Source organism: Amycolatopsis sp. NPDC005961 (assembly GCF_040629235.1).
GTDB classification, from domain to species: domain Bacteria; phylum Actinomycetota; class Actinomycetes; order Mycobacteriales; family Pseudonocardiaceae; genus Amycolatopsis; species Amycolatopsis camponoti.
In genome coordinates, this window is sequence record NZ_JBEXVF010000053.1 from 1 (window position 1) to 57,233 (window position 57,233).

50 protein-coding genes and 1 tRNA gene are annotated in these 57,233 nt (G+C 70.9%); 16 read left to right on the plus strand and 35 right to left on the minus strand.

All coding sequences use genetic code 11. The features are described from left to right. Positions 1-714, plus strand: a 714-nt coding sequence (locus tag ABZ342_RS34975; protein ID WP_360482353.1) for a family 2B encapsulin nanocompartment shell protein, incomplete at its 5' end; no start/stop codon positions are given. Continuing rightward, entirely contained in the window at positions 711-1,727 is a 1,017-nt protein-coding gene (locus ABZ342_RS34980; RefSeq protein WP_360482356.1) for a family 2 encapsulin nanocompartment cargo protein polyprenyl transferase, read from the plus strand. The genes ABZ342_RS34975 and ABZ342_RS34980, both read left to right, overlap by 4 nt. Before the next feature lie 151 nt (positions 1,728-1,878). Here ABZ342_RS34980 and ABZ342_RS34985 read toward each other — a convergent pair whose 3' ends face one another. Continuing rightward, complete coding sequence (locus ABZ342_RS34985) at positions 1,879-3,006, minus strand: CapA family protein (protein WP_360482359.1); 1,128 nt, start codon at positions 3,004-3,006, stop codon at positions 1,879-1,881. Positions 3,007-3,375: 369 nt separating this feature from the next. Here ABZ342_RS34985 and ABZ342_RS34990 point away from each other — a divergent pair, with 369 nt between their 5' ends. From ABZ342_RS34990 to ABZ342_RS35010, 5 genes are all read left to right on the plus strand, one after another. Then, positions 3,376-4,350, plus strand: a complete 975-nt coding sequence (locus ABZ342_RS34990; RefSeq protein ID WP_155544902.1) for a substrate-binding domain-containing protein — start codon at positions 3,376-3,378, stop codon at positions 4,348-4,350. 62 nt (positions 4,351-4,412) lie between these two features. Further along, on the plus strand, positions 4,413-5,951 hold the full coding sequence (locus tag ABZ342_RS34995) for a sugar ABC transporter ATP-binding protein (RefSeq protein ID WP_360482362.1): 1,539 nt from the start codon (positions 4,413-4,415) through the stop codon (positions 5,949-5,951). Next, entirely contained in the window at positions 5,948-6,973 is a 1,026-nt protein-coding gene (locus ABZ342_RS35000; protein ID WP_360482365.1) for an ABC transporter permease, read from the plus strand. The genes ABZ342_RS34995 and ABZ342_RS35000 overlap by 4 nt, the downstream gene beginning before the upstream one ends. Before the next feature lie 3 nt (positions 6,974-6,976). Continuing rightward, positions 6,977-7,633, plus strand: coding sequence for an FCD domain-containing protein (locus ABZ342_RS35005; RefSeq protein WP_155544899.1), 657 nt, complete (start codon positions 6,977-6,979; stop codon positions 7,631-7,633). 72 nt (positions 7,634-7,705) lie between these two features. Continuing rightward, positions 7,706-8,791, plus strand: a complete 1,086-nt coding sequence (locus tag ABZ342_RS35010; protein ID WP_360482368.1) for a glycoside hydrolase family 88 protein — start codon at positions 7,706-7,708, stop codon at positions 8,789-8,791. Position 8,792: 1 nt separating this feature from the next. Here the strand turns inward: ABZ342_RS35010 and ABZ342_RS35015 are convergent, their stop codons facing one another. From ABZ342_RS35015 to ABZ342_RS35075, 13 genes are all read right to left on the minus strand, one after another. Then, positions 8,793-10,103 carry a DNA polymerase IV gene (locus tag ABZ342_RS35015; protein ID WP_360482371.1) on the minus strand — a complete coding sequence of 437 codons (1,311 nt, stop codon included), beginning with the start codon at positions 10,101-10,103 and terminating at the stop codon, positions 8,793-8,795. A gap of 1 nt (position 10,104) precedes the next feature. Beyond that, positions 10,105-10,416 carry a transcriptional regulator gene (locus ABZ342_RS35020; protein ID WP_155544896.1) on the minus strand — a complete coding sequence of 104 codons (312 nt, stop codon included), beginning with the start codon at positions 10,414-10,416 and terminating at the stop codon, positions 10,105-10,107. Further along, positions 10,413-11,033, minus strand: coding sequence for a hypothetical protein (locus ABZ342_RS35025; RefSeq protein ID WP_360482374.1), 621 nt, complete (start codon positions 11,031-11,033; stop codon positions 10,413-10,415). The genes ABZ342_RS35020 and ABZ342_RS35025 overlap by 4 nt, the downstream gene beginning before the upstream one ends. 57 nt (positions 11,034-11,090) lie before the next feature. Beyond that, complete coding sequence (locus ABZ342_RS35030) at positions 11,091-11,822, minus strand: ABC transporter permease (RefSeq protein ID WP_360482377.1); 732 nt, start codon at positions 11,820-11,822, stop codon at positions 11,091-11,093. Further along, positions 11,819-12,727 (minus strand): ABC transporter ATP-binding protein, encoded by a 909-nt coding sequence (locus tag ABZ342_RS35035; RefSeq protein WP_360482380.1) that lies wholly within the window; start codon positions 12,725-12,727, stop codon positions 11,819-11,821. Before ABZ342_RS35035 ends, ABZ342_RS35030 begins: the two co-directional genes overlap by 4 nt. A gap of 158 nt (positions 12,728-12,885) precedes the next feature. Continuing rightward, positions 12,886-13,182, minus strand: a complete 297-nt coding sequence (locus tag ABZ342_RS35040) for a hypothetical protein (protein WP_360482383.1) — start codon at positions 13,180-13,182, stop codon at positions 12,886-12,888. A gap of 209 nt (positions 13,183-13,391) precedes the next feature. After that, entirely contained in the window at positions 13,392-14,966 is a 1,575-nt protein-coding gene (locus ABZ342_RS35045; RefSeq protein ID WP_360482386.1) for an alpha/beta hydrolase, read from the minus strand. 135 nt (positions 14,967-15,101) lie between these two features. After that, entirely contained in the window at positions 15,102-16,670 is a 1,569-nt protein-coding gene (locus tag ABZ342_RS35050) for a caspase family protein (protein ID WP_360482389.1), read from the minus strand. Between the two features lie 2 nt (positions 16,671-16,672). Beyond that, the gene (locus ABZ342_RS35055; RefSeq protein ID WP_360482392.1) at positions 16,673-17,050 is read right to left on the minus strand and encodes a hypothetical protein; all 378 of its coding nucleotides are present in this window, start codon (positions 17,048-17,050) and stop codon (positions 16,673-16,675) included. 54 nt (positions 17,051-17,104) lie between these two features. Then, the gene (locus tag ABZ342_RS35060; RefSeq protein WP_360482395.1) at positions 17,105-18,823 is read right to left on the minus strand and encodes an aminotransferase class V-fold PLP-dependent enzyme; all 1,719 of its coding nucleotides are present in this window, start codon (positions 18,821-18,823) and stop codon (positions 17,105-17,107) included. Beyond that, a complete protein-coding gene (locus tag ABZ342_RS35065; RefSeq protein ID WP_360482398.1) occupies positions 18,820-19,587 on the minus strand; it encodes an amino acid ABC transporter ATP-binding protein in 768 nt (255 codons plus the stop codon). Before ABZ342_RS35065 ends, ABZ342_RS35060 begins: the two co-directional genes overlap by 4 nt. Next, a complete protein-coding gene (locus ABZ342_RS35070; RefSeq protein WP_155544888.1) occupies positions 19,580-20,458 on the minus strand; it encodes an amino acid ABC transporter permease in 879 nt (292 codons plus the stop codon). The genes ABZ342_RS35065 and ABZ342_RS35070 overlap by 8 nt, the downstream gene beginning before the upstream one ends. After that, the gene (locus ABZ342_RS35075) at positions 20,445-21,392 is read right to left on the minus strand and encodes an ABC transporter substrate-binding protein (protein WP_360482401.1); all 948 of its coding nucleotides are present in this window, start codon (positions 21,390-21,392) and stop codon (positions 20,445-20,447) included. The genes ABZ342_RS35070 and ABZ342_RS35075 overlap by 14 nt, the downstream gene beginning before the upstream one ends. Positions 21,393-21,488: 96 nt before the next feature. Between ABZ342_RS35075 and ABZ342_RS35080 the strand changes: the two genes are divergently transcribed. Next, a complete protein-coding gene (locus tag ABZ342_RS35080; protein ID WP_360482404.1) occupies positions 21,489-22,475 on the plus strand; it encodes a Gfo/Idh/MocA family oxidoreductase in 987 nt (328 codons plus the stop codon). Positions 22,476-22,526: 51 nt separating this feature from the next. On the opposite strand, the gene ABZ342_RS35085 is transcribed toward ABZ342_RS35080, so the two are convergent. Then, entirely contained in the window at positions 22,527-23,741 is a 1,215-nt protein-coding gene (locus ABZ342_RS35085) for a glycosyl hydrolase family 8 (RefSeq protein ID WP_360482407.1), read from the minus strand. Positions 23,742-23,900: 159 nt separating this feature from the next. On the opposite strand from ABZ342_RS35085, the gene ABZ342_RS35090 reads away from it, so the two are divergent. Next, on the plus strand, positions 23,901-24,293 hold the full coding sequence (locus ABZ342_RS35090) for a TIGR03618 family F420-dependent PPOX class oxidoreductase (protein ID WP_196425487.1): 393 nt from the start codon (positions 23,901-23,903) through the stop codon (positions 24,291-24,293). 1 nt (position 24,294) lies between these two features. Here ABZ342_RS35090 and ABZ342_RS35095 read toward each other — a convergent pair whose 3' ends face one another. From ABZ342_RS35095 to ABZ342_RS35105, 3 genes are all read right to left on the minus strand, one after another. Continuing rightward, a complete protein-coding gene (locus tag ABZ342_RS35095; protein ID WP_360482410.1) occupies positions 24,295-24,837 on the minus strand; it encodes a TetR/AcrR family transcriptional regulator in 543 nt (180 codons plus the stop codon). Next, the gene (locus ABZ342_RS35100; protein WP_360482413.1) at positions 24,837-26,369 is read right to left on the minus strand and encodes a long-chain fatty acid--CoA ligase; all 1,533 of its coding nucleotides are present in this window, start codon (positions 26,367-26,369) and stop codon (positions 24,837-24,839) included. The genes ABZ342_RS35095 and ABZ342_RS35100 overlap by 1 nt, the downstream gene beginning before the upstream one ends. Positions 26,370-26,435: 66 nt before the next feature. Then, complete coding sequence (locus ABZ342_RS35105; RefSeq protein WP_360482416.1) at positions 26,436-26,798, minus strand: helix-turn-helix domain-containing protein; 363 nt, start codon at positions 26,796-26,798, stop codon at positions 26,436-26,438. 92 nt (positions 26,799-26,890) lie between these two features. Here ABZ342_RS35105 and ABZ342_RS35110 point away from each other — a divergent pair, with 92 nt between their 5' ends. Next, a complete protein-coding gene (locus tag ABZ342_RS35110) occupies positions 26,891-27,277 on the plus strand; it encodes a RidA family protein (RefSeq protein WP_360482419.1) in 387 nt (128 codons plus the stop codon). On the opposite strand, the gene ABZ342_RS35115 is transcribed toward ABZ342_RS35110, so the two are convergent. The 3 genes from ABZ342_RS35115 to ABZ342_RS35125 form a co-directional block, all read right to left on the minus strand. Next, positions 27,274-28,476, minus strand: a complete 1,203-nt coding sequence (locus ABZ342_RS35115; RefSeq protein ID WP_360482422.1) for a GTPase — start codon at positions 28,474-28,476, stop codon at positions 27,274-27,276. The two genes, ABZ342_RS35110 and ABZ342_RS35115, sit on opposite strands and share 4 nt — an antisense overlap. After that, positions 28,473-30,257 carry an isoniazid inducible protein IniA gene (locus ABZ342_RS35120; protein WP_360482425.1) on the minus strand — a complete coding sequence of 595 codons (1,785 nt, stop codon included), beginning with the start codon at positions 30,255-30,257 and terminating at the stop codon, positions 28,473-28,475. The genes ABZ342_RS35115 and ABZ342_RS35120 overlap by 4 nt, the downstream gene beginning before the upstream one ends. 101 nt (positions 30,258-30,358) lie before the next feature. Beyond that, positions 30,359-31,348 carry an IniB N-terminal domain-containing protein gene (locus tag ABZ342_RS35125; protein WP_360482428.1) on the minus strand — a complete coding sequence of 330 codons (990 nt, stop codon included), beginning with the start codon at positions 31,346-31,348 and terminating at the stop codon, positions 30,359-30,361. A gap of 303 nt (positions 31,349-31,651) precedes the next feature. On the opposite strand from ABZ342_RS35125, the gene ABZ342_RS35130 reads away from it, so the two are divergent. Then, complete coding sequence (locus tag ABZ342_RS35130) at positions 31,652-32,782, plus strand: molecular chaperone DnaK (protein WP_155544876.1); 1,131 nt, start codon at positions 31,652-31,654, stop codon at positions 32,780-32,782. After that, complete coding sequence (locus ABZ342_RS35135) at positions 32,779-35,265, plus strand: helix-turn-helix transcriptional regulator (protein WP_360482432.1); 2,487 nt, start codon at positions 32,779-32,781, stop codon at positions 35,263-35,265. The genes ABZ342_RS35130 and ABZ342_RS35135 overlap by 4 nt, the downstream gene beginning before the upstream one ends. A 12-nt stretch (positions 35,266-35,277) precedes the next feature. Here the strand turns inward: ABZ342_RS35135 and ABZ342_RS35140 are convergent, their stop codons facing one another. The 4 genes from ABZ342_RS35140 to ABZ342_RS35155 form a co-directional block, all read right to left on the minus strand. Beyond that, positions 35,278-37,911 (minus strand): fibronectin type III domain-containing protein, encoded by a 2,634-nt coding sequence (locus ABZ342_RS35140; protein WP_360482435.1) that lies wholly within the window; start codon positions 37,909-37,911, stop codon positions 35,278-35,280. Positions 37,912-38,268: 357 nt separating this feature from the next. Continuing rightward, the gene (locus ABZ342_RS35145) at positions 38,269-39,012 is read right to left on the minus strand and encodes a ferredoxin reductase (RefSeq protein ID WP_360482438.1); all 744 of its coding nucleotides are present in this window, start codon (positions 39,010-39,012) and stop codon (positions 38,269-38,271) included. Next, a complete protein-coding gene (locus ABZ342_RS35150) occupies positions 38,982-39,581 on the minus strand; it encodes a sulfite oxidase-like oxidoreductase (protein WP_155544873.1) in 600 nt (199 codons plus the stop codon). The genes ABZ342_RS35145 and ABZ342_RS35150 overlap by 31 nt, the downstream gene beginning before the upstream one ends. Positions 39,582-39,609: 28 nt before the next feature. Continuing rightward, positions 39,610-40,221: a pentapeptide repeat-containing protein gene (locus ABZ342_RS35155; RefSeq protein ID WP_360482441.1), complete on the minus strand. Its 612-nt coding sequence runs from the start codon at positions 40,219-40,221 to the stop codon at positions 39,610-39,612. A gap of 44 nt (positions 40,222-40,265) precedes the next feature. Here ABZ342_RS35155 and ABZ342_RS35160 point away from each other — a divergent pair, with 44 nt between their 5' ends. The 3 genes from ABZ342_RS35160 (at position 40,266) to ABZ342_RS35170 (ending at position 42,766) form a co-directional block, all read left to right on the plus strand. Further along, complete coding sequence (locus tag ABZ342_RS35160) at positions 40,266-41,168, plus strand: ornithine cyclodeaminase family protein (RefSeq protein WP_360482444.1); 903 nt, start codon at positions 40,266-40,268, stop codon at positions 41,166-41,168. 333 nt (positions 41,169-41,501) lie between these two features. Next, positions 41,502-41,756, plus strand: a complete 255-nt coding sequence (locus ABZ342_RS35165) for a hypothetical protein (protein ID WP_155544870.1) — start codon at positions 41,502-41,504, stop codon at positions 41,754-41,756. Positions 41,757-41,953: 197 nt separating this feature from the next. Continuing rightward, the gene (locus ABZ342_RS35170; RefSeq protein WP_360482448.1) at positions 41,954-42,766 is read left to right on the plus strand and encodes an LmeA family phospholipid-binding protein; all 813 of its coding nucleotides are present in this window, start codon (positions 41,954-41,956) and stop codon (positions 42,764-42,766) included. Positions 42,767-42,849: 83 nt separating this feature from the next. Here ABZ342_RS35170 and ABZ342_RS35175 read toward each other — a convergent pair whose 3' ends face one another. The 10 genes from ABZ342_RS35175 to ABZ342_RS35220 form a co-directional block, all read right to left on the minus strand. Further along, positions 42,850-43,416 (minus strand): hypothetical protein, encoded by a 567-nt coding sequence (locus tag ABZ342_RS35175; protein WP_360482451.1) that lies wholly within the window; start codon positions 43,414-43,416, stop codon positions 42,850-42,852. Next, complete coding sequence (locus ABZ342_RS35180; RefSeq protein WP_360482495.1) at positions 43,413-45,023, minus strand: extracellular solute-binding protein; 1,611 nt, start codon at positions 45,021-45,023, stop codon at positions 43,413-43,415. The genes ABZ342_RS35175 and ABZ342_RS35180 overlap by 4 nt, the downstream gene beginning before the upstream one ends. Further along, the gene (locus ABZ342_RS35185) at positions 45,023-46,153 is read right to left on the minus strand and encodes a toxic anion resistance protein (protein ID WP_360482453.1); all 1,131 of its coding nucleotides are present in this window, start codon (positions 46,151-46,153) and stop codon (positions 45,023-45,025) included. The genes ABZ342_RS35180 and ABZ342_RS35185 overlap by 1 nt, the downstream gene beginning before the upstream one ends. Before the next feature lies 1 nt (position 46,154). Then, positions 46,155-47,234, minus strand: coding sequence for a hypothetical protein (locus ABZ342_RS35190; RefSeq protein ID WP_360482456.1), 1,080 nt, complete (start codon positions 47,232-47,234; stop codon positions 46,155-46,157). Positions 47,235-47,325: 91 nt separating this feature from the next. Further along, entirely contained in the window at positions 47,326-48,819 is a 1,494-nt protein-coding gene (locus tag ABZ342_RS35195) for a carboxylesterase family protein (RefSeq protein WP_360482459.1), read from the minus strand. Next, positions 48,819-50,240: an ATP-binding protein gene (locus tag ABZ342_RS35200; protein WP_360482462.1), complete on the minus strand. Its 1,422-nt coding sequence runs from the start codon at positions 50,238-50,240 to the stop codon at positions 48,819-48,821. Before ABZ342_RS35200 ends, ABZ342_RS35195 begins: the two co-directional genes overlap by 1 nt. After that, positions 50,237-51,889 (minus strand): FAD-dependent oxidoreductase, encoded by a 1,653-nt coding sequence (locus tag ABZ342_RS35205; RefSeq protein WP_360482465.1) that lies wholly within the window; start codon positions 51,887-51,889, stop codon positions 50,237-50,239. The genes ABZ342_RS35200 and ABZ342_RS35205 overlap by 4 nt, the downstream gene beginning before the upstream one ends. Positions 51,890-51,899: 10 nt before the next feature. Further along, the gene (locus ABZ342_RS35210) at positions 51,900-52,826 is read right to left on the minus strand and encodes a ribonuclease Z (protein ID WP_360482468.1); all 927 of its coding nucleotides are present in this window, start codon (positions 52,824-52,826) and stop codon (positions 51,900-51,902) included. 13 nt (positions 52,827-52,839) lie between these two features. Then, a complete protein-coding gene (locus tag ABZ342_RS35215; RefSeq protein WP_155544861.1) occupies positions 52,840-53,409 on the minus strand; it encodes an HdeD family acid-resistance protein in 570 nt (189 codons plus the stop codon). A 149-nt stretch (positions 53,410-53,558) separates the two neighbouring features. After that, positions 53,559-55,745, minus strand: coding sequence for an RICIN domain-containing protein (locus ABZ342_RS35220; protein ID WP_360482471.1), 2,187 nt, complete (start codon positions 55,743-55,745; stop codon positions 53,559-53,561). Positions 55,746-56,035: 290 nt separating this feature from the next. Between ABZ342_RS35220 and ABZ342_RS35225 the strand changes: the two genes are divergently transcribed. Then, positions 56,036-56,108, plus strand: a tRNA-Ala gene (locus ABZ342_RS35225). Positions 56,109-57,233: the final 1,125 nt, after the last annotated feature.

Genomic DNA, 57,233 nt, shown 5'->3' on the forward strand with positions numbered 1-57,233 from the left:
CTCTCCGCCGGACACGACGGCGAACCGACCCTCTCCGGCACCTACGTCGACTACGACCCCTCACCCCGCGAATACGACCTCGCCGTCGCCCAAACGATCCTGCGGGTCCACAACCGCGTCACCGACCTCTACAACCAGCCCATGAACCAGCTCGAACAACAGCTGCGGCTCACCGTCGAAGCGTTACGGGAACGCCAAGAACACGAACTGGTCAACAACACCGACTTCGGGCTCCTGCACAACACCGATCTCAAGCAGCGCCTCACCACCCGCACCGGCCCACCCACACCCCTCGACCTCGACGACCTGCTCTGCCGACGCCGCAAGACGAAATTCTTCCTCGCCCACCCCCGCGCCATCGCCGCGTTCGGCCGAGAATGCACCCGGGCACGCGTCTACCCCGACACCGGCGTCCTCGACGGCAAACGCGTCCACACCTGGCGCGGCGTCCCCATCCTGCCCTGCGACAAGATCCCGATCACCGACACCGGCACCACCTCGATCCTGGCCATGCGCACCGGCGAAGACGACGCCGGCGTCATCGGCCTCCGTCCCCAGTCACTGCCGGACGAGTACCAACCCGGGTTGAACGTCCGGTTCATGGGCATCAGCGACCGCGCCGTCACGTCCTACCTGGTCAGCGCCTACCACTCCGCCGCCGTCCTGGTCCCGGACGCACTCGGCGTGCTCGACGACGTGGAGGTCGGCCGATGACGACCATGGACTCCCGGACCGCCGCCCGCCCCCTCGCCGACGTCCTCGCGTGGAGCAAGAGCCTGGTCGACCCGGCTTTGCGCACCGCGGCCGAGCGGCTGCCCGAGACGATGCGGCGGATCGCCGGCTACCACTTCGGCTGGGAAGACGCCCACGGCGAGCCGTCGTCGGCGGACGGCGGCAAGGCGTTGCGGCCTGCGCTCGTGCTGCTGTGCGCGGAAGCCGCGGGCGGTACCCCGGCGGACGCCGTGCCCGCCGCCGTCGCGGTCGAGTTCGTGCACAACTTCTCGCTGCTGCACGACGACGTCATGGACGGCGACACCACCCGGCGGCACCGCCCGACGGCGTGGACGGTGTTCGGCACCGGGCCCGCGGTGCTCGCCGGAGACGCGTTGCTGAGCGTGGCGTTCGAACAACTGACGCCCGACGGCGCGAGGCTGCTGTCCCAGGGTGTGCTCGAACTGCTGGAAGGCCAGGCCGCCGACGTCGACTTCGAGCAGCGCGACGACGTCACGCAGGCGGAGTGCGTCCGGATGGCCGGCGGCAAGACGGCGGCGTTGATCGGCGCCTCCTGCGAGCTGGGCGCGCTGCTCGCCGGGCGGCCCGAGGCGGCGCCGCGGTTCGGCGCGTTCGGCCGGTCGATCGGGCTGGCGTTCCAGCACGTCGACGACCTGCTCGGGATCTGGGGCGACCCCGCGGAGACGGGCAAGCCGGTGTACTCGGACCTGCAGAACCGCAAGAAGTCACTCCCGGTGGTGACGGCGCTGGCGTCCGGCACCTCGGCGGGCGCGGAGCTGGCGACGCTGTACTCCGGCACCGACCCGCTGGACGACGTCGAGCTGGCCCTCGCGGCCACGCTCGTCGACGAAGCCGGCGGCCGCCAGTGGAGCCAGGCCCAGGCCGCGGCACTGGTGGCGAAGGGCCTGCGCGAGCTGGCAACGGTGAACCCGGTCTCCCGCCCGGCAGCCGAACTGGCCGCCCTGGCCCGCCTGATCACCACCCGCACCCACTGACCCCGTGATCGAAGCGCCAACTCCCGTGATCAGAACGCCAACTCACGTGATTGAAGGGTCGACACGCCGCGGTAGGCCGGTGGCTGCCGTGTCGACCCTTCAATCACGCGTGTCGACTCCTCAATCACGCGTGTCGACCGTCTGATCACGGTTACTTGCCGGGGCGGGTGAGGCCGGCTTTGTCCGCTTTGAGGCTCAGGATGTTCTTGTCCGTGTCGCCCAGGGCCTTCGTGACCTGTGCCGACGCCGGTGATGTCGACAAGTCGATCAAGCGGATCGGGTTGTCCAGCTTGATGTACGTCGGGATGTACTCCGCCTTGTCGACCTTCCAGCGGTCGCCGTCGCGGACGAAGCGGAAGCGGGCCGCCGCACCCTCCTCCGTGTCACCGCGCGGCTCGGAGTGGCGGGCGACGCTGTTGCCGAGCCCGTAGGCCACCCACTTGTCGCCGATCTTTTCGAACGGCTGGACGACGTGCGCGTGGTGGCCGACGATCAGGTCGATGTCGTCCGACGCCAGGAGCTTCTTGGCCTGCGACCGCTGCTCGGCCGTCGGGTCGTGCTGGTACTCGACACCCCAGTGCAGGCTCGCGATCACGACCTGCGCCCCGGCCTCGCGCGCTTTGCGAGCCGACGCCAGGACGTCGTCGACGTCGATCTGGTTGGCCAGCCACGGCTTCCCGGCCGGCACCTTGATGCCGTTGAACCCGAAGGCGTACGACACCTGCGCGACCTTCACGCCGTGGACGTCGAGGATCAGCGGTTTCGCCGCTTCGGCGGCCGACCGCGCCGAGCCCGTGTGCTTGATCCCGGTGGCGTCGAGCTTGTCCAGCGTCCGCTTCACGCCGTCGGCGCCCTGGTCGATCGTGTGGTTGGACGACGTCGAGCAGGTGTCGTAGCCGGTGTCCTTGAGCGCGTCCGCGATCTCCGGCGGTGCGCTGAACGACGGATAGCCGCTGTACGGGCCGCCTTCCGGCGCCAGCGGCGTCTCGAGGTGGCAGATCCCGAGGTCGGCGCCGGAAATCAGCGGCTTGATCCCGGCGAGCAGCGGCCGGTAGTCGATCTTCCCGCCGCCGTCGGCCTCGGCCTGCTCGGTGAGCGCCGGGTGGATCAGGACGTCGCCGGTCGCGACGACGCTGAACGAGCCGTCCGGCGCGGCCTCCGACGAGGTGGGAGCCGTCTCCGGGAACGGCGTCGGCGCCGGACCGGACTGCGGCGGGCTGCTGCACGCGGCCGCCAGGACGGCGACCCCGGCGAGCGCGGCGACGCGGAGCTTCGTCATCGGTCCCCCTGCTGCTGTGGTCCGGCCATCCTGCCATCCGGACGAACCCGGCACGTGCGCCCTCCCGTTCAACGGAAACTTCCACCACAGTCGACAACACCGATCAGAACATTCGCACAAGACAAAACCGGACAACGTGCAGGACAGCCCCGAAAAAATACGATAAATCACGCGGGCGTGTGCCACGATGCAACTACCCAGAGTAGGTATCGCTCCGCTAACTGCGACTTGACGCTGCACGAACGGGTGTTTTGTAATACCAGTCACTCACCGGCGCCCCCACGCGCCACTCGAACCCCGGCCTACTTGGGAGCAACGATGTCCCCACACTCGCACAGGCTGCGCACCTGGAGCGTTGTTGGTTGTTGTTTGATTTCCGGCGTCCTGATGGCTTCGTGCTCCTCCGGCAAGACCGAGGCGCCCGCATCGCAGCAGGCGCCCGCCAACGGCAAGATCACCCTCTACTACCTGCAGAAACAGGGTGACCAGCAGTACTTCGTCGAGCAGGCGCAGGGGGCGCAGGAGAAGGCGAAGGAGCTCGGCGTCGAGCTCAAGGTCGTCAACCTCGGCCAGGACGCCAACAAGGCGATCACCGAACTGGACGCCGCGGTCGCGCAGGGCGCGAACGGCGTCGCCATCGTCGTCCCGGACCAGGCCATCGGCCCGCAGGTGATCGATAAGGCGAAGAGCGCGGGCATCCCGATCATCGCCTCCGACGACGTCATCAAGGACGGCACCGGCGCGAAGGCCCCGTTCGTCGGCTTCAACGGCAGCCAGATGGGCGACTCGGTCGGCACCGAGGCCGGGAAGCTGTTCAAGGCGGCCGGCTGGACCGCCGCCGACACGAAGATCATCAGCGCGTACAAGCAGGACCTGAGCGTCTGCACCGACCGCGTCAACGCCGCCAAGTCCGCGTTCGCGAAGGCCGGCGACCCGGGCGTCCAGGTGATCGACGTCGGCACCGACAACTCCCCCGTCGACGCGCAGAACCGCTCCGGCGCGGTGATCGGCTCCAACCCCGGCGTCAAGCACTGGGTCGTCTGGGGCTGCAACGACGAGAACGAGACCGGGGTCGTGACCGCGCTCGCCAACTCGGGCGTGCAGGCGAACAACATCATCGGCGTCGGGCTCGGCGCCTACCTGGACTGCAAGGACTGGGCGGCCGGCAAGGACACCGGCAACAAGTCCGCGCTGTACATCTCCGGCGCCGAGGTCGGCCGCTCGGCGATCCAGGTGCTGGTGGACAAGGTGAAGAACGGCAAGGAGCTGCCCGCGGAGACGATCGCGAAGACCACGATCGTCAACAAGGACAACTACAAGCAGGCCGGCGTCAACTGCACCTGACCGAACTCCCGCGGGCGGTGCCGTGCGCACCGTCCGCGGGCTCCACCGCTCGAAGGGCGATCATGTCCAGCTCTCCTGCCGCGCTCGCCGTCGAGGGCATCGGCAAGCGCTTCTCCGGCGTCACCGCCCTCGACGACGTCTCGCTGGAGTTCCGCTCCGGCGAGGTGCTCGCGTTGATGGGCGAGAACGGCGCCGGGAAGTCGACGCTGCTGCGCGTCCTCTCCGGCGACCAGGGCCCCGACGACGGGCGCCTGCTGCTCGACGGCACCGAGGTCACGTTCGACACCCCGCGCGCGGCGATGGCCGCCGGGGTCCGCGTGATCTACCAGGAACCCGAGATCATCCCGCACGTTTCGGTGGCGGAGAACGTCTTCGTCGGCGAGCTCCCGGCCAAGGCGCGCGTGTTCAACCGCCGCACGCTGCTGAAGGCGACGCAGGACGCACTCGCCGAGTACGGCTTCGAAGGCGTCCTCAACCCGGCGACGCTCGGTGTCGCGCTGTCGGCCGCCCAGCGCCAGATCGTCGAGATCCTGCGCGTCCTCACCGCGGCCACCCCGCCGAAGGTGATCGCGTTCGACGAGCCGACGTCGTCGCTGTCCGAGCACGAGGTCGAGGCGCTCTTCCGGCTGATCGGACGGCTGCGCGACAGCGGCGTCGCGGTCGTCTACGTCTCGCACCGGATGAAGGAGATCTTCCAGCTCGCCGACCGGGTCGCCGTGCTGCGCGACGGCAAGCTCGTCGGCGTCCAGCAGGTCGCGGAGACCGACGAGCCCGGCCTGGTCCGGATGATGATCGGCCGCGACCTCTCGGCCCTCGAACGCCGCACCACGCAGGACACCGGCGACGTCGTGCTGAAGCTCGACGACATCACGACCGACGACGTCACCGGCATCTCGCTGGAGGTCCGCGCGGGCGAGGTCGTCTGCCTGGCCGGGCTGGTCGGCGCCGGACGCTCCGAGCTGGCCCGCGCGATCGTCGGCGACCTGCCGATCCGGTCGGGCACGGTCGAGCTGGACGGCAAGCGGCTGCGCGCGCACAACCCGGGTGACGCGGTCAAGGCCGGCATCGGCTTCGCGCCCGAAGAGCGCAAGACGGACGCGTTGCTCATGCAGCGGTCCGTCCGCGACAACATCTCCATCTCGGTGCTCGACCGCCTTCGCCGCTTCCGCGTCGTGAAGCGGGCGAAGGAACGCGCGCTCGTCGAGGAGTACATCAACGAGCTTCGCGTGCGGACGCCGTCGATGGAGCAGGAAGTCCGCAAGCTGTCCGGCGGCAACCAGCAGAAGGCGGTCCTCGCACGCTGGCTCGCGCGGCGTCCGAAGCTGCTGATCCTCGACGAGCCGACCCGCGGGGTCGACGTCGGCGCGAAGGCCGAGATCTACCGGATCATCGACGGTCTCGCCGCGGAAGGCATCGCGCTGCTGGTCATCTCCTCCGACCTGCCCGAGGTGCTGACGCTGGCCGACCGCATCCTCGTGATGCGCGCCGGGCGCCTGGCCGGCGAGATCAGCCGCGAAGACGCGACCGAGGAAGCCGTGCTGACCCTCGCCATCCCCGAAACCGAACCCGCAGTAGAAGAACAGCAGGAGATCGGCGCATGAGTACCCCCACCAAGGAAACGACGGCCCCCGCCGCACCCGCGCAGCCGAGCGCCGCGCGCCGCGTGCTCACCGGCATCGGCGTGCAGAACTCCAGCCTGATCATCACGCTGATCGCGTTGATCGTCCTGCTGAGCATCCTGAACGACAACTTCCTGCGCACCAACAACCTGCTGCTGATCGGCAGCGCGATCACCATCATGGGGCTGCTCGCCCTGGTGCAGACACTGGTGATCATCCTGGGCGCGCTGGACATCTCGGTCGGGTCGATGGCCGGGCTCGCCTCGGTCATCTCGGCGATGGTGTTCACCTCGACCGGCAGCGCCGGGGTCGGCATCCTCGCCGCGGTCGGCGTCGGCATCCTCTGCGGCCTGATCAACGGCATGATCATCATCTTCGGCCGGGTCAACCCGGTCGTCGCGACGCTGGCCATGCTCGCCACCTACAAGGGGGTCGCGCAGGTCATCTCGGACGGCAAGTCGCAGGGGTACACCGGCGGCGACGACCTGTTCATCTTCCTGGCCAAGGGCGCGATCGCGGGCCTGCCGTCGCTGGTGTGGGTGTTCCTGATCGTCGCGGCGCTGCTGCACTTCCTGCTCAAGTACACCGACATCGGCCGCAACGTCTACGCCATCGGCGGCAACGACACCGCCGCGCGGCTGGCCGGCATCAACATCAACCGGTACATCATCGGCGTGTACGCGCTGGCCGGCGTGGTCGCGGCGGTCGCGGGCGTGCTGATCACCGCGCGGACGGGCTCCGGGCAGCCGGTGTCCGGGTCCGAGGGCCTGGAGCTGCAGGCCGTCACCGGCGCGGCGCTCGGCGGCACGATGCTCAAGGGCGGCCGCGGGTCGATCATCTCCACGGTGCTCGCGGTGATCATCCTGGGCGTGCTCGACAACGGCATGTCCGGGCTGGGCATCAACCCGTTCTGGCAGAACGTCGCCCACGGCGCCCTGCTCGTGATCGCGGTCGTGCTGCAGCAGCTGCGCAGCGGAGAGCGCCGCGTCGGCCTGCCCGAGTAGCGGGTGAACCTCCACGCCCGGATAGTGGACGAACTGGGCAGGCTCATCGTGGAAGGCGTCCTCGGGGACGGGCAGCCGCTCGTCCCCGAGGAGCTCGGCCGCCGCTTCTCCGCTTCCCGGACAGTGGTCCGCGAAGCGTTGCGCGTGCTGGAATCCAAGGGCATGGTGACCGCGCGGCCGCGGGTCGGTACGTGGACGCTGCCACCGGAGGCGTGGGACGCGATCGACCCGGACGTCATCGCGTGGCGCGTCAACGGGCCCGACGGCCGCAAGCACCTGCACGAGCTGCAGGAGCTGCGGCTGACCATCGAGCCGCAGGCGGCCCGGCTGGCCGCGCACCACCGGCGTCCGGGCGAGCTGTCGGCGATGGCCGCGGCCTACGAGCTGATGGCGGACGCGGTGGAACGCGGGGACACCGCGGCCTTCCACGACGCCGACTCGGAGTTCCACGCGGCCTTGATCCGCGCTTCCGGCAACGCGCTCATCGCGCAGCTGCAGGTGCCCGTCGTCGCGGCACTGCGGGCGCACGGCGAGCCGCTGGAGCTCGTCGCGCACTCCCGCGTGCTGACGCTGGTGCTGGCGAAGAACGCCGACGGGGCCGAATCCGCGTCGCGCCGGTTGCTGGAAACCGTTGCGCCGTACCGCTCACCGGCACCTTGACACGTCCACCGGGAAGCCTGAACACTCGCTGCGACCCACCCGCCGCCATGACGTGCTGAGGAGGACGCATTCATGCGTTTCCCGGGTATTCGTGGCTTCGGCGTGCTCGCGGCCGCTGCGGTGGCGGGCAGCCTGTTCACTGCACCGGCGGCCACCGCGGCAGCCCCGCCGGCCTGCCCGATCACCGACCAGATGGTCGCGGCGGGCAACTACTGGGTGACCAACGGGACGAACCTGGCCGCCCCGGACTGGCAGAACGCGACGTTCCACGTCGGCAACCTCGCGCTGGTCCGGACCACCGGCCAGTCCAACCACAAGACGCTGCCGTGGGCGCAGGCCAACAACTACCAGCTACCGCTCGACCCGAAGCGGCCGTTCTTCCCGGACAACCAGGCCGCCGGCGAGGCGTACCTGGACCTGTACACGTACTTCCACCCGGAGATCTCGCTCGACTCGATCCGCACCCGGATCAAGGACGAGGTCGCGTCCGTGCAGGCCGGGCACCGCGACTACTGGAACTACGTCGACGCGCTGAACATGGCGATGCCGTCGTTCGCGCGGATGAGCGTCATCGACCACGATCCGTCCTATTCGGACGCCATGGACAAGCTGTTCAAGTCGTCGGAACACAAGCTGTACAACGAGTTCACGGGCCTCTGGTACCGCGACGCGCGGTTCGCCGGCTCGGGCGTGTTCTGGTCGCGCGGCAACGGCTGGGCCCTGGCGGCCTTGACGAAGGTGCTGCAGGTGCTGCCGACGGACGACCCGCGCCGGCCGGAGTACCTGCGCGTCTACAAGAAGATGGCCTCGACGCTGGCGCTGGTGCAGCGCCGTGACGGCTTCTGGAACTCGGACCTGCTGAACCCGTGGGACCACGGCGGCCCGGAGACGAGCGGCACGGCGTTCTTCACGTACGGCATCGGCTGGGGCATCAGCGCGGGCGTCTTGGACGCGAAGCGGTTCCGCCCGGTGGTGGACAAGGCGTGGACGGCGCTGTCGACGAAGGCGTTGCAGGCCGACGGCAAGGTCGGTTACGTGCAGCCGGTCGGCGACCGCCCGGCGACGGCGCAAGCGTCCGACACGGCGGCTTACGGCGTCGGCGCGTTCCTCCTGGCGGGCCAGGAAGTGGCCAAGCTGCAGGGCTGCTCGGCCGAGTAGGTCAGCGCAGGCAGTCGCCGGGGTCGCCGCGGGTCAGGGCCGGGTCGGTCTGGGGGAACGTCTTCGCCGCGCCGGGGCCACTCGTCCGGTGCTCGAACCGGACCGTCACGCGGCCGTGGCCCGCGCCCTGGACCCAGCCCGTGCCGAACTCTTCGTGCACCACGTCGTCGCCCTGCCGCCACTCCGACGGCGGCGGGGCGGCGACCGGGGCCGCGGCGGTGACCACCGTCGAAGCCGGGGCTTCCGGAACGGAGAGGCTGAACAGCGCGTCCTGGTGCGGCACCGACAACCCGCTGTACGCGACGCCCGCCAGCCGGATGCCGCCGAACTCCGCCGGGTCCAGCAGCAGGCGTTCCGCCACCGCCGAAAGCTCCGCCAAGTCGTCCGTGGGCGCGGAGATCGTCTCGGAGCGGGTCACCGTGTGCATGTCCGTGTGCCGCAGCTTGATCACCACCGTGCGGGCCACGCGCTCGGCCTTGACCAGCCGCTTGTGCGCCCCCACCGCGATCCGCCGGACCTCCGCCCGCAACGAGGCCAGGTCCTTGATGTCCGTGTCGAACGTCGTCTCCGCGCTGACCTGCTTGGTCTCGCCGCGGTCGGCCACCGGGCGGTCGTCGAAGCCCGTCGCCAGGCGACGCAGATCGCGGCCGACCACGCCGCCCAGCGTCGCGACCGCGTCCTGTTCGGACAGTGCCGCCAGCTGCCCGAGCGTCTGGACGCCGACGAACCGCAGCTTGCCCTCGGCCACCGGCCCGATGCCCCACAGCGCGCGCACCGGCAGCGGCGCGAGGAACTCCCGTTCGGTGCCCTGCGGCACCACGAGCAGGCCGTCCGGCTTGGCTTCGTCCGACGCGATCTTGGCGATCTGCTTCCCGTTGCCCGCGCCGATCGACGCCACCAGCCCGGTCTCCTCGCGGATGCGGGACCGCAGCGAGGCGCAGAAGGAAGTCACCTCGTCGAGCGACGCGCCCGCCAGCGCCGGCGGCTCGGCGAACGCCTCGTCCAGGGAGATCTTCTCCAGCACCGGCGCCACCGACGTGACGACGGCGAAGACCTCCTGGCTGAGCCGTTCGTAGACGCGGAACCGCGGCGGCACGATCACGCCGTTCGCCGGGAGCAGCCGCCGCGCCTGCGCCATCGGCATCGCCGACTTGATGCCGAACGCGCGGGACTCGTAGCTCGCGCCCGCGACGACACCGCGTGGCCCGGTGCCGCCGACGAGCACCGGACGCCCCGCCAGCGTCGGGCGGGTGAGCTGCTCGGCCGACGCGTAGAAGGCGTCCAGGTCGAGGTGGATCACCCAGCGGGCCACGTCAGTCCCCGCCGGTGGCGTCCAGCAGCTGGTGCAGCGCCTTGGTGTAGCTCTCGAACGCCGCGCGCCCGGCCGCGGTCAGCCGGACCAGCGTGACCGGCGTGCGGTGCTCGTAGGCCTTGGTGATCTCGACGTACTCGGCGTCCTCGAGCTTGCGCAGGTGCGTCGAGAGGTTGCCGGCCGTCATGTCCAGGAGCTGCTGCAGGCGCGGGAAGGTGATCTGGTCGTCGGTGTGGAGCCCGGCGAGCGCGACGGTGACCCGCAGCCGCGCCTGGGCGTGGATGACCGGGTCGAGCTGCGGCAGGTCGCTCATCGGCGGCCGGACTTCTCACGGACGAAGTAGACGATCGCCGCGAGCAGGAAGCCGCCGCCACCGCACAGCGCCAGCACCAGGAAGTTGGCCGGGAACCCGACCACCACGCTGAGCCCGGCCGAGACGATCATCCACGTGCCGAGGCCGTACATCAGCTTGTCCTGCCAGAGCATGCCGCCGGCGAGGTACAGGCCACCGGTGAGCAGCAGCCAGGTGCCCGACCACAGCAGCGACACCTGGTCGGAGGTCAGCGACCCGAACTGCGTGATCCGGATGTCGATCACGCTCAGGCCGATCGAGGAGAGCGCCCAGCTGTAGCCGTACATCGCGCCGACCGTCCGGGACGGGCCGCGGATTCCCCGGCCGGCCCGGGCGCTCACGTATCCGGTGTAGGTGATCGCGAAGACGAACAGCACCGCGACGAGCACCCCGCAAAGCCAGCCGGGCACGCTCGCGGTCTGCGTCGCGAAGTAGGTGAACCCCCAGCCGAGCAGCCAGGCGAAGGCCCACGCGGCGAGCATGCGCGCGGGGCCCCCGCCCAGTTCCCGGCGGTTGCGCCGGGACTGCTGGGCGATCAGGTTCAGCGACTCCTCCGCCGACATCGGCTCGTCGTCCACCCGTCCCGCCCTTCGTCCGCGCAGACCCCTCAGTACTGCACGGAGGTTAACAAGCACTTACAGCCGCGCCGTGTCCAGCCGGAACCGGCGCACCACGACCAGCGCGGGCACGACCAGCCAGCCCGCCAGCACGAGCACCGCGACCCACGTCCCGGACGCGTGCGTCAGCGGGTCGACACCGACGCGACGCAGCCAGTAGGTCGGCACGAAGTGCGCCAGCGTCGTCATCCAGCCGGGCAGGAACTCCAGCGGGATCCACAGCCCGCCGAGCATGCCGAGCGGCATCATCAGCGCACCGGTCACCGCGCCGACCGTGTCGCCCTTGCCGAACAGGCCGATCGCCAGCCCGAGCACGGCGAACGGCAGCGTGGCCGCCCACAGGAAGACCAGCAGCCGGCCCCAGTCGGCCAGCCCGAGCTGCTCGCCGCGCAGGAAGCCGACGAGGAAGATGACCAGGAGCACCGGCAGGGCGACGGCCATCGCCGAGGCGACCTTCACCGCCAGGTAACCGGGGCCGCGCATCGGCGTCAGGCGGATCTGGCGCTGCCAGCCGTCGGTGCGCTCCTGCGCCACCCGGGTGCCGGTGAACAGGGCGCCGCCGCTGGCGCCGTACGCCGCCATGGTGATCATCGTCTGGGTGCTGGAGTGCAGGCCGTTGTCCAGGAGCGTGTCGCCGAAGATGGACCCGAACAGCAGGTACATCGCCGTCGGCATGCCGATGGTGAAGATCGTGAACTGGGGACTGCGGACGATCCGCTTGATCTCCAGGCTCAGGTAGGTGGTGTTCACGCGGCCGCCCCTTCGGTCTCGTCTGCGGTGAGCGCCAGGAAGGCCTCTTCGAGGCCCAGCGCGGTGATTTCGATGCCGCCCGCCTGCGGGTACTTCGCCAGCAACGCGCGGATGGCGGCGTCGGAGTCGGAGCAGGCCAGCTCGGCGCGGCCGGCGCGCAGCTGGACGGTCGTGACACCCGGCAGCGCGGCCAGGTCGGTTTCGGTGGCGTCCGGCACGACGGCCTTGAGCACCCGCCCGGACACCCCGGCCCGGACTTCGGCGACCGGGCCGTCGGCGACGACGACGCCGTGGCGCATCAGCACGACGCGGTCGGCGTAGTCCTCGGCCTCGGCGAGGTAGTGCGTCGCGAACAGGACGGTCCGGCCGGTGGCGGCGAACTCGCGGATGGCCGCCCAGAACGCACGTCTGCCGTCGACATCCATCGCGGCGGTGGGCTCGTCGAGCACCAGCACCTGCGGGTCGCCGGCCAGCGCGAGGGCGAAGCGGACGCGCTGCCGTTCGCCGCCGGAGAGCTTGCCGCAGCGGCGCTTGACGAGGTTCTCCAGGCCGGCCCGCGCGATCACCTCCGCGGCGGGCAGCGGCTTGACGTGCGTCGAGACGATGAGGTCGACGATCTCGCCGACGGTGGCGTCCCCCAGCAGCGCACCGTTCTGCATCATGGCGCCGACCAGCCCGCGGTCGACGGCCTCGCGCGGGCTGCCCCCGGCGACGGTCACCGCCCCCGCGTCCGGCTTGGTCAGCCCGAGCAGCATGTCGACGGTGGTCGACTTGCCCGCCCCGTTCGGCCCGAGCAGCGCGACCACCTCGCCGCGCGCGACCTCGACGGAAACCCCGTCGACGGCGGTGACCCGCCCGAACCGCTTGGTCAGCCGCTGGAGCGCGAACGCCGGTCCCCCAGTCATGGCGCTCTCCTTTCGTCCGTGGACTTTGCATCGCAAAGTCGCTGCGAACTTTGTAACACAAAGTCCGCGCAATTTCAAAGCCTACGTTTCCGGAAAGCACGAAAAGCGGGGTGCCGGGCAGCGTGCCCGACACCCCGTCCGTCACGGGTTTCCGCTGGTCAGCCGGTGAACCGCCCGGCCACCAGACCCTGCGTGGCACCCAGGTCGGCCTTGCGCGGGGACGTCGGCTGGAGCAGCGACCTCCAGAGCCACTCGCGGCCGCGCCAGTCGGCGACGTCGGTGGCCACGCCGGCCGCGCGGGCCTCGTCGAGACGGGACTGCTCGCGACGAGCGAGCGCGTAGCGAACTGCGACCGGGTCGTCTCGCTCGACGTCCCGCAGAGCCTCCCGGATACCCTCGGCCGTATCGCGCGGCATCATGACGGCGAGCAGATCCGGCAGCTTCTCGACAGTCATGACGTTCTCCATTTTCTTGGCTTTCCCTCTGACCCTTAGCCGGGAGACCGGCCAGATGGACAGGCCATCAGCCGCCGGAGGACACCGGCTTGCCGCCGACCTGGTCGACGGTCGACTGCGACGTGACACCCTCGACAACCCGGCCTCACAACAAAACGGGGTGCCGGGCAGCGCGCGCGACACCCCGTCCGTCACGGGTTTTCCGCAGGTCAGCCGGTGAACCGCCCGGCCACCAAACCCTGAGTCGCGCCGAGATCGGCCTTCGCCGCGGTCGGCGCCGGGGGCGTCGGCTGGGGCAGCGGGGCGCACTCGACGTCGGCCGTGCGGCCCGGCTTGCGGGCCGGGAGCGCGCCCGTCGCCAGGTAGTCCGCGATCTTGTTGTCCACGCACGCGTTGCCGCGCGGGGTGATCGCGTGGCTCGTGCCACCCGGCTCCGCGATCAGCGACGCGCCGGGGAAGCGGCTGCGGACCTCGAGGCTGCCCGGGAACGGCGTCGCCGCGTCCAGGGTCTCGTCGATCATCAGGACGCTCTGGACGCCGCGACCGTCGACCTTGGTCGGCTTGCCGGCCTTCGCGGGCCAGTACAGGCACGGCGCGTTGAACCACGCGTTCTGCCAGGTGAAGTACGGCGCCTTGGTGAACGTCTTCCAGTTGTCGATCTTCCACTGGTTCCAGCTCTGCGGCCACTGGACGTCGGAGCACTGGACGGCCAGGTAGACCGCGTAACCGTTGTCGTCGCCGCGGCCGCCGAAGGCCTCGAACAGCGACTTCCAGTTCTGCCAGTCGCCCTGGTTGACGAACCGCGAAAGCGCGTCGCCCAGCAGCGTCCACCGCAGCTGGTAGTACGAAGCCTGCTGGATGACGTCGAGGATCTCGTCCGGGCCGATCACGCCGCCCGCCGGGTTGAACTGCGCTTTGAGCAGCTGCTCGTTGACCACGCGCTGCACCGCGGACTGGGTCTTGCCGAGGTGGTAGACGTCGTCGTGCTGGGCGAGCCAGCCGAACCAGATGAGGATGTTCTTGTCGAACGCGACGTCCTGGTCCAGGTTGTCGCCGTACCAGACGCCGCGCGGGTCGACGGTCGAGTCGAGCACCATCCGGCGGACGTTCTGCGGGAACAGCGTCCCGTACACCTGACCGAGGTAGGTGCCGTAGGAGTAGCCGTAGAAGTTCAGCTGCTTCGCACCGAGTGCCTTGCGGATGGAGTCCATGTCCTTGACCGTGTCGGTCGTCTTCATGTTCTCCAGCAGGGCCTTCGAGTTGTTCTTCGCGCAGGCCTCGGCGTACCCCTTGGAGCGGTTCAGCCAGGTCTTCTCCAGCTGCGGGGTGAACGGCACGTACTGGGGACGGTTGTAGTCCATGTAGTTCGGGTCGCAGCTCAGCGCGGGCTTGCTGGAACCGACGCCGCGCGGGTCGAAACCGATCCAGTCGTAGGCGTCGCCGGCGTGGTTCGGCACGCGCGGGCCGCGGGTCGCGAGCAGCAGCCCGGAGCCGCCGGGGCCACCCGGGTTGGTCAGCATGACGCCCTGGTACTGCGCGTCGGGCACCTTGTGCTTGACGCGGTCGACGGCGAGCTGGATCTGCTCGCCGTGCGGCTTGGAGTAGTCGAGGGGAACCCCCAGGTACCCGCATTCGGCGCCGGCGGCGACGAGCGTGGGGTCGGTGCACGGCCCCCAGGCGATCGTCCCGGCTGCCGGTGCGGGCGCCGCGGTCGCGGCCGGAGCGGCCACGAGCGCGGACGCCACCGCGACGGCGGCCACCGCGGCGAAAACGGTACGTCTCACTGTTTTCTCCCTTTCCCCTGCGACTTCGGGCGGGTGAACCCTAGTCCCGCCGGGAGCATTCGGGGACCGCAAACGGGGCGGGCGGCCGCGAATGCCCTACGAAAGGCGGAAATCGGATCCGCGGACCCCGCGCTCCTACTCGGACCGCCGCTGCCGGAAGACACCCCTGCCGACGAAGAACCAGAAGAACAGGGAGACGACCCCGAGCCCGGCGGGCGTGATGCCGATCACCACGAGGACACCGACGAGGACCAACAGCACTCCGGCGATCAGGAAGTCGGACTTCGCGGTCTGGAAGAACGGCCGCCGCTCGCCGGCCGCGGACGGCGACCGAGGCGTGGTCCGCTCCGATGAGGGCGGAAGAAAATGCTGCTCCGGCATCGATGACGGCCGGTCCCGAGGCGGGCCGGCGCGGACTGCCCGGGGCGGCGCGGAGGACGGGTTCGGTGGTGCCCCGCCGGTCTGCGCGCCCGGCTTGCGTACGACCGGCGGCGCGGCCGTGCTCGGCTCGAATGCCGGTGCCCGGGCCGGCAGCCCGGCGACCGGTGGTCGCGGGGCCTGCTCCGGCACGGCGGCGGGCCCCGGAACCGCCTGCCGCTCGCCGACCGGCGCCTCCCTCATCACCGTGGCCGGTTCGGAAACCGCCGGCGGTTCCTCGGCCACCGTCTTCCCGGCCGACGAGTCCGCCTCCGCCACCACCGCGACCATCGGCGGTTCCTCGGCCGGTGATCGCCCGCCGGGCGGCACCTCCCCGGCCGGCGAGTCCGCCTCCGCCGCCCACGCCGTCGCGGCCCCCGACACCGCCCGGCTGTCGTCGTCCACCAGCCGCCGGATCTCCGTCGCCGTGCGCTCTCGCACCACCGCGTTCCCCATCCGGTTCAGCCGCTTCAACCCCTCCAGCGCGCTCAACCGGTCCGCCGCGATCGGGCTCGCCAAGCCGTGCCTCAGGTACTCCGGCAACGTCCACCGGGGATTCCGGGCAAGCACGATCCGGCCCTCCACATCGGACTGGTGCTTCGGCCGCTGCCGCGGCATCTCCGCCACCACGCGCTCGTGGACGTAGCTGTACAGCTCGTCGACCGTGACGTCACCGTCTCCGTCGAGATCCGCGCTGCCGTCGCGCAGGCCCGCCACCAAGTGCCGCGTGAAGACCGAACGGGCCGCCGAGCCCACCACCGCATCACCCTCGAACGAGTACTGCGTCGCGTCCGACGCCGTCAGCACCGCGCGGCCGCGGCCCTGGAACCGCTCCAGCGTGTGCACGTCCGTGCCCGCCTTCGCCAGTTTGCCCGCCGGGAACGCGCCGCTGTAACAACAGTCCAGCACCAGCACCTTCTGCCGCGACGGGCAGCCGGCCATTGCCCGGTCGACGAGCTCCGCCGCCAGCGCCGTGAACATCAGGCTGTCGCGGCGTGTGTTGGCCATCGCCAGGTACAAGCTCCCGTCGTCGTCCTTCACACCGTGGCCGGTGAAGTACAGCAGCGTGAGCTCGTCACGACGACGAACGCGGTAGAACTCGCCGATCGCCTCCCCCACCACGTGGTGCGGCTGGTCGATCAGCGTCGTCACTTCGAACCCGGCGATCGACGGATCGCTCAGCACCCCTTCCAGCGCCCGCGCGTCGCCTCCGGGCGCGATCAGGCGGCGCAACGCCGGGTCGGCGTACGTTTCGGTCGCGATCAGCAGAGCGTGGCGGCCGGTCACTGCTAACCGTGCCGCTGGACGAACGCCTCGATCAGCTGCTGCCGCTCGGCCGACGTCGCCCGCTCCAGCTCGACCGTGTCACCGTCGATCGTCATCTTGATCTTGTGGCGGCCCGCCTGGCGGCCGAGCCACTCCTTCAGCGTCTCCACCAGGCCCGGGAACACCCCACCGGCCGCGCTGAACGCCACCAGCAGCGAGCCGACGGTCACCGGGTCGGCTGCCTTCGCGCCGTCCGGCAGCTCGCCCGGCACCGCGCGCAGCTCGACGTCGAGCTCGCCCAGCTCCGCCCGCAGGCGCCGGGCGAGCCGGTCGAGCTCCTCGTCGTCGGCGTCCGCCGCTTCGAGGCGGAGCACCGCCCGCCGCGTGTCCGGTTCGGTCATGCGCGCCATGGTGCGCTCCGGATCGGACCGCGGGCAAGGTCCGTTCGGGCAGCGTCAGGCGCGGATTTCGTTGAGGTAGTTGTAGATCGTGTAGCGCGTGACGTCGAGGCGCCCGGCCAGGTGGTCGACCGCGTCCTTGATGAGGAAATAACCGGCTTCGTCGAGCTCCCGGACCACCGCCGCCTTGTGCCGCTTCTTCATGAGGTCCACCGGGATCCCGGCCTTGGTGACCGCGCGGTCGACGAGGAAGCGTTGCAGGCTGTCGACGTCCGGTGGGAAAGTCTCCGGTTCCCCGTTGCCGCCCGCCGGCGCGGACCCGTCGACGCTGTTGACGCACAGGCAGCCGACCGCGACCCCGTCGGCGTCGCGCAGGAACAGCGTCGACGAGCGGATCGGGCGGCCGTCCGGGCCGTGCGTGCGGTAGTTCGTCAGGTCCTGGGTGGTACCGCGGCGGACCAGGCCGAGCAGCAGGTCGGTCATCGGGCCGCCGACGTTGCGGCCGGTCAGGTCGCCCGCGATCGCGACGATCGAGTCCGGCAGCCGGCTCAGGTCGTGCAGCAGCACCTCGTTGCCCGGCCCGAGCATCGCGGCCAGCCCCGGGATCGCGGGCACCAGCGCGGTCAGCACCTCGTGCGTCGTCGCGCCCGCGGCCGGGACGACCAGCGGTTCGCGCGGCTTCGTCAGCGTCTCCAGCGCTTCCCGGAGCAGATCCGCGGCGGCCGCCGGAGTGGAAGCGTGCGGCGAGAGCCGGACGTGCTCGGGCCGCACGGTCGCCGCGATTCCCGCCGTGGCCAGCGCCGCGCCGACCTGCTCGGCCGGGTGCCCGGGCAGGGTGAACGCCAGGATGCCCGCCCGCCGTTCAGTTGCCGACACGACCTCGGCGCCGCAGGACGCCAGCACCTCTTCGAAGGAGGCGATCCGCTCGGCGATCCGCGCCGCGATGGCGCCGACACCGGCGTCCTCCACCAGCTCCAGGGCCTCGGCGAACGCGCCCGACGTGATCGGGCTGAGGTTCGAAATGGACCAGGACTGGGCGGTGACGTCCTGCGGGTGGATCTCGTCGTCGAACAGGCCGGGGTCGCGCGCGCCGGTCCAGCCCGACAGCAGGGGGTCCATCCGCTCCAGCGCGCGATCGGACAGCACCGCGAAGCCGGTCCCCCAGCCCGCGCGCAGCCACTTCTGCCCGCCGACGACCAGGACGTCGGCGGCCTCCCACGGCTCCTCGACCACGCCGAAGCCCTGGATGCCGTCGACGACCAGCAGCCGGTCGCCGACGACGTCCCGCAGGGCCGCGAGGTCGGCGCGGAAGCCGGTGCGGAAGTCGACCGCGCTGACGCTGACCGTGGTGATCTCCGGCGTCAACGCTTCCGCGACCCGCTCTGGGGTCACGTAACCGCCGGTCAGGCGGCGGACGCGAAGGCGTCCGGCCTGTTCGGCGCGCGCCCACGGGTAGGTGTTGGCGGGGAACTCCGCGGCCGACACCAGGACGTCGCCGCTGCTGTGGAACGCGGCCTGGAACAACCCGAGGCTGGTGTTCGGCAGCAGGACCGTGTGGTCGGTGTCCGAGCCGGACAGCCGCGCGGCGGCGGCCTTGGCCCGGATCTCCTGCCGCATCAGCTCGTCCACAGTGGACGGACCGGCCGTGGTGGCCTGGTCGAGCAGCGCGGCCGTCGTGTCGAGCACCGCGTGCGACGGCGGCCCGAACCGGGCGAAGTCGAGGTAGCCGGCGGGCTCGTCGAACTGGAGCAGGTACCGGGGCGAAATCCGCGTCACGCGAGGATCCTCGCCAGGAACTGCCGGGTCCGCTCGTGCTTCGGGGCGCTGAGCACCTCCGAAGGCGGCCCGGTCTCGACGACGGCGCCGTCGGCCAGGAACACCACCTCGTCGGCGGCCTCCGCGGCGAAGCTCATTTCGTGCGTCACGACGACCATCGTCATCCCCTCCCCCGCCAACGTACTCATCACTTCCAGCACCTCCCCGACCAGCTCCGGGTCCAGCGCCGACGTCGGCTCGTCGAACAGCATCAGCTTGGGTTTCATCGCCAGCGACCGCGCGATCGCGACGCGCTGCTGCTGCCCGCCGGACAGCTGCGCCGGGTAGGCGTCGCCGCGATGCCCGAGGCCCACGCGGTCGAGCAGCTCGAGGCCCTGCTTGCGCGCCTCGTCCGGTTTGAGGCCGAGGACCCGGATCGGCCCTTCGACGACGTTCTCCAGGGCCGTCCGGTGCGCGAACAGGTTGAACCGCTGGAACACCATGCCGATGTCGCGGCGCTGGCGGGCGACGTCGCGTTCGCGCAGCTCGTACAGCTTGCCGCCGCGCTGCCGGAAGCCGATCGGCTCGCCGTCGACCCAGATCTGGCCGGCGTCGATCGTCTCGAGGTGGTTGATGCAGCGCAGGAACGTGCTCTTCCCGGCGCCGGACGGCCCGAGCAGGCAGACGACCTGTCCCTTGTGGACGTCCAGGTCGATGCCGCCGAGGACCTCGGTGTGGCCGTAGGACTTCTTGACGCCAACCGCGCGCAACAGGGGCTCAGACACGGGCACTCCTCACCAGCGGCACGCCGCGCAACGCCTTGCCGGCGCGGGAAAGCGGCCCGCGATCGGCCTGCCCGAACGAGCGTTCCAGGTAGTGCTGGCCGACCCCGGCGACGGTCACCACGACCATGTACCAGACGGCCGCGGCCAGCAGCGTCTCCATCACCAGCAGGTTGTTCGACGAGATGTTGTTGGCCGCGTGGATCAGCTCGGTCACGCCGATCACCGACGCCATCGACGTGCCCTTGAGCATGTTGATGAAGTCGTTGCCGGTCGGCGGGATGATCACGCGCATCGCCTGCGGCAGCACGACCCGGCGCAGGGTCGCGGCCGGCGTCATGCCGATCGACTTCGCGGCTTCGGTCTGGCCGCTGTCGACGCTGTTCAGCCCGGCGCGGACGATCTCGGCCATGTACGCGCTTTCGTTGAGCGCGAGGCCGAGGAACGCGGCGGTGAACGCGCTGATCAGCACGTTCGTCTGCTCGTGGACCAGGAACGGGATGTCGATGACCGGGAAGACGAGCGCCAGGTTGTACCAAAGGAGGATCTGGAGCAGCACGGGAAGGCCGCGGAAGATCCAGATGTAGCCGGCCGCGAACCACCGCGCGACCGGGTTGGCGCTGCGGCGCAGCAGGGCGATGACGATGCCGAGCACGATCGCGACGGCCTGCGACAGCACCGCCAGCACGACGGTGTTGAGCAGGCCGGTCGCCATCACCTTGTAGAAGACGAAGTCCGGGACCTGGTTCCACGCGATCTGCGCATTGCCCAGGGCGATGCCCAGCAGCACGAGCAGCGCGAGGATGATCGCGGCGGCGACCCACCGCCCCCAGTGGCGGAGCCGGACGATGGGCAGCGGTTCAGGACCCGCCATTGACCGCGGCCTCCTTGATCGCGCCCTGCTCGACGCCCCAGGCCTGCAGGATCTTGCCGTAGGTGCCGTCGGCGATGAGGGCCTGCAGTGCCTTCTGCACGGAATCCCGCAGCGGCGTGTTGGCCTTGTTGACGCCGATCCCGTACGGCCCGCCCTCGATCGGCTCGCCCGGGACGACCTCGAAGAACTTGCCGTCGCCCGCCGTCCGCGAGATGAAGACGGCGCTGGGGAGGTCGTTGAGGATCGCCGCGACGCGGCCGGTGCGCAGCTGGTTCTGGTTCTGGTTGTCGCTGTCGGTCGCGGTGACGTTCAGCGCGGGCTTGCCGGCCTGCGTGCACTTCGTGCTCTGCGCTTCGGCGAACTTCTGGTGACTGGTGCCCTGCACGACGGCGACGTTCTTGCCGCAGAGCGCGTCCGGTCCGGTGATGCCGTCCGGGTTGCCCTTGCGGATCATGATCGTGATGCCCGAGGTGAAGTAGTCGACGAAGTCGATCTGCGCCTGGCGGGCCTTGGTGTCGTTCATGCCGGCCATGGTCAGGTCGATGCGGCCGGACTGGAGGCTGGTGATGAGCGAGCCGAACGCCATGTCCTGGTGGGTCACGGGGACGCCGAGCTTGGCGGCGATCGCCTTGGCGAGGTCGACCTCGTAGCCGATCGGGGTCTTGCCGTCGGCGGCGTAGAAGTTGTTGGGCGCGGACTGCAGGTTGGACGCCAGGTGCAGCCCCGCCTGCTTGACGTTCGCCGGCAGGGCCGCGTTGAGCTGGGCGTCCTTCTGCACGGCCTGGACGATCGCCGCGGTGTCCGGGATGCCGGACGCGGGCGCGCCGGCGGCCTGCGACGTCCCGCCCGCGCCGTCCGGGCCACCACCACAGGCCGTCACCAGGACGGCCAGGCTCGCGAGCAGCACTGCCTGTGCGGCACGACAACGGGACATAACGGACCTCCACTGTTCGGCTGGCCGGAACGGTACAACTCGTTGTTGAAGAGGTCAACTGGCTGTTGAAATCTGATTCGGTGCTAGCTTGCGCGCATGAGCCTGCGGATCGGCATCCTCGGGGCGGCGAGCATCGCCCCCGCTGCCCTGGTCAAGCCCGCTTCTTCGAACTCTTCGGTCTCGGTGACGGCGGTCGCGGCGCGCTCGGAAGAACGCGCGCAAGCGTTTGCCACTCGACACGGGATCGCCCGGGTGCACGCGACGTACGAGGCGCTGCTCGCCGATCCGGACATCGACGCCGTGTACAACCCGCTGCCGAACGGCCTCCACGGCCGGTGGACGCGGGCGGCCCTGGAAGCGGGCAAGCACGTGCTGTGCGAGAAGCCGTTCACGGCCAACGCGGAGGAGGCGCGGGAGATCGCCCGCCTGGCCGGCGAGTCCGATCGCGTCGTGATGGAGGCGTTCCACTACCGCTACCACCCGCTGGCGCTGCGGGTGGAGGAGATCGTGGCGTCGGGCGAGCTGGGCACGCTGGAGCGCGTGGAGACGGCGTTGTGCTTCCCGCTGCCGAAGTTCTCGGACATCCGCTACAACCTCGGACTGGCGGGCGGCGCGACGATGGACGCGGGCTGCTACGCGGTCCACATGGCCCGGACCTTCGGCGGCGGCGAGACGCCGTCCGTGGTTTCGGCCACGGCGAAGCTGCGATCCCCCGGCGTCGACCGGGCGATGACGGCGGAGCTTCGCTACCCGTCGGGTCACACCGGCCGGGTGGAGTGCTCGATGTGGTCGTCGTCGGTGCTGAAGATCAGCGCGAAGGTGACCGGCTCGAAGGGCTCGCTCAGCGTGATCAACCCGCTGATGCCCCAGGCGTACCACCGGTTTTCGGTCCGGGTGGGCGGCGCGCGGCGCACGGAGAAGTTCCCCCGCCGGGCGACGTACGAGTACCAGCTCGACGCGTTCGCGGCGGCCGTCCTGCACGGCGGACCGGTGAAGACCTCGGCGGCCGACGCGGTCGAGACGATGACCGTGATCGACGAGATCTACCGCGCGGCCGGGCTCCCGGTGCGAGAGCCCAGCTGAAAGCCGTGAAGGGCACAGCGAGTCCCTCGCTGTGCCCTTCACGCACCTTGACTAGGCCGCCACGTAGTTGCCGCTCAGGATCAGCAGCACCTGGACCGTGATCCCGGTCCCGTAGTAGTCCGTCGCGTCCGGGGACCACGACGAAACCGCCGTCCACAGCTTGTCCAGCCACGCCTGGCTGCCCGCGTCCGTCATCGCCGCCACCGCGAACGGGGCCGTGAAGCAGGGGTGCTGGCCGCTCTCCACCTTCGAGCCCGACAGCGAGTAGCCGCTCTGGATCTTCGCGGGGTCGCCGCCCGTCGCGGACTTGATCCACGTGTTCATCTTGCGGACCTGGGCCGTGGCCGCGCTCCCGGGTGCCGTGATCGCGTCCGCGCCCAGGCGCCACGGGTCGCGGCAGGCGTTCCAGCTGTACTTGCCGTCGTTCGGGCCCTCGAGGAAGTTCCCCGGCGCCGGCTTGGGCGTCGAGTTCGTGCCGACCACGAAGTCCGGCAGCAGGCCGGTGTTCGGCGCGTACGACGACTGCAGCTGGCTCACCGCCGTCTCCGACCGGGTCCGGACCTGGTCCCAGAAGCTGTCGCCGGTCGCCGCCGCGAAGGCCCGCAGGTGCCCCGGCATCCAGTCCGACGACCGCGAGCTGTTCTTGTACTCCGCGTCGTTGCCCCAGTCGCCGAGCAGCGTGAACTTGGTGCTGTTGTTGACTTCGCTCTTCTTGACGGCGTTGATGATCCGGACGGCTTCGGCCTTGTAGTTCACCGAGCCCGTGCTGCCCCACTTCTTGTCCGCGATCAGCAGGCCGTAGGCGATTTCGAGGTCGCCGTCGGTGGCCGAGTCACTGCCGTTGACGCTCTTGCAGCTCGAGTTCTGCTCGGCCGCGTGCAGGTCCTTGTTGTTGACCGACGGGTGCGCCTTCACGAACTTCAGGATCCCGTCGACGATCGAGCGGGCCGCCGGGTCCTTGTCGCCCATCATCGCCGAGATCGTCATGCCGTAGCCCTCGCCCTCGGCGACGAAGGCGTGGTCGGCGTCCTTGGACAACACCGCGTAGGTGCCGCTGCCGCACTTGGTGGTGAGGAAGTTCTTCTTCCAGAAGTCGTAGTACTTCTGCAGCACCTGGTCCTGGGTGGCCTGCGAGACGGACGGCCGCAGGGTTCCCGGCACGTACGGGGTACCCGCGGCGGACGCGGCGGCGGGCACAGTCGGCACGCTCAGCAGCCCGGCGGCCAGCGCGGCCGTGGCCACCACCGCCCGGACGATTCTCTTCATCGGTCCTCCGTAAAGACAGTCATCGTTGGCTGCGGCGAGGGCGATCAGAGCCTGACAGAAGGTTCAAGACCAGGTCAATACTGTTAGGAAACTTTCCTTACTATTACCGTGAGTGGCCTCACCACCGTTCGGCCACCCGGACGGACTAGCGTGGACCACATGAAGATCGACCGCGGCGCGGACTTCCGCGCCTTCTGGACCGAACGCCGGCTGGCCACCCTGACGACGGTCCGGCCGGACGGCACCCCGCACGTCGTCGCGGTCGGCGTGACCGTGGACTTCGACGCCGGCCTCGCCCGCGTGATCACCTTCGGCACGTCCGTCAAGGCCCGGCTGATCCGGGCCGCGGGCACCGACGGCGTCCCGGTCGCGGTCTGCCAGCTGGAGGGCCCGAAGTGGTCCACTTTGGAGGGACGCGCGGTGCTGCGCGACGACCCGGACTCGGTGCGGGACGCGGAAAACCGCTACGCCGCGCGCTACCGGCAGCCCAAGCCGAACCCGCAGCGCGTGGTGCTGGAGATCGCGGTGACCCGGATCCTCGGCAACGCCTGACTCACGAGGCGCGGGCGTGCACCAGCCGCGTGTACTCGGCCAGCAGGGTCGCCAGCTCGCTGTGCTCCCCTGCCGACGCCAGCTGCTGGTGCCCCACCAGCATCGCCATGCCCAGGGACGTCAGCGTCCGCGCGAGTTCGCGGTCGCCGACGATGCCCTTGACCGCCTTGCCGACCGTCCGCAGCCGCGCGGAGTCGACGCGTTTCTGCGCCGCCCGGACGGCTTCGTCGTTCGCCGCCCACGCGCGGATGGCGGCCTCGGCCTCGTGCGGCAGCCCGAGCGTCAGGTCCATCAGCGCGGCGAAGTCCGCCGACGGCCCGCCGCTGCCGAAGTTCCGCTCGCGCAGGAAGAGCACCTGCCGGTTCTCCCAGTGGTCCAGGAGCTGCTCCACGAAGCCCGGCCAGCCGCCGAAGTGGTGGTAGAACGACCCGCTCGTCACGCCGAGGTCGCGGCACAGCCGGCCGACGTTCAGGTCGGTGAACCCGTGTTCCGCCAGCACGTCCAGGGCGGCCGCGAAGTACGCCTGCCGCGTGACCGAGGGCATCAGACGTTCCGGTCCCGGTCCCGCCAATAGGGTTCGCGCAGCGAGCGCTTGAGGATCTTGCCGGTCGCGTTGCGCGGCAGGGCCGCCACGACGTCGACGCTGCGCGGGCACTTGAAATGTGCGAGCCGCTCACGGCAGAACTCCATGAGCTTGTCGGCGTCGAGCCCCTCACCGGCGACGACGGCCTTGACCTGCTCGCCCCACCGGTCGTCGGGCACGCCGATCACCGCCACCTCGGCCACGCCGGGGAACTCCGCGACGACGCGCTCGACCTCCGGCGAGTAGACGTTCTCGCCGCCGGTGATGATCATGTCCTTGACGCGGTCCTCGAGGAACAGGAACCCGCCGTCGTCGAGCCGGCCGACGTCGCCGGTGCGCACCCAGCCGTCCACGACGGTCTCCGCGGTCGCCTCGGGTTTGCCCAGGTAGCCCGCCATCCGCTGCTCGGTGCGGATCCAGACCTCGCCGGTGGCACTGTCCTCGAGCGTCACCGGGTCGACGATCCGGATGTCCACACCGGACAGAGCGGTGCCCGCCGACGCGAGCCGCTCGGGGCGCGAGGCGTCCCGGTGCGCCTCCGGGTCGAGCGCGGTGACCGCGCCGGACAGCTCGGTCATGCCGTAGACCTGCGCGAACCGGACGTCCGGCCAGGCCGCCAGCACCGTGCGCAGCAGCGGGAGCGGCATCGGCGACGCGCCGTAGCAGAGGTACTTCAGCCGGGAGAACGCCGTGAGCGCGGCCTCGCCGCCCTGCGCGATCCCGGCGACCACGGCGGGCACCAGGAAGGCGTGCGTGATCCCGGCCCGCAGCGCCGCGAACAGCGACGCCGCGTCCGGCTCGCGGGTCAGGAAGGACGGTTCGCCGTAGAGGAAGCCGGAAACGGCGTAGCAGCTGCCGCCGACGTGGAACAGCGGCATCGCGACGAGGTTGACGTCGCCCGGGCCGATCGGGAACGCGGTGCCCGCGGCGAGGCCGTGGGCGAGGACGCTGCGGTGCGTGAGCACCGCGCCCTTAGGGAAGCCGGTGGTCCCGCTGGTGTACATGATCAGGACGCCGTCGTCCTCGTCGATCCCGGACCCGGTGTGCGGCTCGGCGCTCGCCAGGAATGGCTCGTATTCGTCGAGGACCACCACGCGCTCGAGGGCGGGCAGCCGGTCGCGGATCCCGTCGAGGACGGGCAGCAGGTCCGTGCCGACGAACACGATCTTCGCGCCCGAGTCGTTGAGGACGTAGGCCAGTTCGTCGCCGGACAGCCGCCAGTTCACCACGGCGTTGGCCGCCCCGATCCCGGCCGCCGCGAACGTCGTTTCCAGGCAGGCGGGGTGGTTCTTGTCGACGAACGCGACGCGGTCGCCCTTTCCGACACCGGCTTTCGCGAGGGCGCCCGAGAGCCGGCGGACCCGCTCGTCGAACTCCGCCCAGGTCCAGGACTGCTCACCGAAGATCAGCGCGGTGTCGCCCGGGCGTTCCCGCGCCCAGTGCGCCAGGAGGTCGCCGAACAGCCGGACGCGAGGGCGGACATCTTCGAGCATGGGCGTTCCCTTCGGACCGGCACTGGACCGTAGACCGGTCTATGGTGCGTCGCGATGGCCCGTCCGTCAACGGGCAAAACGGCCGCGGGCGGCTTCGATGTCCCCGAGGTAGCGCTGCGTCCAGCCGCACATGCTGTCGACGGTCGCGCGCAGCCCCTGCCCCGGTTCGGTGAGGGTGTACTCGACGCGAGGCGGCACGGTCGGGTGCACCTCGCGCTCGACCAGCCCGTTGCGCTCCAGCATGCGCAGGTTCTGGGTGAGCATCTTGTGGCTGATGCCCTCGACCGCGTCCCGCAGCTCGCTGAAGCGCAGGGTGCGGTCGCCGAGGGTCTCGATGATCAGGAACGCCCACTTGTTGGCGACGTCGGAAAAGATCTCGCGCGCCAGCGAATCCGCGCGGGAAAGGTCCGCGTCCTGCTTGGTCACCATCTGGTTCCCCCGTCACCGAAAAGTGCCTTCTTCCGTACCGTCCAACACTCTCCTATGGTTCCTGGGTAACCACAAGAGACCACGGAGGAAAAGTGACTGTCACCCTGGTGAATCCCCCGGAGCTGCCCGAGATCGACGTGTACCACCAGGTGTCGATCGCGTCCGGGACGAAGCTGGTGTTCGTCGCCGGGCAGGTCGCCTGGGAGACCGGACCCGACCTCGCCGCGCAGGTCGAGCAGTGCTACGTCAACGTCGGCGCGGCCCTCGCCGCGGCCGGCGGTTCGTTCGACGACGTCGTGAAACTGACCTGCTACGTCGTCGACTGGACGCCGGACAAGATGCCCGCGCTCCTCGACGGAATCGCCCGGGGCAGCGCCAAGCTGGGAACGACCGCGAAGCCGCCCGCCACCCTGATCGGCGTCGCCGCGCTGGACGTTCCCGAGCACCTCGTCGAGGTCGAAGTCACCGCGGTGCGCTAGGCGAACAGCGACAGCAGCCCCTCGGTCGAGCGCACCACGACATGCGCCGCGGTCCGCTCCGCGTGCGGCTTGTCCGGGCGTTCCGCCTCGTGCCGCCACCGGCGGAGCGCGTCCAGGCCCGCGTCGTAGATGTCGCCCGGGTCCGCGTCCGGCTCCAGGTTCAAGCGGTCCGCCGGGGCCGTGCCCTCCGCGCCCAGCAACCGGACCGCTTCCTCCGCCGGCTCGCCGGACAGCGCCGTCCGGCCGCCGCGGATGTCGGCGATCAGGCGCAGCTCGCGGAAGTCGTGCGCGGCCGCCGCGAAACGCTCCACCCGGGACACCAGGCGATCGCCGCCCGGGCGGGGCTGGGCCGCCAGCAGGGTCTCCAGCCGGATGATCGCCGTGCGGGCCTTCAACGCCTCGGCGCGGGCCACGAAACACCCGGCGAGGGTGTCGCGCAGCTCGCCGAGACCGCTGCGGCGCACCAGTTCCGCCGACAGCTTGACGCGGTCGTCGCAGCCGGTGCGGATCAGCGTCAGCGCCAGGCGGACGCCGAACATCCCGAACCGCACCACCAGCGACCGCCGCGTCTCGACCGGGATCGGGCCGGGGAACGCCGGGTCGGTGAACGAGTCCACCGAAAGCACGTGCCGTTCCAGCTCTTCGCGGGGCACCGCGGCGAAGGCCGCCAGCAGGTCGAACTCGTCGTCGCGCAGGGACCGGCCGCCGTAGGCCAGCTGGCCCGCGACGGCGATCACGCCCAGGAACCCCGTGCACAGCGGGTCTTCGCGCCAGGCCCGGCGCGCCAGCTGCTTCGCGGTCAGCAACGCGTCGATCCGGCCCGCGCCGACCTCGTCCGCACGCGCGAGCACCAGCACCGAGTTGACCGCGCTCTGCCGGGCGAACGGCGAGCCACCCGGCGAGTGGGCCGCCGCGAGCTCGTCCGGCTCGAGGTGACGCACCAGGCGCACCGTCGCGTCCGGGAGGTCGTCGGCCGGGCCGGGGTCGTCCAGCAGCACGAGGTCGCGCAGCGCGCGCGTCGGCCACTCGCCGAGCGCGGCGGCGAGCGTCGTCTTCCCCGACGACGGCGCCCCGGTGAACCCGACGCGCAGCGGTTGCTCCAGCCGGTTCAGGCAGTCGTGCAGCAGGGCCGACGCACGAGGGTCGTCCCGGTAGAGCCCCGCCGCGGCGTGCAGCAGGTCGCGAACGTCCTGCGTCACGCCGAAAGCTCCCGCGGCTTCCGCCCGGCGATCGTGCCGAGCTCGCCCGCGCGCTGGTGCAGCCCGGCCAGGCGGTCGATCTCCCGGCGGATGTGCCCGGTCTTGCGCTCGCGCTCGGCCGTGCCGGCCATGATCGTCTCGCGCTCGCGCGTCAGCTCGTCCGCGAGTTCCTCGGCCAGCCCGGTGAAGTGGTCGCGCAGCCGGCGCTGCACGACGCGGATCCCGTCGCGGAACTCCTTGCTGTAGCGCAGGAAGACGTCGTCGACGTGGCGTTGCGCGGCCTGCTTGGCGACGGCTTGGCGCCGCTGCAGCCGCATCCCGCCCTCGTCGCGGATCGTCTTCACGGCGAACGCCGCGCCGGCGCTGATCGACACCGGGTTGATCAGCGGCAGGCCCAGCCAGGGCAGGCTGGTGACCAGGCCGAACATCAGCACACCGCCGTACGAGCCGCGCAGGCCCGTGAAGGCCTGCTGGCCGATCTTGAACTTCTCGATCTTCGGGCGCCGGACGTCGTCGAGGTACTCGATGCCCGAGCCGTCGAGCGGCAGTTCCGGCAGCGCCCGGTCGTACTGGGCGCCGAAGCACGCCGCGACCGCCTGAGCGGTCCACTGCGCCCGCTCGGCCAGCCACGCGTAGTTCGTTTCGACGGCTTCCGCCAGGGTCTCGTCCAGCCACGGCGCGAACTCGTCCCACACCTTCGCCGGGTCGCCCTCGTCGAAGGTCTGCTCGATGGTGTTGACGATCTTGCGCGTCCGCTCGCGCAGGTCGTACTCGACGTCGCCCATCAGGTCGGTGACCTCGTCGGAAAGCAGGTTCTGCCACCGGGTGTTCTGCCGCCGCAGGTCGTCGGCGCGGCGTTGCGCGCGCTGCAGCAGCGCGGCCTGGCCGAGCCCGGCGTCCTGCGCCGCCGCGTCGATGCGGTCGCGCAGCGACTCCACGAGCTCCGCGGCCGCGGCACGCACGCCGACGGCGGCGAGCAGCGCGCGGGACTGCTCCGGCGGCCGCGCGGCCTGCTCGGCGATCCACGTGAGCAGCTCGGGGAAGCCCGAACGCGCGTTGAGCTCGGCGTCACCGGCCCGCGCGGCGGCTTGGCGCACGACGGCCGAAACCGGCAGCACGGGCGCGTCGATCCCCGCCTCGGCGAGCATCCCGCGGTTGCGCTCGGCGACCGCGCGCCACCCCGGGGAAGCGTCGATCTTGGTGAGCGCCAGCACGACGTGCGGGCACCAGGTGCGGACGTGGCGGGCCAGCGCGAGCTCGGCGGCGCTGAGCGGCGCGGTCGCGTCGGACACGAGGATCACGGCGTCCGCTTCGGCGAGCAGGTCGAGCGCGGCGGCGGTGCGCGGCGACCGCGGATCACCGACCGGCGGGGTGTCCACCAGGACGAGCCCGGCGGAGAGGAGCTCACGCGGCACGCCGACCTCGACGCGGCTGAGCGTGCCCGCGGGGCGGGCGCCGAGCTCGCCGGTGAGCCGTTCGACCGCGACGGGAATCCGTTCGAGGGAGCGGCCGACCAGGGTGGCGGCGGGTTCGGGGGCGTAGCCGATTTCGGTGGGGACCTCGGGGGTCGGGGCGTCGCCGACCGCGCACACGGGCGCGTTCAGCACCGCGTTGAGCAGGTATCCCTTGCCCTGTTTGGGGAATCCGAGCACGCCGAGGCGGATCTGCCCCTCGGGGGCGTCACGACGTCTGCGGAGGCGCTCGGCGAGATCGGCGCGGCCGTGGGTGCGGCACGCGTCCAGCGTCTCGTTGAGCACTTCGAGCCAAGCCGGTGCGGTCACAGCGGATGAGTGTCCCCGGTTTACTCCCCGTACGCACACCGGGTGCCCGTCCCGCGGCTGCACCCAGACCGCGGGACGGGCACCGGTGACCGGTTCGGGAATCAGTGCCCGAGGTGGATGTCGTTGGACGCGATGTCGCCGATGTGCAGGTTGCCCAGGGCGTTGTGGCTGACGTCGGAGACGTCGGAGACCACGTCGTGGACGGCGGAGGTGTTGCCGCTCGCGATGTCGCCGACCTGGCCGGCCACGTTGTGGCTGACGTCGACGCCGGTGGCGTTCGTCACGACGCTGGTGACGTCGCCGAGGCCGTGGGTCACGGTCGAGACCTCGTGGGTGACGTGCGAGACGTCGAGGTTGCCGGCGCCCTGGAGGATGCCGGAGAAGTCGCCGACCTGGCCGACGACGGAGCTCACGGTGTGGTTCAGGTCACCGCTGATGTCGCCGACCTGCGAGGTGGCCTCGTAGACCGGGGTGACGGCGTTGTACGACACGTTGTTCGTGACGGCGTCGCCGAGGTGGGCGGCCTGCTCGACGGTGCCGACGACCGCGCTGTGGTCGGTGTCGGTGACCGAGTACACGAGGTTCCCGGCGACCTGGACGGCGTCCAGGCTGGAGCCGAGGTCGCCGCCGGTGCCGAAGTCGCCGGCCAGGGCGGTGACGCCCGCGGCGGTGGTCGTGATGTCGTTCACGCCCGGCAGCACGCCGACGCCCGGGACGGCCGGCAGGCCGAGGTCGCCCACGCCCGGCAGCGAACCGCCGAGGTCGCCGACACCCGGCAGCTCCGGGACGGCCGGCAGGCCGAGGCCCGCGGTGAGGGCGGTGAGCTGGTCGATCGCACCCTGGATGCCGGGGGCGTCGGTGCCGACCGAGGACAGGTCGCCGACGACGGGGAGGGCGCCTACGGCCGGGAGGCTGTCGACGGGGACGAAGTCGAGGACCAGCGGGATGACCTCGTGCACGTCGGCGGCGCTGACGTCGCCGAGACCGGCGGCAGCGAGGACGCCCTGCGGGTCCGTCCCGAAGGCCGCGAGCGCGGTCGGGTCGTTGAGCAGGTTCAGCGCGAAGTCGTGCAACGTCTGCACGGAGTCCATGGGGTTCTCTCCTGGTCCGGTGGTTCGGGGGACGGCATCGGCCGCAAGGACCGCTGCTCCGACATCAAGTTAGGGAGCCGGTCCCCCCACGCACATCGGGGATCACTCCGAGTTGCGGGCCGGTCAGCCGATAGGGGATCGATATGTCATCGTTAGGGAGTTAGGGGCTCATCCGAGACGCGCTCAGTTGGGTTAAATCCCTCCAGCCACTTGATTGACTAACCCGTTTGGGTGAGGATGCCCCGAGCCCTAGGGGGATTCCGCGCCCCCGATCGGCCCCCGCGAGGTGAGGAGGAAGCGCCGTTGTCCTACGTCCTCGGGATCGATGTGGCACAGGGGCGGACCCACGCCGCGACCTGCCGCAGGCAAGGTCCCGGCTGGGGCGAACCCGAGCCGCTCTGGCTGGGTGACCGGACCCCCGCCGCCGCGTCCGCGCTCTTCCTGGACGACGAGGGGTACCTGCTGACCGGGGACGCGGCCGCGCAGGCCGGCGCCCGGGTGCCGTCCCGGCTGCTCACCGGCTTCCACCGCCGGATCGGCGACGACGTGCCGATGCTCGTCGAAGGCGAGCCGTTCCCGCCCGAAACGCTGACCACCGTGCTCGTCGAGAGCATCGCCGAGCACGCCGCGAACCAGTTCGGCGGCGCCCCGGACCACCTGGTGCTGACCCACCCCGGCGACTGGGGCGGCTACCGCCGTGACGTGCTGCGTCGCGCACTGGCCGACGCCGGGTTCACCGCGGTCACGCTGGTTCCCGGCTCGATCGCCGCGCTCGGCGCGCACCTGCCCTTCCCCGGTCCCGGCGCCACCGCCGCCGGCGTCTGCGAGTTCGGCGCCGACGGCGTGAACGTCACGCTGGCCACGGCGACCGGCGCGAGCGGCTGGCAGCCGGCCGCGAGCGCCGAAGGCGTGGCCCCGGCGGCGGCGCTCAGCACCCTCTTCGCCCTCGCCGGCGCGGCGTCGACGTCCCCCCGGGGGCTCGCCGGCGTGGTGTTCTGCGGCGACGTCCCGCCGCACGCGCTGCCCGCCCGGCCGCCGTGCCCGGTGTTCGCGGGACCGGTTCCGCCGGCGGCCACCGCGCTCGGCGCGGCCGCCCTCGCGGCGCTGCGCGCGGACCACCGGGGTGCCCCACACGAACCCCCCGCCGTCGAAACCACCCTGCTCCCCCAGGTGGACACGCTCGGTGACCTCGGCGAGCGGCCACCCCGGCCGCCGGTCGAGATCACGCCGTTCGAGCTGCCCGAGCGGAGCAACCCGATGAACCTGTTCCGGCGGCGGCGTCCCCTCGCCGCCGCGGTGCTCGTGCTCGCCGCGGCCCTCTCGGCCCTGGTCATCACCGTCACCGCCCGCGAAGCCACCGCCGGCCCCGGCCCGTCCCCCGCCCCGAGCCACTGCGCCCACCCCGGCGCCCCCTCCGGTGAAGGTCACTGTTGAACACTCTGCTTACGCAGGTCCCCCCGCTTCGCGCCATCCCCGTGCACCCCGCGGCGTTGCGGCTGCTCGACCAGGTCACGGCCGACCCGGCCGCGCCGCTGCGGCTGGCCGTCGTCGCCCCCGGCGGGTACGGCAAGAGCGTGCTGCTCGCCGCGCTCGACCGCGTCTACCGCGCGGCCGGCGTCGACGCCCTGCTCGTCGACGACGCCGACCGGCTGGCTCCCGACCAGCTCGAGGAGCTGCTCACCGGCGCGGACGGGCCGATCGTCGTCGCGCACCGGCCGGCCGCGGTGTCCGCGAGCTGGACGTTGCTGCAGCTCGGCCCGCTCGGTGCCGAAGACGTCGCGCGGCTGATCTCGGCGGTGACGGGTTCGCCCGCCGACCCCGCGGCGGCCGCCGAGCTGCACGCCCGCAGCGGCGGGGTGCCGCGGCTGGCCGAGCGCGACCTGCTCGGGCGGCTGGAGGACTTCCGGCCGGAGCTGGACGAGCTCGACGACGACGTCCTGCGCTACCTGGTCGCGGCCGAAGCCGGCGCGGGGCGCAACCTCGACCTGCTGTGCGCGCTGCTGGACCGCGGTCCGGAGCAGCTGCCCGCGATCGTCGACGCCGCCCGCGCGACCGGGCTGCTCGGCCCGGACGACGCGCTGCTGCCGCTGGCCGCGGCCGCCGTCCGCGACTTCGGGCCGCCCGCGCGCCGGCTGACGACGGTGCAGCGGCTCGTCGAGCTGCAGCTGGCGAACGGCCTCCCGGTGCTCGACCTGGCGCGCGCGCTGCTCGGCACGGGCAGCTCCGGCGCGTCCGCGGCGGCCGCCTTCGCCGCGGCGGCCGCGGAAGCCCTGCCCTCCGACGCGCGGCTCGCGGCCCGGCTGTTCGAGGCCGCGGCCGAAGCGGGCGACCGCTCGTCGGCGGTCACGGCGGGCTGGGCGCGCGCGACCGCGTTGTCGGGCGACCTCGACACGGCGCTGCGCCTCGGCGACGGCATGCTCGGCGCGGCCGACCCCGAGACCCGCGCGGCCGGGGCGGCGATCGCGGCCACGGTCCTCGCGCACAGGGGTGAGCTGGCGCGCAGTGCGGAGCTGTACCACTGGGCTTCACGCAGCATCGAGACGATGGCGGCCGGCGGCGACGGGGTCTCCAGCGGCACCGGGCTCCCCGCGGGCGCTGGGCTCGGGGGCACCGGCCTTTCCGGCACGGGTGCCTGGGCCGGGGCCGACGCGTTCGCGGCGATCGCGCTGGTCGGCACCGGCGACCTCGACGGCGCCCGCCGGCTCCTCGACTCCCCGGCACCCGGCGTCGCGCCGACGTTGTTCGCCGGCGCGGCCACCCGGATGGCCCGCGGCATCGCCGATTCGGTGTCCGGCTGCGCGACGGAGACGTTGTCGACGCTGCTCGGCGCGGCGGCGATGCTGGAACCGGCGCTGGGCGGCACGTTGCTGCCCGACAGCCCGGCGGCGCTGGCCGCCCTCGCCGCGCTGCACACGGGTGAGCTGGCGCTGGCGGAGCCGGTGCTGACCCGCGCCCTCGACGGCGGGATCGGCGGCGACCTGCTGTCGGTGCGCCACCGCCTGCTGCTGGGCTGGGTCGCGATGACCGCGGGCGACCTCGCGACGGCGGCGGAACACCGGGACGCCGTCGCCGGGCTTTCGCTGGAAGCCCGTGACGAGCTGTTCTTCGCGACGCTGGAGCTCGGCTTGGCGCGCCGCGCCAGCGACCTCGTGGGGCTGCAGCGGTCGTGGCACCGCGCGTACCAGGCGTCTATGCGGCAGCAGACGGACCTGTTCACGCTGCTGCCGCTGGGCGAGCTGGCGATCGCGGCGGCCCGCACCGGCGCGTTCGCGAAGATCTCGGGTCAGCTGGAACGCGCCCACGCCCTGCTGGCCCGTCTCGGCGAACCTCCACTGTGGACGGTCTCCCTGGTGTGGCACGAGCTGCACGCGGCGATCACGCTGGAGGACGCCGACGCGGCGGAGGCGCACCTGGCGACGTTGGCGACGCACGCCCATTGCGGCCGCTATCCGCACGCACTGGCCACGGCGGCCCGGTGCTGGCTGTCGGTCCTCGGCGGCACGTTCGCCCCGGACACGATCACGACGGCGGCGGCCGAGATGCACGACCTGGGCCTGCGCTGGGACGCGGCCCGCCTGGCCGGCCAGGCGGCGATCCGCACGTCCGACCGCAAGGCGATGGTCCAGCTCCTGGAGGCGGCCCGTCAGTTCCAGGGAACGGCGGCCCGCCGGGAGCAGGGGACAGCGGAAACCGCGGCGGCCGGAACGGGCTTGGCGGCGCTGAGCGAGCGAGAGCTCGAGGTGGCCCGGCTGGTGGTCGAGGGGCTGACGTACAAGCAGGCGGGTTCGAAGCTGTTCATCTCCGGGAAGACGGTGGAGCACCACATGGCCCGCATCCGGGGCAAGCTGGGGGCGGCCGACCGGCGCGAGCTGCTCGCGACCCTGCGGGAGCTGCTTTCCCGCCCGGACGCCCCCTGACCCCGCCCGCGCTCAGGCCGCCGTCGTCGCCGTGAACGACGCCGCCGGGCCCGTTCCGGTGGCCGTCACCGCCGCGACCGTGAACGTGTACGCCGTCGCGGGCTCGAGGTTGCCGACCACCCTCGTCATGCCCTTGACCGTCGGCTGCGTGACCAGGGCGTCCCGGCCCTCGACCGGGATCGTGCGGCCGTCGGACACCGTGATCACGTAACCCAGCACCGGGGTGTCCCCCGCGGCCGCCGGCGGGTTCCAGCGGATCGAAGCCGCCGTCGCGCTCGGCAAGGCCTTCGCGCTCGTCGGGACGCCCGGCGGCACCGCCGGCTTCGGGCCGGGCGTCACCGGGGCCGCGGCGAGCGACGGTTGGCTTGTGCCGTAAGCGTTGCGCGCCGAAACCGTCACCGTGTAGGGCGTCCCGTCGGTCAGGCCCGGGACCTCCGCGTACGCGCGCTTCGCGAAGTCGGCCACGGACACCGTCGCGGACTTCGCGTGGCCGCCACCCGTCGCCGTCACGACGTAGTCCGTCACCGGTGCGTTGTTGACCGCGTAGGTCGGGTTCCACGTGGCGTACAGCTTTCCCGAAACGGCGAACGTGCCGACCCGCGACGGCGCTTCGGGTGGCGCGGCGCCGCCGACCCGGCGCGTGAGCAGGCCGCGGTAGGCCGGTTCGAGGCCCGCGTTCGCGACGATCGCCGCCGGCGCGTCGGCCGGGCTCCCGAGGAGCTTGTTGCCGCGCAGGATCGCGCCCTTGTCGACCTTGTCGCGGTCGCCCTGCTCCCAGTAGTTGTCCTCGGTCAGCGTCGGGTCGTTGTTGCCGAGGCCGTCGCGGTAGTCGACGTGCACCGTGCCGACGTTGGCGTACGCCATGCGGTACAGGACGTTGCCGCGGATCGTCTCGTACGTGTTGCCGTTGTCGGTGTAGATGCCCTTGCCGAGCCCCCACTGGTCGTGGACCACGTTGCCGGTGACGTGCTCGCCGTCGTCGAGGGAGCTGCCGGTGATGCCCTGGGTGTAGATGCCGCCACCGTCGTCCAGCATCAGCATGTAGTCGAAGATCAGGTTGTCCGACACGGCGTTGTCGTGCGAGAGGTTCGGCGTCGCCGGGCTCTTGATCTTGTCCGGCCAGCCGCCCCAGCCGAGGGAGACCGCCGAGTAGCCGACGTGGTCGATCTGGTTGTGGGAGATGGTGTTCCGCACGGTGTAGCCGTCGACGATCGGGACGCCGCCGTGGAACTCGCGCGGCAGGCCGTAGAGGTGGTTGTCGGTCACCGCGACGTCGCGCACGACGTCCGCGTCGGTGTCCGTGACCGGCTTGTCGACCCCGCCGAGCTGCACGCCGTTGCCCGAGATGTCGGTGAAGACGTCGCCGCGGACCTGGGATTCCTTGGTGCCGACGACGAGGTCGAGCCCGGCCCCGCCGAGGTGCGCGAACACGCTGTCGGCGAACTCGACGCGCCGGCCGTGGGACACGGAGACGTTCGCGGGTTCGCGCGTCCACGAGGCGTACGGGCAGGTGCCGCCGGGCACGAACTGGCAGAGTCCTTGGACGGCCCAGCCGTCGGAGCCGGTGATCGTGTACCCGGCCTGGATTTCGGAGAACCCCTCCGGCGACGACGGCCGGAGCCAGGTGGCGTAGGAGAAGCGCAAGCCGCGGAAGGCGACGTCGTGGATCGGCGCGTCAGCGGTGCCCCGCGCGTCGACGAGCTGCTCCAGCACCGGCATCTCGACATCGGCCCGCCGCAGGTCCTGACCCGGCGCCGGCCGGTAGTAGACGAGGTGGGCGGACCGGTCGAGGTACCACTCGCCGGGGTCGTCGAGCAGCTCGAGAGCGTTTTCCGCGTAAGTCGGGTGCCGTCCGTTGGTGAGGTCGGCCGGGCCGACCATGTTCACGCTGCGGCCGGGGATGTCCGGGAACAGGACGCGCTTGGTCGAGTTGTCCCAGCACGGCTGGGCCATGGTGATGGTCGTGCCCTGGGCCGCGGCGAGCGGACAGCGGGGCTCGGTCCACTGGCCGAGGCCGTCACGCTGGATGTTCCAGAGCGCTTCGCCCGCGGTGTAGACGAATTCGATGTCTTCCGGGTTGCGCCAGTGCGCGAGCGTGTCCGCGTCGGCGGTGTACCCGGTGGCGGTGGCCTTGACGGCAACGGGCAAGGGACCGCGCGCGCGTTGCTCACGGACCCCGTCGACGTAGAGCTGCCGGGTGTCATCCAGCTTGCCGGGCGCGGCGGCGGCGAACAACCCGGGCCGGCCGGGGACGGGCCGCCACCCGGTGACGCGCACGCCGCCGTTCAGTTCGGTGTCACCGGTGCCCTGCCAGATCACGCGGTGACCGTTGCCGCCGGAGTCCCGGGCATCGAGGCGCAGCGGCTGAGCCAGCCGGAAGACCCCGGAGCCGAGGTGCACGGTGAGATCACGAGTGAGGTGCGGCGCCCGTTGGCGCACGAGGTCACGGGCCTTGTCGAGGGTCCGCAGGGGCTGCCGAGCGGTCCCGGCGGCGCGATCGGAGCCGGTCGGCGAGACGTAGACATCACGGCTCGCGGAGCCGACGTCCGCGGCGGCCGCGGGAGTGGTCGTGGTGAGCAGGGCGGTCGCCCCGAGGAGGACGGTCACCACGGTGCTGCGCCGCTTCGAGGCTCGCTTGGTCAGCATGGGGAGAAAGATAGGATCTCTGGGTGGGAATGTCGATGATTTCCCGTTCAGCGGGGCGCTGGGTCACCTAATCATCGGATGGGTATCGAGCGAACGGCGGTGTCGAAGCCCGAGGCGGTGGGGCGGTGGCAGTGGGCCCTGTGGCGAGGTTGCCCGGGGCAAGTCGATGCGAGCCGATGCGGCGGCTGCTCCGGAATCCTTGGGCGGCCCGCACGGGGTGGCGGTGGCCGAGACACGGCGGCGGTCCCCCGGAACCAGTGGCGGGTGGCGGTGGCGGGTGGCCACGGCAGCGCCTGGGTGAGCTAGTTGTCCCACTGCGGCCGGGTGGCGGACCGGCCGCGGGGTCAGTCGCGGGGGTCAGTCGCGGCTGGGGCCGAACCTCTCCGTGCGGATGCGGTGCGGGTCGTGGCCCAGGGCGACCAGGATGTCCGCTGCCGTCTCCACGAAGCCTGTCGGGCCGCAGATGAAGCTCGACGCCCCGAACTCGGCCGGCCAGCCTGCTGTGTTGAGCGTGGCCACGTCGATGCGCCGGGGGATTCCCGGGCGGCCTTCCGGTAGTTCGCGGGTGTACACGTACGTGATGTCCAGCCCGGGGACCGGCTTGCGCAGCTCGTCCGCGTAGTACAGCTCTGCCGGGGTGCGCAGCGAGTAGATCAGCTTGAACGGCGTGCGGACGCCAGCCGCCCGGCGGGCGCGGATCATGGCCATCACCGGGACGATTCCGGAGCCGCCCGCGATCAGGAGGACCGGGGACGGGTCCGTCGGGCGCCAGACGAACCAGCCGCCGACCGGGCCGCGGATCTCCACCGGGTCGCCGATCGCGTACGGGCCGGCGAGGTGCTCGGACACCTCGCCGCCGGGGACGCGCTGGACCGTCAGCTCGACTCGATCACCGTCGGCGGGCGCGGCGAGCGAGTAGCTGCGCTGCGCTCGATAACCGTCGGCCGCGGTGAGGCGGACGTCGACGTGCTGGCCCGCCAGGTGACCCGGCCAGCCGGGCAGGTCGAAGACGAGCGTGCGGGCCGTCGGGGTCTCGTCGCGGAATTCGGCCAGGCGGGCGACCCGCCAGGCTAGTCGCCCTGATACCGCTGTTCGCGCCATGGATCCCCGTAGTCGTGGTAGCCGACGTTCTCCCAGAAGCCGGGCTCGTCCCGGGTTTTCAGCTCGAGCCCGCGCACCCACTTCGCGGACTTCCAGAAGTACAGGTGCGGCACGACCAGCCGCGCCGGGCCGCCGTGCTCCGGGGTGAGCGGCTTGCCGCCGTACTCGTAGGCGATCCAGGCCTGCCCGTCGAGCAGATCGGCGAGCGGCAGGTTCGTCGTGTAACCGCCGTAGGAGTGGACCATGACGTAGTCCGCGGCCGTGTCGAGGCCGCCGACCAGGGTGTCCACCGCGACGCCGCGCCAGTGCGTGTCCAGTTTGGACCACTGGGTGACGCAGTGGATGTCCACCGTGAACTTCTCGCTGGGCAGGGCCATCAGCTCGGCCCAGCTCCAGGCGTGCTTTTCGCCGGTCTCCGTGGTGACCGTGAACTCCCACGTCTCGGTGCGCACGCGCGGGGTCGGGCCGGCCGACAGCACGGGGAAGTCCTCGGCCAGGTACTGCCCCGGTGGCAGGCGCGGGTTGCCACTGCGGGCCCGGCCGCTGAATCCCGGTGTCACGACGCCCATCGCGGCCCTCCTTCCGGTCGGCCCGAGCCTACGCCCGGACGCGCAGCCCGAGCGACGTGACGAGGACCGCAGCCTGTTCGGGTGACACGATCGCGCCGGCCAGCTCGGCGTTCACCGGGTCGAGCGCCGAGAGGTCGCTGCCCCGCAGGTCGGCGCGGGACAGCTTGACGGCGTGCAGCGCCGCCGCCGAAAGGTCGACGTCGGCGAACACGGCGTCGGCGCAGTTCGCCCCGGTGAGGTCGGCCTCGCGCATGCGCACCCCGTGGAAGGCGACCGATCGCAGGTCGGCGCCCGCCAGGCCGGCGAACGACCAGTCGCCGCCCGTGACCCGCAGCGGGCGCAGCTCGCACTCGCTGAACGTCGCGCCGACGAGCTTGCACCCGGTGAACTCGGCGTCGAAGAAGTTGCACCGCTTGAAGGCGCAGCCGGTGAACGCCGAGTCCGCGTGCCGGGACGCGTTGAAGCGCACGTTGCCGAACACGCAGTCGGTGAAGACCGAGTTTCGCGTCTGCGCCTCCGAGAAGTCGACTTCTCGGAACTCGCACCGCACGTAGTGCCGTCCGGTGATCTCCTCCCCGTACCAGTCGTCGCGGACGAACCGCTGTTCCTCGGCGGGCTGATCTTGCGTGGGGTCGGACACCTCGTCAGGCTAGCCGCAGGTTTCCGACTTCGAAGGGTCCCTTCATGCTCGATGCTCACGCCGTCCGGGCGGCCGTGCCGATGGCCGCGGCCGTCGACGCGGTGCGGGAAGCCTTCCTCGACCTCGCCGCCGGCCGTTTCGTGGTGCCGCAACGGTTGTCCTTCGGTGGCGGCACGACGTTGGTGATGAGCGCGTGCCACACGCCGACGTCGACGACGGTGGTCAAGACGCTCAGTCTCGTCGCCGGCCGCACGCCGATGATCCTGGGGACGCTGGTGTGGAACACCGCCGCGGGCCAAGTGGTCGCCGACGCGATCGAGGTGACCACCCTGCGCACGGGCGCGGCGTCCGGTGTCGCGACGGACTTGCTCGCGCCGACCTCCGCCAGCCGCTTGGCTCTCCTGGGCACCGGCGCCCAGGCCGCCGACCAGGTGCGGGCGGTGGCGGCGGTGCGGCCGGTGAGCCGGCTGGCGGTGTTCGGAAGGAATCCGTCGCGTGCTCACGGGTTCGCGGACCGTTTGCGTGCCGAGTTCCCGGGGATCGCGACGCGGGTCGCAGCGTCGGCTGCCGACGCGGTCGCCGATGCGGAAATCGTGTGCTGCGCTACTTCGTCTTCGACTCCTCTCTTCGAGGTGGACGATCTGCCCGAGCAGGTCCACGTCAACGCGATCGGGTCCTATCTGCCTTCCATGCGGGAGCTTCCGGTCGAGCTGCTCGGTACCGCCGGGTGTGTCGTGGTGGATCAGGTCGAGGCCGTGCTCGAGGAGGCCGGCGAGGTGATCCACGCGGTGGAGAGTGGGTCGGTGGAGCGCTCCTCGTTGGTCGAGCTCGGTGACGCGCTGCGGACGCCGCCGGCGGTGGGTGGACGAACGGTGTTCAAGTCGGTGGGGCTCGCCGTGCAGGATTGGGCCATCGCCCGGTTGCTGGGTGACGCCGGACCACGGTGACGGTCGCGAACGGACGAAACGCGAACCCCGGCCGAGGGCACCAACCCCGGAACTCGCGCGATCAAGGACCGAACACGCGTGACCGAGGGCGGACCTCGCGTGGCTGGGCGGGCATCGCGCGTGTTTGGAGGGGCATCGAGCGTGACTGGGTGGGCATCATGCGTGACTGGAGGGGCATCGGGAGGGGCTGCGGACTGTGCGGGAGGGGCGGCAGAGAGCAACGGGAGCCGCCGAACGGCGCAATCTTGGGGTTGGAGCGTTTGATCGGTCACCCGTTCCGGGAATTTTCCGGACATGTCTCCTTGGCGAACCACCACCAGACGGAACACGGCCGTGCGGGTCATCACGGCGATCGGCGCGATCTTCGCGGGGATCGAAGTCCTTTACATGATCATGGTGCTCGCCGGTGCGAACGCCGGCAACGCATTCTTCATCTTCATCAAGTCGTTGGCGGTCCCCCTCGCGTTGTTCTGGCCGGGGCTGTTCAACGTGGACAACGCCAGCCTGCAGGTCATCCTCGACTTCGGCTTGGCCGCGGTGTTCTGGCTGGTCATCACCGGCATCATCGCCCGGTTCGCGGGCCGGTGACCGGCGGGCGACGCCGCCCTCCGAACGGCCACCTGTCGTCACCGCCCCCTCCGGTGACGGCAGGTGGTGCACCACCTCGTCGACGGGTGCGACAAGCCACCGCACCCATCTTCGGTGCCACCACCGCCGCGTGAGAATCGCCGCTTTCGCGTGACCTCCTGTCGGCATACCTCCTCCCCTTCGGCGACACTGGACGGATGAGCGACGGCAGGTGGTTCGACGGCTGGTCGCCCTGGCCCGAACTGGCCGGGCTGGCCGCGGCCGGACGTTCTCTGCTCCCGAACGTCCCGGTGACGCCGGCCGCCTTGGCGCGCACCGTGACCGAGCAGCTCGTCGGGCGCCGGCTGACGGCCAAGGTCGACGGCCGCGACGTCGGGCTGACGCTCACCGAACTCGACTACCCGGCCGACAGCCTCCGCCTGGCCACCGGCCGCGTCGGAGACGTCCGGATCGTCGCCGAGGACGTCGACTGGCCCGAGCCCGAAGGCGGCAGCATTCCGCTGCGCCGGGTCACCGTGCTCGCCGAAGACGTCCGCCTCCGCTCGCTGCCCACGCCGGCCGCCAAGCCGGCCCGCGTCGAACTGCGGATCGCCGTGTCCGCGGACGTGCTGCGCGAACGGGTGGCGAAAGTCCGCCCCGGGATCGTCGCCGCCCCGGCCGGAAGCGGACTGCTCCAGATCCACTGGGCCAAGAAGCCGCAGTGGGGCCACCTGACGTTGGAGGCCCGGGTAGAGGACGACGCCGTGGTGCTCGAGCCGCGGAACCTCCACATCGGACAGCGGAAGCTCCGGCCACCGAAGCGCTTCCGGCCCATCGTGCTTCCCCTGCCGGAACTCCCGCCGGGCATAAAGCTGACGGAAGTCGAGCCACGGCAGGACGAACTCGTGCTGCACACGGTGGCGGAGGAATGGCCGGACCGACTCTCCCGCATTCCACTGGCGGACTTGCTGAGCTGGCTGACGACCGCCGCGATGACACTGACCCTGCCGAACCTCGGTACCCGTTCATGACCCCTCCTCGACGAGCCGGACACCGAAAACGCTACTAGAACGCTTGTTCGAACGTCATCACTCACAAGGGTAAGGCCCCGGATTCACGCGTCCCGGTCCCGCAGATACCGCGTGTGATCGGCCTGCCGGTCGACCTCGGAGGCGTAGAACCGCTCGGCCACCCGGTGCGCCTCCGCCTCGAGCAAACCCAGCTGCGCCGCCAGTTCCTCGCCCGCACCGGTCCGCCGCGAAGCGAACCACCACGGCAGGTTCAAATAGGTTTCCAGCGACAGCGGCAGATCCGTGCGCGCCAACCGTCCGACCGAGTGCTGCAGGTCGGGATCGGCCGCGAGCCGCGCGGGCTGCGACAGCAGGTCCCGCAGAACCTCGGCGATGCGCCCCACAGTGTCCACAGTGGACGCGGGCATGCGCGAAGCCTGCGCCGAGACCCGGCGCACCAGGACTTCCAGCGAAGAGCGCAGCTCGGCCGAGGTGTCCGGCACCAACCGGACCTTCTCGGGAGGCGCGAGCAGCGCCCCCACCAGGTACAACGCCACCACGACGAACGGCCAGAACCACCCGACCACGCCGGTCAGGTACAGCACGACACCGAGAAGCCCCCCGACGCAGCCGAGGAGGTTCTTGGTCGACCCCAGGTAGCGCAGCATCATTGGTACCCGCGGATCTCCTGGAACACGCTGGACAGCTGGACTTTCCGCGCGTCGAACACCTTGCCGCCGGTGGACCCGGCGACCTGGGTCAGCTCGTCGCTGCTGCCCTCCCCGAACAGCACGGTGAACACCGGCACCTGCTTCATGGCGGGCGGCAGCGAGCCGAACGACGCCTGGAAGTCCGCCAACGACGAGCCGTTCGCGTTCTCGCCGTCGGTCATCAGGACGATCGAGGTGAACCGGTCGGGATCGCGCGCCGCCAACGGTTCCAGCACCCGGTAGGCCTCGGACAGGCTGTCGTAGATCGCCGTCCCGCCGCCGGCCGACAGCCCCTCGGCGAACGCCTTGATGCGGTCCAGCTCGCCCTGGGGGTTCTGCTCCGGCACGGTGAATGTCGAAGGCCGCGAAGGACTCGAGTTGAACGGCAGCATCGTCACCTCCTCCCGGCTCCGGAACCGCCGGAACCGCCCGGTCAGCGACGTGTCCGCGCCCGTCAGCCCGACCAGCGCGCTCCGCAGCGAGTCGATGCGATCGCCCTTCATCGACCCGGACGTGTCGAGCACGTACAGCGTCCGCGACGGCCGCCGGATCTTGTCGAAGTAGGCCTGGAGCAGCGCGTCGACCGCCTGCTGCGTCGCCGGGAACGGCAGCTCGACGAGGTCGTGCGCCGCGAACTGCGGTGCCAGCGCGACGCCCGGGACCACCGGCCGCCGCTGCGTGGTCTCCATGATCTTCTTCTGGACGTCGGGCGTCCGCAGGTAGTCCGAAAGCCGCTGGTGCGCGGAACGCGCGTCCGAACCGGCGTCGGCCAGCAAGGAGAGCGGGTAGTCCGCTGTGACGACGCCGTCGCTCGGGTAGACGAGCGTCAGCGGTTCGGGCAGCTTCCCGGACGCGTTCGCCGAGAGCAGCACGGACTCGTAGTTGATGAGCCCGTCGACCTTCTGCCCCGGGTCCTGGCCGGTCGCGCGCCGCGTGTACGCGTCCGACAGCCAGCCTGACGACCCGGCCGAAAGTGCCTGGGCGCTGAAGAACTGCGTCAGCTGCGGAGTCACCGAAGCGATCTGCTGGGCGTCGATCGCGTTGCCCGCGCCCGCGAGCGCCGACGCGACGCCGACCAGCGCCGAGAACCCCGAGTTCGACGCCGACGGGTCCGTCATCCCGTAGCTGAACGCCTTCTTCCCCGCCTGCGCGGCGATCTCGCCCCAGCTGACGGGCTTGCCCGCCCAGCCGAGCCGCTGCACCACGGACGACGCCAGCCCCAGCACCACCGGCGAGCTCATGATCTTCACCTGGTTCCCGAGTCGCTTCGCCGCTTCGGGAATGCCCGCGGGATAACGGTTCGAGGAGAACCAGACGGCGTCGTACTTGCCGTCGACGCTGCCGTTCGCCAGCGCTTCGGCGCCTTCGAGGGTCCCGGTGAAGGTGAACTTGACCGTCACTCCGGTGGCGCGAGCGGCTTCGTCGAGCACCGGCTGCATGTCCGCCAGTTCGCTGCCCGCGAGGATCCGCAGCGTCCCCGGCTCGGGCTCCCCCAGCGGCGCGGACGACGGCTCAGAGCACCCCGCCAGCACCAAAGCGCAGAGCCCCAGCGCGAAAAGCCTCCTGATCATGCTTCCCCCTCGTGCGAGCGCCGCAGGTGGTCTTCGGCGCGGCGGATCTCGCCGGACAGCGACTCGACGGTCGCCGCCATGCTGCGGACGGCGTCGGCGCGGAACCCGTCGATCGCGTCGATCGAGGCGTAGATCCGGTCGAACGACTGCCGGATCGTCTCGGTCGCGACGGCCGGGTCGCTGCTCGCCTTGCGGATCTCCGCGGACTGCAGCGTCAGGAGCTCCGAGTTGGCGCGGATCAGCCCGTCGGTGGTCGCCTGCAGCGCCGCGACCTCGTCGAGGACGTCGCGCTGGCTCGCCAGAGCGCCGCTGACCAGCAGGGCGACCCGCAGCGCGGACACGGTCGTCGACACCGCCCGCTCGACGCCGCGGACCAGCTCGTCGTTGTTCTTGCGCACCAGGTCCAGCGCGAGGTAGCCCTGCGCGCTGACCGCGAGCTGGGTCAGCAGGTCCTGGTGGCGTTGCCGGATCGGGTACAGCACGTCGGCGCGCAACGCGTTGGCGCGCGCGGGATCCGTCAGGTCGAAGACGCCGGCCTGCGCCTCGATCGCGCCGTCGACGGCCTCGGCGAACGCGGCCGCCTCGGCGAGCTTGCCCATGACCTTCCACAGCCGCTCACGCTCGCCCTTGATCGCGGCGTTGTCGCGACGCAGGACGTCCTGGCGGCCGCGGAGGTCGACGACCAGCGCGTTGACCGGCTCGTTCGCCGCGCGGTAGCGGTCCAGGGCCCGCTTCGCGCCCTGGGCGACCGGGAACATCCCAAGCAGCTTGCGCCCGGTCAGCGGGAGCTTCGCCGGGTCCAGCTCGGCGACCGTGCGGCGCAGGCTGGTGAGACTCGTCGTGACCCCGTCCTGCGGGGAGGCCGCGCTGCGCAGGGACCGGTCCAGCATCGACCCCGCGACGCCGGCCGCGGCCCGCATGTCGGCCTCGCCGACGGCCAGCAGCTCGTCCAGGAGGTCCGTGAACTCCGGCGACCGGACGTCGAGGGATTCCAGCCGCGAAGCGAACTTCGCGGCGCGAACGGCGACTTCCGACCGGGTGTCGTCGCTGAGCGTGATGAGCCCGGCGGCGCGCTCGACCGGGATCGCCGTCACCGGCTCGGGCGGCGCGAGGGTGAACTCGTCCATGTCAGTACTGCTTGCCGACGGCGTCGAGCAGCCGTTCGAGGGTCTCGAACGACGGCGGTTCGACGGCGTCCACGAGGTCGGCCGGCGCGTGCGCCGGGGCGGCGACGTCCGCGAACAGCTGCGGGTTGTTCGTGCGGAACCCGAAGGTCGCGGCGAGCTTGCCCAGCTCGGGGTCGGTCGCGAGGAGCTGCCCCACCTTGTCGCCGTCACCGGAGAGCGGGACGAGCGTGTGCTTCGAGTACACCGTCGGCGCGGTGTAGATCATGCGCATGTCCGGCCGGATCGAGCCGTCGCCGCGGACGACCCGGTCGACGAACTGCGACTCGTAGATCAGCGCGAGCGGCGTCTTCCCCATCCCCGCCGCCAGGTAGTCCTCGAACGGCCCTTCGGTGCTGTTCTGCGTGTACCCCTGGTCCAGGAACAGCTTCGACACCGCGGGCAGCACCTTCGCCTCCTGGTCGGGCGTGCTGACGACGGTGTTGCCGTTCGCCACGAAGGAAACGATCGACAGGTACATCGCGGCGGAGTTCGACTCGCGCGGGTCGGTTGTCGTGACGAGGACGTTCTTGCGCGCCGGGTACGCGGTGTTGCCGGGCAGCTGGTCCCAGCGCGTTCCGGCCTTCGCCAGGTCGAGGTACTTCGCGATGTCGAGGACGTCGTAGTCGCCGGCGCCCTTGTGCACCACCCCATTGGCCCGCAACAAAGAAACGATCGGCTCGAACGATGCGATCGCCATCGGCGACTGGAACGGCGTGTAGACCGTGGTCACCTTGCGGTCGCGCTGGATCTTCTGCGCGGCGGGCGACGACGACGGGAACGCGAACGCGTACTTCCCGAGGTCGACGGTCGTCGCGATCTGCCGCGATCCCGCGGTGTCCACTTCGACCTTCAAGCCGTGGCGGGCGAACGCGTCGACGACGCGCTGGTCGGTGAAGAAGGCCTGCTTCTCCGAACCGATCACGCCGCGCACGGTGGTCAGGTCGCCACCCTGCGCGGTGTCGTCCCCCCGGCCCCAGATGATCACGGCGACGACGGCCAGCAGCAGCACCACGGCCAGCCCGATGGACACCCGGCGTTTCACGAGCCACTCCCCTCGACGGCCCTTCAGGGCCTTCGCCCATTTGACGCGGGAGCAGTCCGGTTCGAAGTGAACAACGGGTGAAGGAACGGTCTCAGGTCACCGGGAACCAGGTCCCGGACTCCCATTCCGTGTCGCCCCAGGCGTTCCGCTCGTCGGATCGTGGGTCGAGCACCAGATCCGTGTCTTCCCGGAAAACCAGCACCGGTCGCAGTTCTGGGCCGTACGGCGGCCATTCGGGACCGTCGGCGTCCGCGACGCCGTCCCGGATGAACCGCACCCAGCTGCGGTGGATGAGCAGTGCCGCGCGTTCGCGCTTCGGGTTGACGGCGGAGCCCTGCGTGGCGAGCGGCAGCGGCGTCTTCCACGCCATCGTCGTCTCGGTGCCGTGGCCGCCGTCGAGCTGTTCGGGCACGCCGGGCGCGGCGATGTCGATGCGGTAGCGGTAGACGGCCGCGTAGGCGGACTGCGCGTCGGCGAGGCGCTGCGTCGGGACGCCGTAGCGCTCATCGCCCATCGCGGCGATCTTCGCGGACTTCAGGTCGGGGACGCGGCGAAGGTACGTCTCGAGAAGCCGCGAAGCGCCTTCGTCGCCGAGGATTCCGTTCAGCACGCCGCTCGCCGGCGCCGTCGCGACGTCGTCGCCGAGCATCAGCGCGTACGTGCTGCCCTCGTTGCTGTTGCAGCCCACGAGCAGCGAGACGCCGGCCGCGCTCCCCCGGCGGATCGGCTCGATCGGGACCTCCGGCAGCACGCGGGGGTGCAGCGTCGGCCGCCACAGCCACAGCGCCTGGAAGCCGGTGAGGATCCGTTCCTGCGCCTCGACGAACTCCTTGGCCGGCAACGAGCGCAACGTCTCGGCGTCGTGGCAGCCGACCTCGTCGAGGAGCCGCCGGGCCAGCGCGGTCCCGGCTTCCGGCGTCGCGACGTGGTCCGCGCCGCCGCTGCTGCTGATCGCCTGGGCGAACAACCCCGCGCCCAGCGGGCTGCCCATCAGGTTCCCGACGCTCTTCGCGCCCGCCGAGACGCCGTAGACGGTGATCCGGGCGGGGTCGCCGCCGAACGCGGAAACGTTGCGGCGCACCCACTTCAAGGCCTCGACCTGGTCGAGGAACCCGCACACCCCGGCGTCCGCTTCGGACTCGCCGAAGATCCCGGCGAGGTGCAGGAAGCCGAGCGAGCCGAGGCGGTAGTTGATCGTGACGACGACGATCCCGGCGCGCGCGAACTCCTCGCCGTCGCCGAGCTGCTCGCCGTGGCCGACGCGGTACCCGCCGCCGTGCAGCCAGAACAGCACCGGCCACCCGCCCTCGGGGACCGGACCTTCCGGCGTGCAGACGTTGAGGTACAGGCAGTCCTCGTCGCACACGGCGGACGGGTTCATCGGGTCCGGTGCCTGCATCGCGTGCGGCCCGTACTCCGTCGCGACGTGCACGCCGCCCGAGAGCGACGGCGGCCGCGGCGCCTTCCACCGCAGCTCCCCGACCGGCGGGCGGGCGTACGGGATCCCGCGCCACCGGCGGACGCCGTCGCCCGCCAGCCCCACCAGCGCCCCGAGCTCGGTCGTGACCGTCGGGACGGAAGCCATCAGAGCGAGGCCTGCTCGACCGTCGGCAGGCAGATCTCGAACCGGGTGTTGCCGGGCTCGGACTCGACGCGCAGGTCGCCCTGGTGGCGTTCGACGACGATCTTCCACGAGATGTCCAGGCCGAGGCCGGTGCCTTCGCCGACCGGTTTCGTCGTGAAGAACGGCTCGAAGATCCGCTGCTTGATGTCCGCCGGGATGCCGGGGCCGGTGTCGCCGATCTCCACGCGGACCTGGTCGTTCTGGCCCCACGTCCGCAGCGTCAGCGTGCCTTCGCCCTGCATCGCGCCGAGGGCGTTGTCGATGACGTTCGTCCAGACCTGGTTCAGCTCGGCCGGGTACGCCGGGATCTTCGGCAGACCGCGGTCGTACTCCTTCACGACGCGGATCCCGGGGCCGATCTTGCCCGCGAGCATGACGAGCGTGGAGTCGAGGCCGTCGTGGACGTCGACCCACTGGTGCGGCGCGCGGTCCATCTGGGAGTACTGCTTGGCCTTGCCGACCAGCGCGGAGATACGGGTCGTCGAGTCCTCGATCTCGCCCATCAGCATCTCGGTCTCGAGCGCGTAGGCGAGCCAGCGGACGGCGCCGTCGATGAAGGTGTCACCGACCTGCTCGAGGACGTTGTCCAGGTCGGTCGTGGTCAGGCCGGCGCGGACGTAGATGTCGGCGAGGTCCCAGCCCTGGTCGATGCCGCGGTCCTCGAACCAGCCGGTGATCTCGTCCTCGCGGTCGGCCTGCTGCATCGCGGACAGCTTTTCGGCGTTGACGACCTGCTTGACCAGGCGTTCCTGGACGTCGATGAGCTGGTAGAGCAGCTCCGGATCGATGTCCTTCTTGGCGAGGAAGGCGAGCTTGTGCCGCATCCCGGCGACGCGTTCGCGCAGGGCGGACGTCGCCCGGACGGCGGCCGCGGCCGGGTTGTTCAGCTCGTGCGTGAGACCGGCCGAGAGTTCGCCGAGGGCGAGGAGACGGCGACGCGAGCCGATCACGGTGTCGCTGTTGCGCCAGCCGAGGTACATGCCCTCGAGGAGGTGCGTCGCCATCGGGAACCACCGGCGGAACTCGAAGGAGAACTCCTTCGACGGCAGCGTCAGGAACGTGACGTCGGACAGCGCGCGCACCGTGGCGTTGTAGGTGTGCTCGCTCTCCTGGTGCACGAAGAACTGCGTCGCGCCGAAGTAGGCGCCGCGCTGGTCGGACCGGTTGGTCTCCACCTCGGTGCCGCTGACCAGGCGCGTCATCCGGATCGCGCCGCCGAGCAGGACGTAGAAGCAGGTCGCCTCGTCGCCCTCGCTGATGACGGTGGAGTCGGCCGCGTACTCCTCGAGCACGGCGTTGGCGGCGATCCAGTCGAGCTGGTCTTCGGAAAGGTGTTCGAAAAGGAAGAGCCCGCGAAGCTCTTCCCGCGGCAGTGCGCTCATTGTTCCTCCAGGTACCGGTGTACCAGCGTCACGGCCATCGCGCCTTCGCCGACCGCGGACGCCACCCGCTTGACCGACTGCGCCCGCACGTCACCGGCCACGAACACACCGGGGACGGACGACTCGAGGTAGTGCGGATCACGGTCGAGGGTCCAGCCCGCCGGCCGCTGCCCGTTCGCCGTCAGGTCGGGGCCGGTGCACACGAAGCCGTGCTCGTCGCGGTGGATCGCGTCGCCGAGCCACTCGGTGCGCGGGGCGGCACCGATGAAGATGAACAGGTGGCCGCTCTCGACCGTCTCGGCGACGCCGTTCTCGCACAGCGTGAGGCGTTCGAGGTGCTCGTCGCCGTGGGCCTGCTTGACCGTGGTGTGCGTGCGGACGTGGATGTTCTCGATGCCGGCGATCTGCTCGATCAGGTAGTGCGACATCGATGACTCCAGCGACTCCCCGCGCACGAGGATCGTGACGTCGCTCGCGTGTCGGGAGAAGAACACCGCCGCCTGTCCGGCGGAGTTGGCGCCGCCGACGATGTAGACGTGCTCGCCCTTGCACTCGGGCGCCTCGGTCGCGGCCGAGCCGTAGTAGACGCCGCGGCCGCTCAGCTCCTCGATGCCCTCGGCGTCCAGCGCGCGGTAGGTGACGCCGCTGGCGAGGATCACCGAGTGCGCGGCGATCTCGCTGCCGTCGCCGAAGGTGACGACCCGCGACGAGCCGCGGGCTTCGAGGCCGACGACGTCGCGCGCGGTCAGCACCTCGGCGCCGAACTTCTGCGCCTGGCGCCGCGCCCGGTCGGTCAGCTGCGCGCCGGAGACGCCGTCGGGGAAGCCGAGGTAGTTCTCGATGCGCGAACTGGTGCCGGCCTGGCCACCGGTGGCCTTCTTCTCGACGAGCACCGTGCGCAGGCCCTCGGACGCGCCGTAGACGGCGGCGCCGAGGCCGGCCGGTCCCCCGCCGATCACGACGAGGTCGTAGAACTCCTGCGCCGGACGGGTCGACAAGCCGACCGCGTCGGCGATCTCGCTGCCGGAGGGGTGCTTGAGGACGGTGCCGTCGGGGGTGACGACGACCGGGATGTCGGCGTCGGTGGCCTCCGCGGCCTGCAGGATCCGGCGCCCCTCGTCGTCTTCGACCGAGTACCACCGGTACGGGACGGCGTTGCGGGCGAGGAAGTCGCGCATGTGGAACGACGGCGAATTGAAGCGGTGGCCGATGAGCTTGACCTCTTCGACCGGCTTGTCGCCGACGGCCTTCCAGGTCTCGACCAGGGCGTCGATCACCGGGTAGAGCTTCTCCTCCGGCGGGTCCCACGGCTTGAGCAGGTAGTGGTCGACGTCGACGACGTTGATCGCCTGGATCGCGGCGTCGGTGTCGGCGTAGGCGGTCAGCAGGGCGCGGCGGGCGTGCGGGAACAGGTCCATCGCCTTCTCGAGGAAGGCGATCCCGTCCATCTGCGGCATCCGGTAGTCGGCGAGGATCGCCGCGACGGCGTCGCCGCGCAGCTTGATCTCGCGCAGGGCGTCGAGGGCGTCCGCACCGGAGTCGGCGCGGATGACGCGGTAGTCCTTCCCGTAGCGGCGCCGCAGGTCACGGGCGACCGAGCGGGACACGGCGGGATCGTCGTCGACGGTCATCAGGATCGGCTGGCTCACGAGATGCAGCCTACGGCGCCGGGTGGCCGCCTGGGGAGGACCGGCGTTTCGGCACCTGGACCCGCTCCAGGTCCTCGGCCACCACGATCTCGCCGTCGAACTCGGCTTTCGCCTCGTCCAGGAAGCGCTGCGGGTCGGGGTAGCGCTGGGAGAAGTGGGTCAGCACGAGCTGCCGGACGCCGGACTCGGCGGCGACGCGGGCGGCCTGCCGCGCGGTCAGGTGCCCGAAGTCTTCCGCCAGCCGGGTGTCTTCCGCCAGGAACGTCGACTCGATCACGAGCATGTCGGCTTTTTCGCTGAGCGCGTACACGGCGTCGCAGAGGCGGGTGTCCATGACGAACGCGAACCGCTGGCCCGGCCTGGGCGTGCTGACGTCTTCGAGTCTCGTGCCCCCGAGGTGTCCTTCCCGTTGGAGCTTGCCGACGTCCGGGCCCGCGATGCCGCGTTCCCGGAGTTTTCCGGGGAGCATGGTGCGGCCGTCCGGCTCGACCAGGCGGTAACCGAAGGCTTCGACCGGGTGGCTGAGGCGCCGGGCCTCGAGCGTGAACTTCCCGGTGACGATCGGGCCGTCCTCGGCGATCGGGAGTTCGCGTAGATCGGCCTGCTCGTAGAACGACGTCGCGTGCCGCAGCCGCTCGAAGTAGTGCGCGCCGGACGCCGGGAAGTGGGCGTGGACCGGGTGCTTGACCGCGTCCAGCGACAGCCGCTGGATCACGCCGGGCAGGCCGAGGGTGTGGTCGCCGTGGAAGTGCGTGAGACAGATCCGGGTGATGTCCGTGGCGGCGACACCCGCCCGCAGCATCTGCCGCTGGGTGCCTTCGCCGGGGTCGAAGAGGAGGCCCTCGCCGTCCCATCTCAGCAAGTAGCCGTTCTGGTTGCGGTGGCGCGTGGGCACCTGGCTCGCGGTGCCCAGCACCACCAGTTCGCGGGTCGACACCCCCGCACGCTACTCACGCGGCGGGAGCGGTGTCCCCCAGTTTGCGCAGCCGGAAGGCCAGCACCAGCAGCATGATCCCGTAGAGCAGCGCGTAGATGCCGACGAGCAGCGCGATGCCGAACGCGCCGGCGATCGGGTTGATCACGATGAGCACACCGGCGATCACGGAGAGCGCGCCGGCGGCGATGAGGAACGCCTCACCCTGGATCTGCTTGCGCAGGCGGATCGCGGCGGCGATCTCGGCGACGCCGGTGATGATCGCCCACAGGCCGACCAGCAGGGCCAGGAGCAGAACCGTGATCCCGGGCCAGACCAGGACCAGGATTCCGGCGATGATGCCGAGCGCGCCGAGGATTCCGTAGGCCACGCGGTGGCCGGTGTCGCCCGGGCGGAAGGCCTGCATCAGGCCGCCGATGCCGTCGACGATCGCGTACACGCCGTACAGGATCGCCAGCACGAGCACCGTGGCGCCCGGCCAGATCAGGGCGAAGAGCCCGAAAAGCACGGCGAACACGCCACGGACGGCGGCGATCGGCCAGGCTCGGCGGGGTTCGACAACGGAAAACGCTGCGAAGGAGGTCATGGGTCGCTCCTCGGGTGTGGGGCGTCCCATTATCGCGACTGATCGCCCGGCCGGCGTGATTCACCACCCGTTCGGGCCATGCGTCCACAGTGTCCGGACAAATAGGACCGGCGTGCGCCGCGGCCGCCACCACGGCGCACGCCGGTTGCTCAGGGGTAGCTGACCAGGTTGACCGGCTTGGTGCCGGCCGGGGTCGTGTCACCCGTGGTGTTGATGACGTGCGTGATCGTGCCCTGGTAGTTGAGCGACACGGTCACCATGTCGTGGAACCGGACACCCGAGGTGTTCGGCGCCTCGAACGCGTGAGCGCTGGCGACGGCCGGGTTGGTGCTGAAGTAGCAGTAGCTGCCCAGCCCCCACGCCTCGTGACTGGTGACGTTCGGGCCCACCTTGTAGGCGGAGTAGCCCTTCGTGGACCCGTTCATCCAGCCGGCCTGGTTCGGCACGTCGTAGGGCATCTCGTTCTGGAAGAAGTACGTCCGGCCGCCGTTGCCGTTCCAGACGACCTGCGTCTTCTGGTAGTGCTCGACGAACAGGCCGTACATCGTCACGTTGTTGCCGTTGACGGTGAGCCCGTTGTCGGCCGTGTTGGTGGTCCAGCCGACGTACTCGTTGCGGTCGGCGTGGTCGGCGCGCCAGATCCACATGTGGTCGCCGATCACGTTGTTGCTGTTGACGACCAGGCTGTTCGTCGCCTTCCCGACGGCGGCGCCGCCGATCCGGAAGAAGACGTCGTGCAGCGACGTCGGGTCGGCCGAGTGGTCGGCGGTCGAGCCGGCCTGGCCGACCTGCATGAGGGTGTTCGAGTTGGTCGTGCCGGCGTCGATCAGCAGGCCGGCGACCTTGACGCCGTCGACGTCGTCGACGTTCATCGCGGTGACGCCGTTGTCCGGCACCATCGTGGCGATGCCGAGCCCGAGCACGACGGTGTCCGGCCGGGTGACGCGCAGCGCCTGGTTGAGGTGGTAGACACCCGGCGTGACCAGCAGGTTCTTGCCCGCGGCGAGCGCGGCGTTCATGTCCGCGGCGGTGGCGCCGGGCTTGGCGATGTAGAACTGGTCGATCGGCAGCGAGGTACCCGGCGCGGTGCCGTTCGCCCAGCTCGTGCCGGACGCGTTGGTCTTCACGCCGGGCACGAAGACCTGGTAGTTGCCGGCGCTGTCGATGTAGAGGAACGGCTTTTCGCGCACGACCGGCGTCTGGTTGACGGTGGTGTACGGCGGCGCCGGGAAGGTGTTCTGCGGGGCGCCCTGGACACCCGCGAAGACCATGTTCCAGTTGGAGCCGTTCCAGCTGCCGAACTGCGAGTTGCGCGAGATCCACTGCTGCTGCGAGCCGGACCGGACCTGGCCGTCGATCTTCGAGTCGGAGATCCAGCCACCGCTGGCCCAGCCGCCGTCGTCGAGCTGCAGGTCACCGCGGACGTGCATGCGGCGGTACGGCGCGGCCTGGCTGACGGCCCAGCGGTCGGCGCCGCCGGTCGGGTTCACGGACAGGTTCTCGGCGCCGCGCCAGAAGTTCTGCGTCGCGTTCTGCGGCGGGAACCAGTCCGCCTCGACGTGCACGGCGCCGTTGATCGTCACGGCGTCGGGGCTCAGGCCGAGGCCCAGCACCTGCGTGTAGAAGCCGACGTTGACGTCGTTGGAGTACGTGCCGGGCTTGAACATGACGGCGTAGCGCTGGCTGCCGAACTGGTTGCGTTCCTGCTGGCTGAAGATGCTGTTGAGCCGGCTCTGGATCGTCGAGCTGGGCATCGACGGGTCGAAGATCACCACGTTCGGGCCGAGATCCGGCTGACCGGGCTGCGTCGTGTTCACGGGGTTCAGGATGAACGACTGGGCGGTGGTGCCGTTGCAGGCGTACTGCTGGAGCTGCACGGAATCGGCGACGGAGGCCCCGGGGACGTCGAGGCACTTCCCGCTGTTGCGGCTGACGAAGTGGTAGCGGCCGTTGCCCTCGTCGACGGCCTGCCACTGCTGGTTGGCGCCGTTCGAGTAGGTCCAGAGCTGCACGAGCCCGCCATCGGCGGTGGAGACGCCGGTGACGTCCCAGGCCGCGGCGGGGTTGCCGCGGGTGTTCACCCGGAAGTAGCCGTCGCCGGTCGACTGGAACTGCCACTGCTGCGAGGCGGTCTGGTTGCAGGAGTACTGCTGCACGACGGTGCCGTTGGCCGTCCCGGCGGCCCGAGCGTCGACGCACTTCCCACTGTTGACGGCGGCCACGGTGTACCAGCCGTCCGGGGTGACCGCGGCTTGCGCGTTCGTCGCGGTCGCGGTGCCCGCGACCAGGGCGAACGCCGCGGAGAGCAGCGTCATCACCCGCCGTCTCGTCTTCATCGAAACCTCCTCTGCCGCGCATACGGCGGCGTCCGTAGAGCAGGAAACGGCAGAGGCGTGCCCGGTCTAGGGGTAGACGCGGCGTAACGGGCGGGGACCTCGGCGCCACAACCGCCGAAAATGTAACGGCGGCCACACCCGGAGTCAATACACGACTAAAAATAAGGCTTAAAGTGGCAGGTCAGCGCCCCGCTCACCGGGACCGGCTCACAGGGGGACCCCCTCGACGGAGGCCGTGCGGGGGTCATGTACGGTATTGCCATACGAGATGCGGAGTTCACCTTCGCCTCGGGGCTATGGCGCAGCTGGTAGCGCACCTCACTGGCAGTGAGGGGGTCAGGGGTTCGAGTCCCCTTAGCTCCACTCTCGCAGAACCCCTTCGGTCAAGCCGTTCCGGCAGGTCGGAGGGGTTTCTTCATGCCCGGGATCGATCTTGAGTGATCAGCTTCGACTGGAAGCTAGCTGTCCCTGCTGGGGCATTTCTGGAGCACCACGCTCCTGCCCACCGAACCTCTGACACCACGTCGCCGCCGCTCACGGGCTGTGCCCTCGACCTGGCCCCTCCCGCCAGCGGCGATAGGGGCAGCCGGCACCAATCGGGTGCGTTTTGCCGACGGAGCTGTGCTCCCGGTGGGGCAAAACTGGAGCACTGCCCCAGCCCCGGTGCGGAGTCGGCGCGGTGTTCCCGCTGGTCTCGGGCGCGGCCCACAGGCGCCCCGACCGCGGCGATAGGGGACAACGCCGCCACCTGCCCGCCGTCGACCACACTCGGTGACGGCGTCGGCGGCCGTGGCGCCACGGGATGCCAGCGCCGCTCGAGATCGCCTAGCAGCCACTGCTCGACCTCCGGGGCGACATGGGAGTAGATCTCGACGACCCGATTGTCCAGATGATGACCAAGCCTCAGAGCCTGGGCGATCTCCGGTGCACCGCCCGCGATCAGCCAGATCTTGTGACCGTGCCGCAGCCCATGGAAGGTCAAGCCGAGCAGGACCGCCGCGCAGCCCGCCCTCATCCCGGACGCGTCGCTGCCGTCGACGGGGCGAATCTCCCGTTCCAGCTCCCGAGCCCACTGGGTCACACCCAGCGCCGGGCGTACCGGTCGGTGACTGGTCGACAGACTCTTCGCAGCGGATAGCCCCTGTTGATACGCCGTCTCGTGCAGATGCGGGTCGCCGGGGAGGCAGCCGGTCGATCGACCGGTTCGTACGCACTGGTAGCGATGAGCGGCGATCGCCACCTGCCTGTGCACCAGCCACGCTTTGCGACACCGCGGTGCAGCAGCGACCGTTATCGGTCCGGTACTCCCCCAGCGTTTTGCGGCATCTATGGGACCATGCGATCATGAGCTACCACTTGGCGGTATGGGACGGCGCCCGACCTGCAGTCGACCGATGGGCCGAAAGGCTCTTTTCGGAACTATATGATCAATACATCGTCACCGAGGCCGCACATCCACCGAACTCGAGAATTTTACGGCATGTCGCA

Bases quoted from the DNA above. Each gene is read 5' to 3' on its own strand.
- ABZ342_RS35160 (WP_360482444.1), top strand. From the start codon at position 40,266: ATGCTCGATGCTCACGCCGTCCGGGCGGCCGTGCCGATGGCCGCGGCC.
- ABZ342_RS35055 (WP_360482392.1), bottom strand. From the start codon at position 17,050: ATGACCGAACCGGACACGCGGCGGGCGGTGCTCCGCCTCGAAGCGGCG.
- ABZ342_RS35070 (WP_155544888.1), bottom strand. From the start codon at position 20,458: ATGGCGGGTCCTGAACCGCTGCCCATCGTCCGGCTCCGCCACTGGGGG.
- ABZ342_RS35000 (WP_360482365.1), top strand. From the start codon at position 5,948: ATGAGTACCCCCACCAAGGAAACGACGGCCCCCGCCGCACCCGCGCAG.
- ABZ342_RS34985 (WP_360482359.1), bottom strand. From the start codon at position 3,006: ATGACGAAGCTCCGCGTCGCCGCGCTCGCCGGGGTCGCCGTCCTGGCG.
- ABZ342_RS35125 (WP_360482428.1), bottom strand. From the start codon at position 31,348: ATGGACTCCGTGCAGACGTTGCACGACTTCGCGCTGAACCTGCTCAAC.
- ABZ342_RS35200 (WP_360482462.1), bottom strand. From the start codon at position 50,240: ATGAGCGCACTGCCGCGGGAAGAGCTTCGCGGGCTCTTCCTTTTCGAA.
- ABZ342_RS35175 (WP_360482451.1), bottom strand. From the start codon at position 43,416: ATGATGCTGCGCTACCTGGGGTCGACCAAGAACCTCCTCGGCTGCGTC.
- ABZ342_RS35185 (WP_360482453.1), bottom strand. From the start codon at position 46,153: ATGGACGAGTTCACCCTCGCGCCGCCCGAGCCGGTGACGGCGATCCCG.
- ABZ342_RS35150 (WP_155544873.1), bottom strand. From the start codon at position 39,581: ATGGGCGTCGTGACACCGGGATTCAGCGGCCGGGCCCGCAGTGGCAAC.
- ABZ342_RS35020 (WP_155544896.1), bottom strand. From the start codon at position 10,416: ATGAGCGACCTGCCGCAGCTCGACCCGGTCATCCACGCCCAGGCGCGG.
- ABZ342_RS35095 (WP_360482410.1), bottom strand. From the start codon at position 24,837: ATGCCCTCGGTCACGCGGCAGGCGTACTTCGCGGCCGCCCTGGACGTG.
- ABZ342_RS35090 (WP_196425487.1), top strand. From the start codon at position 23,901: ATGAAGATCGACCGCGGCGCGGACTTCCGCGCCTTCTGGACCGAACGC.
- ABZ342_RS35170 (WP_360482448.1), top strand. From the start codon at position 41,954: ATGAGCGACGGCAGGTGGTTCGACGGCTGGTCGCCCTGGCCCGAACTG.
- ABZ342_RS35035 (WP_360482380.1), bottom strand. From the start codon at position 12,727: ATGACTGGGGGACCGGCGTTCGCGCTCCAGCGGCTGACCAAGCGGTTC.
- ABZ342_RS35100 (WP_360482413.1), bottom strand. From the start codon at position 26,369: ATGCTCGAAGATGTCCGCCCTCGCGTCCGGCTGTTCGGCGACCTCCTG.
- ABZ342_RS35105 (WP_360482416.1), bottom strand. From the start codon at position 26,798: ATGGTGACCAAGCAGGACGCGGACCTTTCCCGCGCGGATTCGCTGGCG.
- ABZ342_RS35075 (WP_360482401.1), bottom strand. From the start codon at position 21,392: ATGTCCCGTTGTCGTGCCGCACAGGCAGTGCTGCTCGCGAGCCTGGCC.
- ABZ342_RS35010 (WP_360482368.1), top strand. From the start codon at position 7,706: ATGCGTTTCCCGGGTATTCGTGGCTTCGGCGTGCTCGCGGCCGCTGCG.
- ABZ342_RS35085 (WP_360482407.1), bottom strand. From the start codon at position 23,741: ATGAAGAGAATCGTCCGGGCGGTGGTGGCCACGGCCGCGCTGGCCGCC.
- ABZ342_RS35040 (WP_360482383.1), bottom strand. From the start codon at position 13,182: ATGACTGTCGAGAAGCTGCCGGATCTGCTCGCCGTCATGATGCCGCGC.
- ABZ342_RS35080 (WP_360482404.1), top strand. From the start codon at position 21,489: ATGAGCCTGCGGATCGGCATCCTCGGGGCGGCGAGCATCGCCCCCGCT.
- ABZ342_RS34980 (WP_360482356.1), top strand. From the start codon at position 711: ATGACGACCATGGACTCCCGGACCGCCGCCCGCCCCCTCGCCGACGTC.
- ABZ342_RS35145 (WP_360482438.1), bottom strand. From the start codon at position 39,012: ATGGCGCGAACAGCGGTATCAGGGCGACTAGCCTGGCGGGTCGCCCGC.
- ABZ342_RS35140 (WP_360482435.1), bottom strand. From the start codon at position 37,911: ATGCTGACCAAGCGAGCCTCGAAGCGGCGCAGCACCGTGGTGACCGTC.
- ABZ342_RS34995 (WP_360482362.1), top strand. From the start codon at position 4,413: ATGTCCAGCTCTCCTGCCGCGCTCGCCGTCGAGGGCATCGGCAAGCGC.
- ABZ342_RS35220 (WP_360482471.1), bottom strand. From the start codon at position 55,745: ATGAAGACGAGACGGCGGGTGATGACGCTGCTCTCCGCGGCGTTCGCC.
- ABZ342_RS35195 (WP_360482459.1), bottom strand. From the start codon at position 48,819: ATGGCTTCCGTCCCGACGGTCACGACCGAGCTCGGGGCGCTGGTGGGG.
- ABZ342_RS35215 (WP_155544861.1), bottom strand. From the start codon at position 53,409: ATGACCTCCTTCGCAGCGTTTTCCGTTGTCGAACCCCGCCGAGCCTGG.